Genomic DNA, 54,861 nt, shown 5'->3' with positions numbered 1-54,861 from the left:
TGCCCTTGACGTCGATCCAGGAGTCGGCCGAGTTCTGCCCGCTGATCCCGCGCCCGTCGAAGGTGTTGCCCCGGATGATCCCGGCGTACGTGCCCTCCTTGACGTCGATCGGCTCGGCGGCGATGTACGGGCCGATCCGGTTGTTCTCCACCAGCACCCGGTCGGAACGGTCCGCCCCGCCCGTGTTGCCGTGGCAGCCCCAGTTCGAGCCCGCCGAACCGAGGTAGACCCCTTCGCCGTACCCGGGCTGGACCAGCCCGGTGTACTCGATCACCGAGTTGCGGATCACCCCGTCGGCCGAGGACCGGCGGAAGTGCACCCCCTCGTCCTCGACGTGGTGGACATACAGCCCGTCCACCGTGACGTGGTGTGAACTGTCCAGCACCACACCCTTCTTGGAGTCCTTCACGGTGAATCCGGTCAGGTTCCAGTACGGCGCTCCGGCCAGCCAGAGACCGTAGCCCGGGTCCCAGCCGGCCGTCGGCTCCGGACAGGCGGGCGGGTCACCCGAAGGCCCGTCGTTGACCAGCACGGCCGTACGCGGCCCGGTCAGCGTGATCCGCTGCGCCGCCGTGCCGGGCCGGGTGGTGGCGAACGCACCGTGGTACTCGCCCGGCGCCAGCCGGATGGTCTGGCCCGGCGTGGCCGCCGCCAGCGCACCGCTCAGCTGGGCGGCGGTCGAGACGTCCACCACCGGACCGGGCGTCGTGGTGGACGTCGGGGTCGGGGTCGGGGTGGGCGTGGGCGATGCCGTGGCCGTCGGGCTCGGGCTGGGCGTCGGACTCGGGGTGGTCGAACCCCCGCCGCAGGGAGCCCCGTTGACGGTGCAGTTCAGCGGCAGCCCGAGCCCGCTCGCGTTGAACCCGAAGCTCTCGGTGGCTCCGACCGCGATGTTCCCGTTGTAGCTGACGTTGACGAACTTGTAGTGCTGACCGCTCTGCGTCCTGGTGGACGACCAACTGCTGGAGACCGAAGTCCCGGACGGCAGGTCGAACTCCACCGTCCAACTCGTCGAAGCGGCATCCCCGTTGTTGGCGATCACCACGTCGGCTCCGTAACCGCTGCTCCACACCGACCCCTGCACCACCTTGGCGGTCAGCTTCGGCGCCGCCGCGTGCGCGGGCAGCGCCAGCAGGCTCGCGGCGGCCAACGCGGCGGCGGTGAAGCCGCCCAGTACTGTTCTGCGCATCCGTACGGCTCCCATCAGCGGGCGGTGAGGTTGGACGGCAACCCGAGACCGGCGGCGTTGAAGCCGAAGCTCTCCTCCTGGCCGGGCGCGATGGCGCCGTTGTAGCTGACGTTGACGAACTTGTAGTGCTGACCGCTCTGCGTCCTGATGGACGACCAGCTGCTGGAGACCGAAGTCCCGGCCGGCAGGTCGAACTCCACCGTCCAACTGGTGCTCTTGACAGCACAGTTGTTCTTGACGAAGACGTCCATGCCGTACCCGCTGCTCCAGCTCGACCCCTTGACCGTCCGCGCGGTCAGGCAGCCGGCACCACTCGGCGACGGGCTCACGGTCGGGCTCGGGCTGGGACTCTGGCTCGGCGAGGGCGAGGGCGAGGGTGAGGGTGAAGGTGAAGGTGAAGGTGAAGGGCTGGTCCCGTTCACCGACTTGAGGAAGAGCGAGGCCCCGGCATCCGTCCGGGTCGCGTCCACCCCGTGCCCGCCGGTGAAGTCCAGCTGCTCCCGCCCCGCCCAGTCCGGGATCGGCGTCCCCGCGGTGTCCAGGTGCTGCCAGGCCGTACCGTTCCAGCCGAACTGGTAGATCCGCTGGTGGTCCGCGTAGTACGGGGTGTACGCCGCCCCGGCGGTGGCCTGCTTGGTCATGGTGTTGTTGAAGAAGACGTTGTGCGGCCCGCTGGAGCCGGACCACTTCACCGCTTTCTTTCCCGCGCCCCACCAGATCGGGAACCAGGTGGAAGCGTCCGGCCCTCCCCCGCCCTCCTCGCCGCAGTTGGAGCGGCAGTTGGCGGAGCGGTGCTCGTACGGCACGGTCACCGTGTTGAGCTCGATCAGGTTGTTCCGCTCCCAACCGCCGTGCAGGTTGATGTCGGAGTCGAAGTCGTTGCCGATCACCACGTTGCCGGAGGCGGACCACTGGAAGGTGAAGTGCCGCAGGTTGCGCGAGGTGTTGCCCGCGTACAGCGAGTCCCAGACCCGGGAGCCCCTGAAGTACCCGTTGCCGCCCTTGCCCTTGTTCCAGGAACCGTCCAGCTGGTTGTTCACGATCTGCAGGTGGTACGCCTCCTCGGTGACGATCGGGTGCGACCCGGTCATCTCGGTCCGGATGCCCCGGACCCAGGAGTTGGCGGCCCACTTGAAGACGATGCCGTGCATCTCGTCGGCGGGCGACATGTTCCCGTAGTTGTGCACCGCATCCGCAGCGTTCAGCCCCGGCATGTCCTGGGTGAGCGCGAAGTTCTCGAAGCCGACCCCGAGCACCGGGTCCACGATCGGTGCGGCCTTGGAGTCGTAGACCGCACCCTCGATCGCGGCCGAGCCGTCCGAGGTCGAGGTGACCGGGACGTCGTACTCCAGCGGCTTGTCCAGCGTGATGGTCCGGTTGGTGGTGTCGACGGCGGTGACGGTGAAGATCTGCTGCCGCATATGGATGTTCTGCAGCGTGCCGTCGGCCGGCTGGATGTCCTGCTGGGCGTAGAACTTCAGCGAGTTGGCGGCCCGGATGTTGACCAGTCCGCCGACCTGGAGGTTGGTCAGCACGCCGCTGGTCGCCAGCGGCACCACGGTGTCCCCGGTCCTGGCCGCGAACCCGGCGCCACCGGTCTTCTCCCGCAGCTTCAGGCCCGCCTTCCAGTGCACGTTGACCGTGCCCTCGAAGAGGTCCTTCCGGTTGGCCGGCGCCGCCGCGTACTCACTGGCGTAGGCGCTGTTCACGCCGCGCGACTGCACCCGGAACAGCCCGCGCCCCGGCCAGATCCAGCCGCCCTTGGCCGAGCCCGAGGTCATCCCGTCCTCGTCCCAGTCCGAACCGTCAGGCGTCAGCGCGTCGTACCGGGTGTCGGCGTCCGGCCGGAACACGATCCGGCTGCCGCCGACTCCGCTGCCCGCGCCACGGATCGTCAAGTAGTCGGCATCGACGCCGAGTTGCCGGGAGACCTGGAGTACACCGGCCGGCAGGGTGATCAGCGAGAGCTTGGTGTAGCTCGCGCTCGGCGAGCAGGCGGTCCGGATCTGGTCGATGGCGGACTGCAGACCCGCCGAGTCGTCCACCCCGTCATCGGGGCGCACCCCGAACTGGGCGGCAAGCTCGGCCGGGGTGATCTGACAGGCGGCATCCGGATTGGTGTCGGCTGCACCGGGCAGGTCCGCGCCGCCCCGGTAGCCAGCCTTGGACCAGTCGTACAGACCGGCCACGGGCGCTCGGCGGTTGGCCTTCGAGAGGTCCAGCGAGCTGCTGGGCTGTGCCTGAACTCCGTTGGGTGATATGCCATTTGCTTCGACGGCGAACCCGCCGGCAGCCAGCAGCACCGTCGCCGCGCAGGCGAGCGCGACGAGATTTCGTGGGGACAACGTACCTCCAGAGCAGTGGGGGAGAGGCAGCCGCCCATCATGGTGCTGACAGGGATCCAGCAGGTCAATAGTTATCCTAAATTACGTATCCCTTCCACATATGTGGACGCAATGATCTCACCGATCTGACACACCATCAGAGCGCCTTCCCAGCACTACGATCGGAGCATGTCGATTCTCGCTGACTCGCCACTGTCGCTCTGGTCCAAGGACTCCGTGCTGTCGATCGGCTCGGTGGGCTCGGTGCTCTCCGTCGGGTCGGTCGGCTCCGTGCTGTCCGTCGGCTCGGTCGGCAGCGTGCTCTCGCTGGGCTCGATCGGCTCCGCGCTCTCGCTGATCTCGACCGGGTCCTGGCTGAGCACCGGCTCACTGCTGTCCGCCCAGTCGCGCTGGTCGGTGCTCTCCTGGCGCTCCAACGGCGGCTTCCTCGCCGCCGGCGTGGTGGCGGCCGCCGGAGCCGTCCTGGTGGCGGGACACCGGCCGTCTACCACCCGCCGACCCTCCTGACCGCGGCGTCCGATTTCCGCCGGTCGACCGTCCGGCCACCGGGCAGACTGGGTCAGGTACGAACACCCCGATCCCTGGGAGAGACCGTGACCACCGTCTGGACCACCCTCGAGAGCCCGCTCGGCGACCTGCTGCTGGTCGGCGAGGAGTCCGCCACCGCCAAGGGCGGCACCGCGCTCGCCTCGGTGTCGATGATGACGGGGCAGCGGAACGCGGCTGTCGTTCAGCCCGACTGGGTCGAGAAGGCCGAGGCCTTCGCCGAGGTGGCCGAGCAGCTGCGGGCGTACTTCGCGGGCGAGTCGACCTCCTTCGACCTGGAGTTCACCGGGCACGGCACCGAGTTCCAGCGCCGGGTGTGGGCCGCCCTGGAGCAGGTCCCGCACGGTCACACCGTCACCTACGGCGAGCTGGCCGAGCGGGCGGGGCTCCCCCGCAAGTCGGCCCGCGCCGTCGGGACGGCCAACGGGTCGAATCCGCTGCTGGTGATCCGGCCCTGCCACCGGGTGATCGGGGCGGACGGTTCGCTCACCGGCTACGCGGGCGGACTGGAGCGCAAGCAGCAGTTGCTCGAGCTGGAGGGCCGCGCCTGACCCGCTCCCGTTCGGGCCAGCCCGGCGGGCGCGCGGCGGCGGTGCCTGCGATCTTCGGAGCAGGGACTGCTGACGAAGCCTCAGGGAGACACCATGTGGGACGCATCCGCCACGCTGCCGGCGCCCGGCCGTGAGTGGCTTCCGGCGCTGGACGTGCCGGAACCGAAGCAACAGAGCCGGCTCACCGTGTTCCTGCGGCTCCTGCTGCTGATCCCGCAGTTCATCGTGGTCTGGCTGCTCTCGATCGTGGCCTTCTTCGTCATGGTGATCGGCTGGTTCGGGGCATTGATCACCGCCCGCCTGCCGGAGTTCGCGGCCCGCTACCTGACCGGCTACGTCGCGTACACCACCCGGGTGGAGGCGTACGCGATGCTGCTGGTCGACGTGTACCCGCCGTTCCGGTTCGACGCCCCCGAGTACCCCGTCCGGATCGAGGTCCGCCCCGGTGAGCTGAACCGGCTCGCGGTCTTCTTCCGCATCATCCTGATGATCCCGGCGGCGATCATCCAGGGCGTACTGGGGCTCGGCTGGTGGGCGGTCTCGTTCATCAGCTGGCTGGTGGTGCTGATTCTGGGACGGATGCCGCGCCCGCTCTTCGAGGCGACCGCGGCCATCGTCCGCTACCGGTACCGCTACCAGGCGTACTACCTGATGCTCACCTCCGCCTACCCCAAGGGCCTGTTCGGCGAGACCGCCGTCGACGCCCCGGTCGGCGGGGGCCCGGCCTCGGCCACCCGTCCGCTGGTGCTCAGCAGCGCGGGGCGCGGCCTGCTGGTGGTGTTCATCGTGATCGGCGTCCTGTCGTACGCCGCCAGCTCGATCACCACCACCGTCACCTCGGACGACGACGACACCACCCGGTACTCCCGCCCGGTGACCTCGACCTACTGACCGGCCGTCAGGCCGCCAGCCAGGCCAGCGCGACGGTCACCAGCGCTGTGACGCCCGTACTCAGGGTCGGCTCGATCACCGGCGCGAAGTGCGGCGAGTGGTTGGACGGGATGTCCTGGGCCACCCGGCCGGCCGCCTCCGCGCGGGCGTACTCGGCCGGGTCGGTGCCACCGAACAGCCAGTAGCAGGTCGGCACCCCGGCAGCCGCGCCGAACGCGCCGACGTCCTCGCTGCCGGTCACCGGGCCCGGGTCCGCCACGCACCGCTCCCCCAGCTGTGCCACCAGCGCCGCCCTGGCCCGGTCCACCGCGGCCTGGTCGTTGACCAGCACCGGGAAGCTGTCCAGGGGCGTGAACTCGGGCTCCAGGGTCGCCCCGGAGGCGGCCGCCTCGGCCCTGACGATCCGTTCGACCCCGGCCAGCAGGGCTGTCCTGACCTCCGGCGTGTAGCTGCGGATGTTGACCCTCAGCTCGGCCTCGGCCGGGATGATGTTGTCCTTGGTCCCGGCGTGCAGCGAGCCGACCGTGACCACGGCGGTCTCGGTCGCCGCGATCTCCCGCGACACCAGGGTCTGCAGGCGCAGCACGGTCGCGGCGGCCATCACCACCGGGTCGATGGCCGCCTCCGGCCGCGAGCCGTGCGCGCCCTTGCCGAACATCCTGATCCGCAGCCCGTCGGTGGCCGCGAACGCCGGTCCCGCGTGCAGCCCGACCATCCCGGCCGGGTACGGGGCGACGTGCTGCCCGAGCACCACGTCCGGGCGACCGAACCGCTCGAACAGGCCGTCGTCCACCATCGCCCGCGCGCCCGTCCCGGTCTCCTCGGCCGGCTGGAACACCGCCAGCACCGTCCCCGACCAGGCGTCGAGCGATCGGGCCAGCAGCCCCAGCGCCCCGACCAGGCAGGTCACGTGCATGTCGTGGCCGCAGGCGTGCATCACCGGCACCTCCCGGCCGTCCGGGTCCACCCCGGTGGCGGTCGAGGCGTACGGCAGCCCGGTCTCCTCGCGGACCGGCAGCCCGTCGAAGTCGGCCCGCAGCAGCACGGTCGGCCCGGCGCCGTTCCGCAGCACCCCGACCACCCCGGTCCCGCCGACCCCGGCGGTGACCTCGTAGCCGAGCTTCTCCACCCGGCGGGCGATCTCGGCGGCGGTCCGGTGCTCGGCCGAGGAGAGCTCCGGGTTGGCGTGCAACTCGCGGTAGAGGGAGGCGAGTTCGGCCAGCTCGGCGCCGTCCGGTCCGTTCAGTACCGCTCGCTTCGTGCCCTCGCCCATGACCGTGTGCCCCTCAGCGCTCGTCGGATCCCCCGCTGCACTCCTTCCACTCCCCGCACCACCCGTAACCGGCCGAAGGCCCCGCACCCCTCGGTCGGGGGTCTCCGGGGTCAGAACGTCACGGACTCCCCGAGCGGGACCCGGGCGTACTCGGTGTCGCCCTTGAAGTCCATCCAGGCGTCGAAGTTCCCCCGGCCGAGGTCGCTGAGAAAGGCGTCGTGGATCGGGAACGCCCGGACCGGCTTCACCGCCCGGACGAAGTCCAGCGCCTCGCCCAGCTTGAGCCAGGGCGCTGCGGCAGGGACCAGCAGCGTGGTCACCGGCTGCTCCGGGACGAACAGCGAGTCGCCGGGGTGGTAGACATCGCCGTCCACCACGAACCCGACGTTCGCGCAGCCGGGCAGGCCGTCGTAGATCTCGGCATGGGCCCCGCCCACCACGTCGACGGTGAACCCGGCCGCGGTGAACCGCTGCCCCACCTCGACGACGACCGCCGAGTCACCCAGCTCCGGGAGCTGCTCGGCGGCCTGCCGCGGCAGGTGCACCCGGAGCGCCGGGTTCTGCTCCCGGGCCGCCACCAGCTTGGCGATGTCGATGTGGTCGGCGTGCTCGTGGGTCACCAGCACGTCCGAGACCGAGTCCAGGGCTTCGGCCTCGGAGAACGTACCCGGGTCGATCACCAGCACTCGGCCGTCGGTCTCCAGACGCACGCAGGCGTGGCCGTACTTGATCAGACGCATCCGGCCACTATGTCAGCGGACCACCCCGGCCCGCCGGGGGTTTTGGCGACCTCACAGCAGCCCCGTGAGGCGGCTCACAGGCTCACGCACGCCATATCCCCGCTGTGGCAGACTCGTCGGCATGAAGGGCAGTCAGGCAACCAGGACGGTGCGCGCGGCGGTGTTCGCCGCGCTCGTCGTGCCGCTTGCCGCCCTCGGCCAGGTCGTGCTGACCGGGCAGCCGCTGCCGGTCTCGGTGATGGCGCTCGCTGGCGTGGCCGCCTTCCTGGTGGCGTTCGCCGTCCTCCGCTCGGGGTGGGGCTTCGGCCGGATCCTCGCGGTCCTGCTCCCCACCCAGCTCGCCGTCGGCGTGCTGTTCGACCTCGGCCAGCTCACCTGCGCCGTGCCGGGCGGCACCCGGCCACTGGCCGGCTTCGAGCCGCTGGTCTGCTCCGGCGGTTCGATCGGCGAGTTCCTGCTCAGTCCGGGCAGCACGCCCGCGCCGCTGGCGGGGCTGCCGGTGCTGTTCGGCCACCTGCTGGTCGCCCTGCTCGCCGCCTTGGCCCTGCGCCACAGCGAGGCCGCGCTGACCGGGCAGGCCACCACCTCCCGGCTGCTCGGCGAACTGCTCGCCGGTGCCTGGCGGTTCCTCCGCCTGCCGGCCCCGCGCCCGGCCCGTCCGGTGCTGCGGCTGCCCATCCCCGAGTCGAGCCGGGCCCGGATCCCGGCCGACGACATCCTGCTCCGGCCCGCCCTGCGGCGTGGCCCGCCGGTGTTCGCACCGGCCTGCTGAAGTACACCTCGCGTAGGCCGTCCGACCGCCCTGGGCCCTTTGCCGCCCGGGCGTCCCGCCTCCACTCAGGTACCCGCGCGCCTTCGGCGTGCGCAGCGACAGGATTCGACACCGTCATGAGCAGCAACCAGCAGAAGAAGCAGTCCGCCACCTCCCGCCTCAAGGAGCAGCGCGCCCGCGAGGTGCAGGCCGAGAAGCGCCGTCGCCGGGTGGTGATCGGCGTCTCCTGCGTCGCCGTACTGGCCCTGGTCGGCGGCGTGGCCTTCGCCGTGAGCGGCAACAGCGGTGACGGCGCCGCCGACAGCGCGGCGAGCGGCCCGCTGGTCGTCCCGGCGAACGTCTCGGGCGCCGACGGCACCCTGGTCACCTACGGCAAGGCCGACGCCCCGCACACCCTCAAGGTCTACGAGGACTTCCGCTGCCCGGTCTGCGAGCAGCTGGAGAGCAGCGCGGGCAAGACCATGCAGCAGCTCGCGGACGACGGCACGTACAAGATCGAGTACCAGCTCGCCACCTTCCTGGACAAGAACCTCGGCGGCAAGGGCTCCAAGACCGCGCTCAACGCGGCGGGTGCGGCGCTCAACGAAGGCGTGGACAAGTTCAAGGCCTTCCACGACGTGCTCTACGCCAACCAGCCCGACGAGCGCAAGGACGGCTTCGGCGACGTCAACACCATCCTCGACCTCGCCGACCAGGTCCCCGGCCTGAAGACCGACGCCTTCGTCAAGGCGGTCAAGGAGGGCACCTACCTGCCCTGGGCCGCCAAGGTCTCCACCGCCTTCGACAACAGCGGTGTCAGCGGCACCCCGACCGTCCAGCTCGACGGCAAGCAGCTGAACGTCTTCCCCGGCAACCAGCCGATCACCGGCGACGCCTTCAAGGCCCTGGTCCAGCAGACCACGGGGGCGAAGTGACCACCCCCGTCGCGGCCGGCAGACGGCTCGGCTGGCTGTTCGTCGTCACGGGCCTGCTCGGGCTGTTCGCCTCGGCCGTGCTGACCCTGGACAAGATCAAGCTGCTGGAGGACCCGTCCTACGTCCCCAGCTGCAGCATCAACCCGATCATCAGCTGCGGCTCAGTGATGCTCAGCGACCAGGCCTCGGTCTTCGGCTTCCCCAACTCGCTGATCGGCCTGGCCGCCTTCGCCGTGGTGGTCGCCGTCGGCGCGGGCATCCTGGCCGGAGCGGCGTACGCGCGCTGGTTCTGGCTCGGGCTCCAGCTCGGCACCCTGTTCGGCATCGGCTTCGTCACCTGGCTGATGACGCAGACCCTCTACTCGATCGGTGCGCTCTGCCCGTACTGCATGGTGGTCTGGGCGGCGATGATCCCGCTGTTCTGGTACACCACGCTGCACAACCTGAAGTCCGGCGTGATCCGCACCCCGCGCGCGCTGCGCCCGGTGGTCCGGGAGGCGGCCCGCTACCACTGGGCGGTCCCCGTCCTCTGGTACGCGGTGATCGCGCTGCTGATCCTGCAGCGGTTCTGGTACTACTGGCGGACGCTGATCTGACCCCCGGTCAGGGGTCCCGGCCCGGGCCGGGACCCCTGCCGCCGTTGGGCTTGACCTGCCCCGACGCGCCGTGCGCCGCCGCCCCCGCGCTGGTCGGCGCTGTCTAGCATCGGCCCATGCTGCTGCGCGCCGTAACCGCTGCCACTCTGCTCCCGCTCGAGGCACCGTCGCGGTCGGCGGCAATCTGAGCATCGGGCCCGGCTACAACGTCGCCTTGCACACCTCCGGCAGCTTCACCGTCGCGGGGGACGCCCAGCCCACCGCGCTGCTGGTCGGCGGACGGGTGGACCTGGCGGGCAGCAGCCCGGCCGGTGTCCTCAAGGTGCTGCAGAACGGCTACCTCAAGGTCGGCGACCTGACCGGCAGTCATGCCCTCGACCGGGACGGCAACGGCGCCCTGGTCAACACCCAGCTCGTGCCGTCCAGCGCCGCCTACAACGCCGTCCCCCGGATCTAGCTGACCACGCGTCAACCGGTGGCCTCGGTCGGCCCGGCCCCGGGTCTGATGGACTTCACCGGCCTGTTCGCCGACTACCGGGCGCGGGCCGACAGCATGGGCCTCTGCCCGTCGACCGTCGAACTGACCGACGCGAACGGCACCACCGTCCTGGACCCGGCCAACCTGCCGCCCGGCAGCAATGCCTACCTCACCGTCACCGACGGCCGGACCAACGTCCTGCGGCTGACCGGCGCCAACCTCAACAACCTGGCCGCCCTGACCTTCCGCAACCAGCCGACCGCCACCGCCCCGCTGCTCATTGTGGTCGACACCACCGCCACCGGCGGTTCGCTGACCTGGCACCTGCCCAACATGGCCGGGATCTCCCCGGCCCAAGCCCCGTACATCATCTGGGACTTCCCCGACGCCACCGAGATCACCATGGCCGACGGCGACTCGCTCCGGGGCACCGTGTTCGCCCCTCGCGCGCACCTCCGCGACCTCGACCCGGCCAACATCGACGGCGACATCGCGGTCCGCTCCTTCGAGGCCGGGCCGCTCACCGCGACCGGCGCGGTGAACGCGGGCGAGATCCACAACTTCCCGTTCAACGCCGAGATCCAGTGCCCGACCGACAACGGCGAGTCCCCGTCCCCCTCCCCCTCTCCGTCCCCTTCGGTGCCGACCCCCTCGGTGCCGTCGGCCGGGACGCCGTCCGCTCCCGGCACCGCTCCCGGCACCGCTCCCGGTTCCGGCCCGGCCGTCCGAGCAGCGGCGGCGCTGGCCGCCGCCCTGCTACTGGCCGGCCTGGCCCTGCTGCGCCGCCGCCGTAGCTGACGTACGGTCACTCCGGCAGCCGCCCCCGGTACCGGGGTTGAGCCAGATCGGCCATCGGATCCCGGCGGCGCGTCAGCACCTGTTCGGGGCTGAACTCCAGCTCCTCGGGGCGGCGGCAGTCCCGAACGGCCGTCCAGCTCACCGGAGTCGAGACCAGCGGGCGGTCACCGGCCCGGATCGAGTACGGGGCGACGGTGGTCTTGGCGCTGGTGTTCTGCGACCAGTCGACGAAGACCTTGTTGCGGCGCAGCGACTTGTCCATCCGGTCGACCACCAGCGCCGGATCGGCCTTCCGCAACCGCATCGCCAGGTGCCTGGCGTAGCCGGTGGCGACCCGCTCCGGGGTGGGTTGCAGCGGTACCAGCAGGTGCAGGCCCTTCGAGCCCGAGGTCTTGGCCCAGGCCGTCAGCCCGTCCGCCGCCAGCGCCCGGCGGGCGGCCAGCGCGACGGTGCAGCACTCCACGATCGAGGCGCCCGGGCCCGGGTCCAGGTCGATGATCAGGCGGTCGTGCTCGGCGGGCTCCAACTGCCACTGCGGGACGTGCAGTTCGAGAGCGCCGAGGTTGGCCGCCCAGACCAGGGTCGGCAGGTCGGCCACCACGACATGCCGGAGCGTCTCCTCGCGGTGCTCGACGTCCAGCGTGGTCAGCCAGTCCGGCGCTCCGGCGGGCACCCGCTTGGCCCAGAACCGCTGGCCCTGGACGCCTTCGGGAAAGCGCAGGAAGGAGGCGGGCCGCCCGGCCAGGTGCGGCAGCAGCCGGGGCGCGATGCTCGCGTAGTAGTGCACGGCGGCGGCCTTGGTCCAGCCGGTCTCGGGGTAGAGCACCTTCTCCAGGTGGGTCAGCCGCAGCCGCCGCCCCTCCACTTCGGTGAGCGTCACCTCCGCCACTACCGCCGCCTCGGGACGCGGCGGGTGTCCGCCCAGGTGCGCAGCTGCTTCGCAGTCCAGGTGGTGACGATCCGTTCGGCGCCGATGCCCGCGGCCGCTGCCCGGGCGCAGCCGTACGGCTGCCAGGCGAGCTGCCCGGGGGCGTGCGCGTCGGTGTCGATCGAGAACAGGCAGCCCGCCTCGGCCGCGAGCGCGATCAGCCGCGACGGCGGGTCGCGGCGCTCGGGGCGGCAGTTGATCTCGACCGCGGCGCCCGCCTCGGCGCAGGCGGCGAAGACCCGCTCGGCGTCGAACCGGGACTCGGGGCGCGGCTTGTCGCCGATCAACCGCCCGGTGCAGTGGCCGAGGATGTCCAGCCGGGGGTTGCGCACCGCGTTCAGCAGCCGACGGGTCATCAGCAGCGGGTCCATCCGCAGCTTGGAGTGCACCGAGCCGACCACCACGTCCACCCGGTCCAGCAGTTCGTCCTCCTGGTCGAGCGAGCCGTCGTCGAGGATGTCGCACTCGATCCCGGTGAGCAGCTCGAACGGGGCCAGCCGGGTGTTCAGTTCGGCCACCACGTCGAGCTGCCTGCGCAGCCGTTCGGGGCTCAGTCCGTGCGCGACGGTGAGCCGGGGCGAGTGGTCGGTGAGCACCGCCCACTTGTGGCCGAGCTCGATTGCGGTCCTGGCCATGGTCTCGATCGGGACCTGGCCGTCGGACCAGTCGGAGTGCAGGTGGCAGTCACCACGCAGCGCGGCGAGCAGCTCCTCGCCGCCGGTGGCCAGCGGTTCGTCGGCCCGGGTCTCCAGCTCGGCCAGGTAGGCCGGGGTCCGGCCGGCCACCGCCTCGGCGATCACCTTGGCGGTGGTCGGGCCGATCCCGGGCAGCCGGCTCGCCCCGGCGGCCAGCGCGGCCGGATCTGGGTGCTCGGCCAGGTGCGCCCGGGCCGCGGCGGCGGCCTGCCGGAAGGCGCGCACCCGGTACTCGGTCGCGTGCTCGCGCTCCAGCAGGTAGGCGATCCGCTCCAGTGCACGGACGGGGTCCATACGGCTGCTGGTCCCCCGTCCGACCCGACCGGAAACCGGTTTGGCAGTTCCTGAACCGGTTTGCCCGGTTTCCGCCGCCCGCACGGGGGCACTCGGTAGAACGGGGGGACGACACCAAGGAGGAGGAAAGATGCTGCACTCCGACACCCGCACGGGAGGCATCCCGGCCACCGACCTGGAGACGGACGTCCTGCTCCACGAGCTGGAACAGCTGCACCGCACCCGGCACGAGACCTTCCTGTACGGCTCCGAGGAGGCCCTCTACCGGCACACCCTCCGCTCCGGGCAGCTCGAGGCGGAGTACCTGCGCCGCTTCCCCTACCGCCACGTCGCCCCGGGCCGCACCAGGACCGGTGCCCGGGCCAGGGAGGCCGCCACCCGGATCGCCGAGCATCCTGCGTAACCGCCCCCAGGAGGCACGCCATGCCGATCGCGACCGTCAACCCGGCCACCGGCGAGACCCTGGAGACCTTCGACCCGCTCGACCAGGACGCCGTCGAACTGGCCCTGGCCAAGGCGGCGAGCGCCTTCCGGACGTACCGCGCCACCAGCTTCGAGGAGCGCGCGGAGCTGCTCCGCCGGGCGGCCGGGCTGCTGGACGCCGAGCGCGAGCAGATCGCCCGGACGGTGACCACCGAGATGGGCAAGCCGCTGGCCCAGGCCAGGGCGGAGGCGGCCAAGTCCGCCAAGGCCCTGCGCTGGTACGCCGACCACGGCGCCGCGCTGATCGCCGACGAGTACCCGGGCGACCTGGACGTGGCCGACTCCGGGGCCGAGCTGGCGTACGTCAGGTACCGCCCGCTCGGGGCCGTGCTGGCGGTGATGCCGTGGAACTTCCCGCTCTGGCAGGTGGTCCGGTTCCTGGCACCCGCCCTGATGGCGGGCAACGTGGCACTGCTCAAGCACGCCTCCAACGTGCCCCGCACCGCCGTCGCGCTGGCCGACCTGTTCCGCCGGGCCGGGGCGGCCGAGGGGTGCTTCCAGTCGCTGCTGGTCGGCTCGGACGTCGTGCCACAGCTGATCGGCGACCCGCGGGTGGCCGCCGTGACGCTGACCGGCAGCGAGGGCGCGGGCCGGGCGGTCGGCGCGGCGGCCGGAGAGGCACTCAAGAAGAGCGTGCTGGAACTCGGCGGCAGCGACCCGTTCCTCGTTCTGCCGAGCGCCGACCTGACGGCCGCGGTGAGCACCGCCGTCCGGGCCAGGATCCAGAACAACGGCCAGTCCTGCATCGCAGCCAAGCGCTTCATCGTGCACGAGGAGGTCTACCCGCAGTTCGCGGCGGCCTTCGCGGAGGCGATGCGCGCGCTGCGGGTCGGCGACCCGATGGACCCGTCCACCGACCTGGGCCCACTGGCGACCCGGCAGGGCCGGGACGACCTGGCCGCACTGGTCGCCGACGCGCTGGCCCACGGCGCGATCGCCGAGACCGGTGGCACCAACGCGGCCCTGCCGTCCGCCGGCTGGTACTACCCGCCCACCGTGCTCACCGGCGTGACACCGGCGATGCGGGTGCACCGGGAGGAGACCTTCGGGCCGGTCGCGGTGCTGTACCGGGTGCAGAGCCTGGAGCAGGCCGTCGAACTGGCCAACGCGACACCGTACGGCCTGAGTTCGAACGTCTGGACCACCGACCCCGGCGAACGTGACTACTGCCTCCGCGAGTTGGAGGCGGGCGGGATCTTCTTCAACGGGATGACCGCCTCGCACCCGGCGCTGCCGTTCGGCGGCGTCAAGCACTCGGGCTACGGCCGTGAGCTGGCCGGCCACGGCATCCGGGAGTTCTGCAACGTCACCACGGTCTGGCTCGGCAACCCCTGAACCCGGCAGGACCTGATCAGGAGACCGCCTTCAACCTGCGCTTGCCGCTCGCAGGCGCGGTGGCCTTCTGTACGGCCTGCTGGAGTTCGTCCCGGGTCATCGTGGAGCGGTGCGGGATCTTCAACTCGCTGGCCTTCTCGTACAGTTGCGCCTTCGTGAGCCCGTCCAGGCCCTCCTTCTTCCCGCCTCCGCCACCCGCCGCCTCCATGCTCCGGTTCAGCGCGTCCATCAGGTCGACCACGTTGGTGGCCACCACCGGGCTCTCCGGCCGGACGATCTCCTTGCCCTCCACCTTGGCCTCGACCAGCTCGCGCACCCGGTCCTCGTACTCGTCCCGGTAGGCCTTCGGATCCCAGTCCATCGCCAGCATCTCGACCAGCTGCTCGGCTGCCTTCAACTCCCGCTCCTGGACCGTCGCGTCGGCCTCCGGAAGGTTGTCCACCTCCTGGTGCGGATCGCGGATCTCGTCCGCGAAGTGCATGGTGTGCAGGGTCAGCGTGTCGCCCTCGGCGTGCACGGCGGTCAGGTACTCCCGGCCGCGCATCGAGAACTTGGCGATGCCGGCCTTGCCGGTGCGGCCGAGCGCCTCCCGCAGCAGGGCGTAGACCTTGGTGTACTCCTTGCCCTTCGGACCCAGGTAGTAGGTCTTGTCGAACAGGATCGGCTCCACCTCGCCGAGCTCGACGAAGCCGATGATCTCGATCGTGCGGGACCGCCCGGGCGCCAGCTCGTCCAGCTCGTGCGGCTCGACCACCACGTACTCGCCCTCGGACAGCTCGTAGCCCTTGACCACGTCGGAGTACTCCACCTCCTCCCCGGTGCGCTCGTTCACCCGCTGGTTGCGCACCCGGTCCGAGGTGCCGCGCTGAAGCTGGCGGAACCGCACCGAGTGATCCTCGGTGGCCGAGTACAGCGCCACCGGCACCGTGACCAGCCCGAAACTCAACGTCCCCGACCACATCGCCCTGGCCATCCGGGCCTCCTCAGCGCGTACCGACCCCCGCGCCTCCAGCTTCGCCGTCCAGGCGGCGGATTCCCACTCGGGTGTGCCGATCGAGGACGGCGAGGAAGGCCGCAGTGAGCGGATCGGGCTCCGGTCGGCAGTACGCGGCCAGGGTACGGCGCACCGGGGGCTCGGGGCGCAGCACCCGCCCGTCGAAACCGGCCGGCAGCAGGTCGGCCGGGACCAGCGCGGGGCCGAGCCCGGCGGCGGCGAGCAATGGGGCGGCGGCGGTCTGCTCGGTCCTTACGGCCGCCCGGGGGCGGAAGCCGGCCGCCGCGCAGACCTGGTCGAGCAGCTCGGCCAGGCCGTTACCAGGGGCGTAGTGCACCCAGTCCCGGTCGGCGAAGTCGGCGAGCGCCGCCCGGTCCACGCCCGGGGCCACCGCCGGGTCGTTCCCGGCGAGCACCAGGACGAACTCCTCGGTGCCCAACTCCTGGACGGGACCGTCCCATTCACTCGGCACCGGCCCGATCGCGAGATCCGCCCGGCCCGCCGCCATGGCCGCCGTCAACGCCTCGGTGTGCGGGAACTCCAGCAGCCGGACCCGGACCTCGGGGTGCCGCTCGCGCCAGGCCCGCAGCACTGGCGGCAGCACACCGAGGGTGACCGAGTAGACCACTGCGAGCTGGAGCTCACCGCCGTCCAGTCCGGCGGCCCGGCGGGCGGCCGTCCGGGCCCGGTCGGCCTCGGCCAGCGCGGCCCTGGCGTGCGGCAGCATCGCCCGCCCCATCGGGGTGAGCCGGACGGCCCGCGGCAGCCGCTCCAGCAGCCGCCCGCCGGCGTCCCGCTCCAGTGCCTGGACCTGGTGCGAGAGCGCGGGCTGCGAGACGTGCAACAGCTCGGCGGCGCGGGTGAACGAGCCGGTGTCCACGACGGTGACCAGGTATTCGAGCTGACGGAGCGTTGCCATGCAGGCAGTTTATGGCTGACGAAGAAATCATGTCTTGGACATATGGCGAGCGGACGACCAGGCTCGGAGATCTCACCCGAACGGACAAGGAACACCACTCATGAGCAAGGACTCCCTCGACGGACGCCGCCTGGTCGTGGTCGGCGCGGGCTCGAACATCGGGCGCGCGATAGCCCGGACCGCCTCGGCCGCAGGTGCCGACCTGGTGCTGGCCGGACCGGACGCCGAGCGACTGCGGGCCACCGCCGCCGAGCTGGCCGGGCCCGCCCTGGTCCAGCCGGTCGACCTGGCCGACGAGGACTCGATCGCGGCACTGGCCGAGCGGGTCGGCCCGTTCGACCACCTGGTGTCCACCGCCGCGATGCCCGCCAACGGACCGGTCAGCACCCTCGAACTGGCCGCCGTGCAGCGGGCGTTCGCGGCCAAGGTGATCGGCCCGCTGCTGCTCGCCAAGCACCTGGCGGGACGGGTGAACGAGGGCGGCTCGTTCACCTTCTTCTCCGGCGTGGCCGCCTGGCGCCCCGCGCCGGAGCGCGTGGTGATGGCCACCACCAACGGCGCACTGGCCTTCCTGGTCGAGGCGCTGGCGGTCGAGCTGGCACCCGTCCGGGTCAACGCGGTCTCCCCCGGCATCGTCGACTCGGGCGCCTGGGACGGGCTGGCCGAGCGCAAGGATCCCTTCCTGCGCAGCGTCGCCGAGCGCAACCCCGCCCGCCGGGTGGGCAGCCCGGACGACCTGGTCCAGGCCGTGCTGTACGCGATCGGCAATCCGTTCGTGACCGGCACCGTGCTGCACGTCGACGGTGGTCACCGCCTGGTCTGACCTGCCGTCGGACGCGCTCCGGGGGCACTCTTGTGGGGTGACACTCCAACGGTTCAGCCCCATGTTGGCCACCCCGAGCGAACGCCGGACGTTCGGTCCCGGCTGGCTGCTGGAGCGCAAGCTCGACGGCATCCGGGCGATCGCCTACCGCGACGGCGACGACATCCGGCTGCTCTCCCGGAACGGGAAGTCGCTGGAGGCGGGCTACCCCGAGCTGGTCGAGGCGCTCGCCGCCCAGCCGGTCCGCCGGTTCGTGCTCGACGGCGAGATCGTTGCGCTGGACCACGGCCGAACCAGCTTCGAGCTGCTCCAGCGCCGGATGCAGCTGCACGACCCGATCCGGGCCAGGGCCAGCGGGGTGACCGTCACGTACTACCTGTTCGACCTGCTCCAGCTGGAGAACTACGACACCACCGGGCTGCCGCTGCGCGAGCGCAAGGAGGTGCTCCGCCGGGCGGTGCACTACGGCGGGCCGCTGCGGTACACCCTGCACCGGGAGGTCGAGGGCCCGGTGCCGCTCGCCGACGCCTGCGCCCGGGGCTGGGAGGGGCTGATCGCCAAGCGCGCGGAGGGGAAGTACCTGCAGCGCCGCTCCCCCGACTGGCTCAAGCTCAAGTGCTCGGCCGCCCAGGAGCTGGTGGTCGGCGGCTTCACCGACCCGGCGGGCACCCGGGCCGGCTTCGGCGCCCTGCTGCTCGGGCACTACGAGGGCCCGTTGCTGCGCTACGCGGGCAAGGTCGGCACCGGCTTCGACACCGCCACCCTGGTGCGCCTGCGGGCCCGGCTGGACGAGCTGGCCCGCCCGGCCTCCCCGTTCGCCGACCCGGTCCCCGAACGGCACCCGCACTGGGTCGCCCCCGAGCTGGTCGCCCAGCTCGCCTTCACCGGCTGGACCAGGGACGGGCGGCTGCGCCACCCGCGCTTCCTGGGCCTGCGCGAGGACAAGCCCGCCCGCGAGGTGATCCGCGAGCACAGCGCCGGCTGAACCACCGCCGAGACCCCGGGGGCCGACCGCGCGACACTTGAGGCATGAGCGACATCTTCCACCCGCCGGTCGTGGTCCGGGCCCCCGCCGGCGGCGCCCGGCCGTACCGCCGGGTGGAGATCTACGGCAATCCGGTCGGCAAGGCCACCAGCGAGCAGGACGTGGCCGAGTTCATCCGCCGCGCGGGCGTGGCCGACCCCGACCTGGACGACCCCGACCTGGTGGCCTGGGTCGGCGGCGACCGGACGGTGTGGACGGCCGAGTAGCAAGCGGGCCCGGTCGGTGTTCGAGTAGGAGACGGCCGTAGCGGGGCGGACCGCCGGCCGGCCGGTACGCGAGTACCTCAAAGAGGCCCTTCCCCATGTCCGAAGCAAGCGTCCGTCCTGGACGCTGTTCGTCCTACCACGTGCACATCGAGCAGGCCGCCTTCGAGCCGTCCAACCTGGTGCCCGGGATCGGCGTCTCGCCGGACAAGATGCTGCTCGGCCGGATCTTCTCCTATCCGGACACCCACCGGTACCGGATCGGTCCCAACTACGCGCAGCTGCCGCCCAACCGGCCGCACGTCCCGGTGCACTCGTACGCCAAGGACGGGCCGATGCGGTTCGACGCCGCCCGCAACGAGACGCCGTACGCGCCCAACTCGTACGGCGGCCCGGCCGCGCAGCCGGAGCTGTGGGGCTCGCCGCTCGGCTGGGACGTGGCGGGGCGGATGGTGCGCGAGGCGTACCCGCTGCACCGCGAGGATGACGACTGGGGACAGGCCGGGACGATGGTGCGTCAGGTGCTGGACGACTCGGCGCGCGAGCGGCTGGTCTCCAACATCAGCGGGCACCTGAAGAACGGCGTCTCGGCGCCGGTGCTGGCCCGGGCGCTGGAGTACTGGCGCAAGGTCGACAAGGGCCTCGGCGACCGGATCGCCACCAAGGTCAACGGGCAGTAGCAGCAGGGCGACGGCCGCTCCGGGAGTTCCGGGGGCGGCCGTCGCGCTGCGCGGGGAGCGTTGACACCGGCGGGGCGGCGGGCAATGCTAAGCAAGCGCTTAGTCAGCTGCCCGGCTCTCCCGTGAGGACCTCCCTTGAGCGATGACCACGCCGACCCGCCCGGCCTCGACCTCGACCGGCTGCGGGCCCACCTGGACGCCGCACTGCCCGGTCTGGTGCGCGGACCGCTGCGCGCCGAACTCTTCGAGGGCGGGCGGTCCAACCTGACCTACCAGGTGACCGACGGCACCGGCAGCTGGGTGCTCCGGCGGCCGCCGCTCGGGCACGTACTGGCCACCGCGCACGACATGGCCCGCGAGTACCGGGTGCTGGCCGCGCTCGGCCCGACCGCCGTGCCGGTGCCGGAGGTGCTGCTGCTGGTCGAGGACCCCGAGGTGCTCGGCGCGCCCTGGTACCTGATGGAGCACGTGGCGGGCACCCCGCACCGCGACCCGGCGGTGCTGGCCGCGCTCGGCGAGCACCGGGTGTACGGGCTCGGCCTGCGCCTGGTGGAGACCCTGGTGACGCTGCACGCGGTGGACCCGGCGGCCGTCGGACTGGCGGACTTCGGCCGCCCCGAAGGCTTCCTGGAGCGTCAGCTCCGGCGCTGGGAACGGCAGTTGGAGGCGTCCCGGAGCCGCGAGGTGCCCGGCATCGCCGAGCTGCGGCAGACGCTCACCGAGACTCTGCCGGTCTCCCCCGCCCCGGCCCTGGTGCACGGCGACTACCGCCTGGACAACGTGCTGATCGGCCCGGACGACGAGATCACCGCCGTGCTGGACTGGGAGATGTCCACCCTCGGCGACCCGCTCACCGACCTCGGCCTGCTGGTGATGTACACCGAACTGGCCCGCCAGTACGACGGGATACTGCCCGGCGCCGCCCTCGCCCCGGGCTTCCCCTGCACCGCCGAACTGGTCGGCCGGTACGCCGCGAGCTCGGGGCGGGACGTCTCGGCGCTCGGCTGGTACGTCGGCTTCGCCTCGTTCAAGCTCGCCGTGGTACTGGAGGGAATCCACTACCGGTACAGCCAGGGCCGAACGGTCGGCCAGGGTTTCGACCGGGTGGGTGAACTCGTGCCGCTATTCGTGCAGTTCGGCCTCACCTCGCTGAAGGAGCGCTGACCGTGGACTTCTCCTACGACGCCCGGACCGAGGAGCTGCGCGAGCAGCTGCTGGCCTTCCTGGACGAGGCCGTGTACCCCGCCGAGCCGGTGCTGGCGGCCCAACTCGCCGACCCCGCACGGCCCGAGTGGTCGATCCCCCCGGTGGTCCGCGAGCTCCAGGCGCAGGCGCGCTCGCGCGGGCTGTGGAATCTCTTCCTGCCCGGCGAGCTGGGTGCCGGCCTGACCAACCTGCAGTACGCACCGCTGGCCGAACTCACCGGCCGTTCCGTGCTGTTGGCCCCGGCCGCGCTGAACTGCGCTGCGCCGGACACCGGGAACATGGAGCTGCTGGCCCAGTTCGGAGACGAGGCCCAGCGCAAGCAGTGGCTGGAGCCGCTGCTGAACGCCGAGATCCGCTCCGCCTTCGCGATGACCGAGCCGGAGGTGGCCTCCTCGGACGCCACCAACATCACCACCCGGATCGAGCGGGACGGCGACGACTACCTGGTCACCGGCCGCAAGTGGTACATCACCGGGGCGATGAACCCCGACTGCAGGATCCTGATCGTGATGGGCAAGACCGACCCAACCGCCGAACCGCGCCACCAGCAGAGCATGATCCTGGTGCCGCGCGACACCCCCGGGGTGACCGTCCGGCGCGGGATGACCGTGTTCGGGTACGGCGATGCGGACCACGGCGGGCACGCCGAGATCCTGTTCGAGAACGTCCGGGTGCCGGCCGCCAACCTGATCGGCCCGGAGGGCGCCGGCTTCGCGATCGCCCAGGCCCGGCTGGGCCCGGGACGCATCCACCACTGCATGCGCGCGATCGGCATCGCCGAACGGGCACTTGAGCTGATGTGCCGTCGGGTCACCGAACGGGTCGCGTTCGGAAAGCCGTTGGCCGAGCAGGGGGTGGTCCAGGAGTGGATCGCCGAGTCCCGGGTACGGATCGAGCAGGCCAGGCTGCTGGTGCTGAAGACCGCCTGGCTGATGGACACCGTCGGCAACCGGGGCGCGCACACCGAGATCCAGGCCATCAAGATCGCGGTGCCCGCGATGACCGAGTGGGTACTCGACAAGGCCGTCCAGGCGCACGGCGCCGCCGGGGTCAGCCAGGACACCCCGCTGGCCCAACTCTGGGCGGGCAACCGGACCTTGCGGCTGGCGGACGGCCCGGACGAGGTACACCGGCGGTCGCTGGCCCGCCGCGAGCTCAAGCGCTACCGGGAGGCATGAGATGGACGTCCGGGAACTGACCCGCGAACTGCTCGCCGAGCACGACCCGGCCGGCACCGACCGGCTCGACTTCCTGCGGGCCCGGTTCGACGCCGGGCTGGCCTGGGTGCACTTCCCGCCCGGCCTCGGCGGGCTCGGCGCCCCGCGTTCCGAACAGGCCGTGGTGGACGCTGAGTTGGCAGCTGCCGGGGCACCCGACAACGATCCGCGCCGGATCGGCATCGGCCTCGGGATGGCCGCCCCGACCATCCTGCGGTACGGCACCGAGGAGCAGAAGCAACGCTTCCTCCGCCCGCTCTGGACCGGCGAGGAGGTCTGGTGCCAGCTGTTCAGCGAGCCCGGCGCGGGCTCCGACCTGGCCGCGCTCGGCACCCGGGCGGTCCGGGACGGCGACCACTGGGTGGTGGACGGCCAGAAGGTGTGGACCTCGATCGCGCACGCCGCCCGCTGGGCCATCCTGCTCGCCCGTACCGACCCGGACCTGCCCAAGCACCGGGGCATCAGCTACTTCGTCTGTGACATGACCGACCCCGGCGTGGAGGTCAGGCCACTGCGCCAACTCACCGGCGAGGCCGAGTTCAACGAGGTGTTCCTGACCGGCGTCCGGATCCCCGACGCGCACCGGATCGGCGCGGTCGGCGAGGGCTGGCAGGTCGCCCAGACCACCCTGAACAACGAGCGGGTGGCGATCGGCGGCCAGGCGATCCCGCGCGAGGGCGGCCTGATCGGCGTGGTCGCCGACACCTGGCGGGCCCGGCCCGAACTTCGAAGCCACGAGCTGCACCAACGCCTGCTCAAGGGCTGGCTGGACGCCGAGGTGATCCGGCTGACCGGCGAGCGGCTTCGGCAACAGCTGACCTCCGGTCAGCCGGGGCCCGAGGGTGCGGCGATGAAGCTCGCCTTCGCCCGGCTGGCCCAGGAACTCAGCGGCCTGGAAGTCGAGTTGCTCGGCGAACAGGGTCTCGGCTACGACGACTGGACGATGACCCGCCCCGAGGTGGTCGACTTCACCGGCCGAGAGGCCGGGTACCGCTACCTGCGCGCCAAGGGCAACTCGATCGAGGGCGGCAGCTCGGAGATCCTCCGCAACGTGATCGCCGAACGGGTGCTCGGCCTGCCCGCCGAACCCCGCACCGACAAGGACCTGCCGTGGAAGGATCTGCCCCGATGAGTGATCTGCTCTACTCGGAGATCGAGGAGGAACTCCGCTCCAGCGTCCGGGCCCTGCTCACCGACCACTGCCCGCCCTCGGCGATCCTGGCCCGCTGCGAGGGCCCCGAGCCGTACGACCTGCCGCTCTGGCGCAGCCTGGCCACCGGGCTCGGCGTGGCCGGGCTCCAGGTGCCGGAGTCGCTGGGCGGCGCCGGTGCCTCGCTGCGCGAAGTCGCAGTGGTACTGGAGGAGTTGGGGCGCTCGGTGGCACCGGTGCCGTACTTCGGCAGCTCGGTGCTCGGCCTCACCGCACTGCTCGCCTGCGAGGACCGCGAGCTGCTGCCCGGCGTCGCCTCCGGCGCTCTGACCGCCACGCTGGCGGTGCCGTTCTCCACCGCCCCGGACGCGGCACTCCCCAGCGTCTCGGTCGGCCCCAGCGGCACCCTCACCGGCCGGATCACCTCGGTGGCGGACGCCCTTCCGGCCGACGTCCTACTGGTCCCCGCCGACGGCGGCCTGTACGCGGTCGAGACCGCCACGGTCACCCGGCGCACCTCGCTCGACCTCACCCGGCAGCTCGCCGACGTGACCCTCGACGGCACCCCCGCCCGGCAGTTGGCCTCCCACGACGGACCGGTCCGGCAGGCGCTGCTGACCGGAGCCGGGTTGCTCGCCTCCGAACAGCTCGGCCTCGCCGAGTGGTGCCTGAGCACCACCGTCGGCTATCTGAAGGAGCGTCGGCAGTTCGGCCGCCAGGTCGGCTCCTTCCAGGCTCTCAAGCACCGCCTGGCCGACCTCTGGTTGGAGACCGTCGGCGGACGGGCGGTGGCCCGCTACGCCGCCGACGCACTCGCCACCGACAGCCCCGACACCGCCATCGCGGTGGCCGTCGCCCAGGCCCACTGCGGCGCACTCGCCGTCCGGGCCGCCGAGGAGTGCATCCAACTGCACGGCGGCATCGGCATGACCTGGGAACACCCGGCCCACCTCTACCTCAAGCGCGCCAAGGCCGACCAACTCGCCCTCGGCACCCCGGGCCACCACCGCAACACGCTGGCCGACCTGGCGGACCTGCCGGTCCCGTCGCCCTGACCGGAGCGCTGCGCCGGGTCCGTGGCGGCTCACCGTGAACCCGGTGCGCCGCCACGGACCCGGGGGTCACGGCAAGACCACCACTCGCCCCGTGGTGGTGCCGTCCGCCACCCGCTGGACACCGTCCGCCGCGCCCTCGAGCGGTAGCCGCTCGCTCACCAGCGGCCGGACCACGCCCTTCCCGGCCAGCGCGGTCAGCTCCGCGTGGGCGGCCAGGACGGCCGCCGGCTCGCGTACTCCGTAGAGCCCCCAGTGCAGGCCGAGCACCGAGTAGTTCTTCACCAGGGCGTGGTTCAACCCGGGCGTCGGGATGGTGCCGCTGGCGAAGCCGACCACCACGATCCGGCCCTCGAAGGCGACGCAGCGCGCCGATCCGGTGTACGCGTCGCCGCCGACCGGGTCGAAGACCACGTCGGCACCGCGCCCGCCGGTGACCTCCTTGACCACCGTCACGAAATCCTCGGAGCGCCGGTCGATCACCACATCGGCGCCCAACTCCCTTGCCGCCACCGCCTTCTCCGGCCCGCCCACGACACCGATCACCGTCGCCCCGGCCGCCTTGCCGAGCTGGACCGCCGCGCTGCCGACCCCGCCGGCCGCCGCGTGCACCAGCAGGGTCTCCCCGGCCCGCAGGGCGGCCCGGCGGTGCAGGGCGAACCAGGCGGTCTGGTAGGCGATGTGCATCGCCGCCGCCTCCGCGTCGTCCAGCGCCGCCGGGGCCGCGAACGCCGTCCGCGCGTCCATCAGCGCGTACTCGGCGAACGCCCCGGCCGGCAGCAGCGGAGTCCCGATCACCCGCTCCCCGGACCGCTCGCCGCCGACCACCTCGCCGCACAGCTCCACGCCGGGCGTGAACGGCAGCGGCGGCCGCACCTGGTAGTGCCCACGGCACATCAGCGCGTCCGGGAAGTTCACTGCGGCGGCCCGTACCCGGACCAGCAACTGCCCTGCCCCGGGCGATGGTTGCTCCACCTCCGCCAACCGCATCACTGCACCGGGCTCGCCCAGTTCACCGACCTGCCATGCCCGCATCATGGGGAATCACTCCTTCTCAAGGGCCTGCTGGAGCCGGTTCATGCCGTCCAGCCAGCGGTCGGGATCGGTCGCCCGGGTCGCGTAGTAGTCGGCCACCTCGGGGTGCGGCAGGATCAGGAAGCGCTCCTCGGCGATTCCCCGCAGCACCGCGTCCGCCACCGCCGACGGCTCCAACGCACCCTCGGCCAGTAGCAGTTGACCGGCCGGGCCGGAATCCTCGAGCATCCGGGTCCGGACGCCCTGCGGGCAGACCGCGTGCACCCGGACACCCCGATGCCGGTAGCTGGCGGCCAGCCACTCGGCGAAGGCCAGCGCACCGTGCTTGCTGACCGCGTACGGCGCGGAGCCGAGCATGGTGAGCAGCCCGGCCGCCGAGACGGTCGCCACGAACCGGCCCTCGCCGCGCTCCAGCCAGTCAGGGAGCAGCAGTTCGGCCGCCCGGACGTGGGCCATCACGTTGACGTCCCAGGCCGTGGCCCAGGCCGCCGGGCCCGCGTCCGCGCCGCCCGCCGTGCCGACGCCCACGTTGGCGCAGTAGACGTCGATCGCGCCGAGCTCCGCCCGGGCCGCGGCGATCAGCTCCGTCGGGTCGGCGGCGTCACCCGGCAGGGCGTACGCCCCGATCGAGTCGGCGACGGCCTGGGCGGCCCCGGCGTCCAGGTCGTTGACCACCACCCTGGCCCCGGCGGAGGCGAAGGCGGTGGCCAGCGCGGCGCCGATGCCGTGCCCGGCGCCGGTCACCAGCACGCCACGCCCGGCCAGGCTCGCGACGGCGGGGCTCACAGCCCGCCGGCCAGCGAGACGCCGCCGTCCAGCGTCAGGGTCTGGCCGGTGATCCAGCCCGCCTCCTCGGAGAGCAGGAAGGCGACCGCTCCGGCGATGTCCTGCGGCACGCCGAGCCGCCCGAGCGGGTAGCCGGCCGCGACCCGCTCCTCCCGGCCGTCGTACAGGGCCTCGGCGAACTTGGTCTTGACGATGGCGGGCGCGACCGCGTTGACCCGGATGCCGGGGGCGAGTTCGAACGCGAGCTGGGTCGTCAGGTGAATCAGCGCGGCCTTGGAGACGGCGTACATGCCGAGCCCCGGCGCGGCCCGCAGGCCCGCCAGCGAGGCGACGTTGACCACCGCGCCGCCGTTCTCGCGCATCCACCCGTCGTACGCGAGCTTCGTCCAGGCCATCGGGGCCAGCAGGTTGACCCCGAGGATCTTGGCGGCCTGGTCGGGGCTGACGTCCAGGATCTGGCCGTACACCGGGTTGATGCCGGTGTTGTTGACCAGGTGGTCAAGCCGACCGAAGGTCTCCAGCGTCCGGGCCACCGTCTCGGCCTGGTGCTCTGGGTCGTCGGCCCGGCCCGCCACGGCGATCGCGTGGTCGGGGCCGCCGAGTTCGCGGACCGCGTCGGCCAGCGGCTCGGCGTTGCGCGCGGTGACGCAGACCTTGGCGCCCCGCTCCACCAGCTCCCGGGCGATTTCGAGGCCGATGCCCCGGCTGGCTCCGGTGACCACGGCCACCCGGCCCTTCAACGACGGTGCCATCACGAGTCCCTCTCGACGGAGTACCCAGCAGTCCGGGGCGTTCCCAGGAGTCCGGGCTGACTAAGCGCTTGCTTAGCATCCAAGCGGCCGCGCACACTGTCAACCACTTGCCGTCGACCGCCCACCGGGACCTACGGCACCGTCTGGGAGGATGGCCCGCATGACCGACCGAACATCCGCCGACCTCTGGCCCGCAGGCGGCATGGGCGAGCGCACCGAGGCCGCCCGGCGGCTGTTGCTCGCGGCGGTCGAGTCCTTCGCCCGGCGCGGCTACCACGCGACCACCACCCGGGACATCGCGACCGCGGCCGGGATGAGCCCGGCCGCGCTCTACATCCACTACTCCTCGAAGTCGGCGCTGCTCTCGGAGATCAGCCGCACCGGCCACCAGGCCACCCTGGACCTGGTCGAACGGGCGGCCGCCGCCGACCTGCCACCGGTGGAGCAGATGCGCCGACTGGTCGAGGAGTTCACCTGCTGGCACGCCCGGGGCCACACGGTCGGACGGATCGTGAACCACGAGCTGCACGCCCTGCCGGAGGACGACTTCGCGGTGGTCGCCGAGCTGCGGCGGCGGATCGAGGAGACCGTCCGCCGGATCATCGAGGCCGGGGTGGCGACCGGCGCGTTCGAGGTCCAGGACGTCCGGACCGCCGCCCGCGCGGTCACCTCGCTCGGCATCGACGTCTCGCGCTGGTACACCGAGCGCAGCAGCGAGACGCCCGAGGAGCTCGGCCGGCGCTACGGCGTCCTGGTGCTGCGGATGCTGGGGGCGGCCGGCTGACCCCGGAAGGGCTTCCACCCTCCATCTCCTTAGGTTAGGCTCACCTTACCTACCGAGGAGGACGGATGTCCGACAGCCCTGCCCTGCCCAGCCCGGCCGGACCAGTGCCCACCCCCGCCGAACGGGCCCGCACCCTGCTGGAGTTCGGCTCCTCGGTGATCCTCGACGTACCGGGGATCGACCTGGCCAACCGGCCCGGCATCCCGCCGCTGGTGCGCTGCGCCGTCCTCCCCGACGGAGCCCTGGCCGTGCTCGCCGAGCACGACTCCCCGCTCTGCCGGATCGCCTCGGTCTCCCGCCAGGAGGAGGTGGCCGGCCTGCTGGAGGCGGTGGACGTCGCCCCGGTCGCGATGCCGCACCGGATCCGGGGCCGGGCCACCGTGCACGGCCGCCTCACCGCGCTGCGGCCGGCCGCACCGGAGGTGCTGGACGGACTCTTCCCGTACCGCCCCGCCGGGCAGTACGCACTGCTCCGCTTCGACCCGGACCACCTCTCGGTCGAGGACCTCTGGGGCGCCGACTGCTGCGTCGACCTCACCGGCTTCGGCCGCGCCGCGACCGACCCGCTGGCCGCCGAGGAGGCGACCGTCCTCCAGCACCTTGCCTCGGCGCACGCCGACCAGCTCGCGCTGCTCGGCGCCCAGGCTCTTGACCACCCGTCAGGTCTGCGGTCCTGGCCGGACCCGGGCCGGTACGAGGTCAGGCCGGTGTCACTCGACCGGTTCGGACTGCGCGTCAGGCTGCTGGCCGAGGACCGGGTGTTGGACGCCCGCTTCGAGTTCCACCGCCCGGTCACCGGCCCGGAGGAGCTGGCCGAGGCGATGCACCGGTTGTTCTCCCAGGTCCGCACCCACTGACTCGGACCGGGACTCAGACCGGGGTGATCACCGAGAACAGCCCGCCCTCGGCGTCCCGCAGCCGGGCCACCCTGCCGTACGGCGTGTCGACGGCGGGGCCCTCTGCCGAGCCGCCGAGCTCCACCGCCCGACGGACGGCCAGGTCGGTGTCGGTCACCGAGAAGAAGACCTCCCAGTGCGCCCCGATGTCCTCGGCCCGGCGCAGGGCGGCCACGCTGCGGTGCTCCGCCCGCAGCACCACCCGCTCGTTCTCGTACCGCACCTCGAACCGGTCCGGATCGCGCTCGTCCCAGCGGAACACCTCGCCGTAGAACAGCGCTGCCTCGAACGGGTCACCGGTGCGCAGCTCGATCCAGACCGGCGCTCCCGGCGAGCGGACCCAGGTGTTGCAGCCGAGGTCGCCCTCCCAGACGCCGAAGGCCGCGCCGGTCAGGTCCGAGGCCAACGCCATCCGCCCCGCGTCGAAGGTCAGCGGGCCGATCGCCACCGTGCCGCCGCGCTCCCTGATCCGGGCCGCGGTGTCGTCCGCGCTCTCGCTACCGAAGTAGGTGGTCCAGGCGACCGGCGGCTGCCACTCCCCCTCGGTGGCCCCGATCCCCGCCACCTCCACCCCGTCCAGCACCGCCCGGACGTACGGCCCGAACCCGTGCTGGCCGGCCTGGAACGACCACCCCAGCAACGGCCCGTAGAACGCCTGGGCCACCGTCAGGTCACGGGCCATCAGACTGACCCAGCACGGTGCGGCCGGCACACATCGGACGGTCACGGTCTGCTCGCTCATCGGAGCCCTTCCTTCCGGTCGTGGCGTCTCTCAGCCTAGGACGACCTGCCGTGACAGGGGTGGTTCGGCTCGCGGCGGGCAGATCTCCGGGGTGTGATGGGGCCGACGAGAGGAGCCGCGATGAAGACCGGGTACGTCGTCGTGGGAGCGAGCCTGGCGGGGGCGAAGGCCGTCGAGACACTGCGGGCGGAGGGTTTCGAGGGGTCGATCACGCTGATCGGGGCGGAGACCGAGCGACCGTACGAGCGGCCGCCGCTCTCCAAGGGCTATCTGATGGGGAAGACCGCGCGGGAGAAGATCTACGTCCATCCGGCCGAGTGGTACGCCGAGCATCGCGTGGACCTGGTGCTCGGCGCCGTCGCCACCGCGATCGACCCGGCCGGACACACCGTCAGCCTGGCGGACGGCAGCCGGCTCGGGTACGCCAAACTGCTGCTCACCACCGGCTCCTCGCCGCGCCGCCTGACCGTGCCCGGCGCGGACGGCGAGCAGGTGCTGTACCTGCGGACCGTCCAGGACAGCGAACGGATCAAGGCGGCGATCCGCCCCGGCGCCCGGATCGTGGTGATCGGCGCGGGCTGGATCGGCCTGGAGACGGCGGCCGCCGCCCGCGAGGCGGGGGCGGAGGTGACCGTGCTGGAGGCGGCCGAGCTGCCGCTGCTGCGGGTGCTGGGCCGGGAGGCGGCGCAGGTGTTCGCCGAGCTGCACCGGGCACACGGCGTCGAGCTGCGGTTCGGCGTGCAGGTCACCGAACTGACCGGGGACGGCGTCCGGCTGGCCGACGGCGAGCTGGTGCCGGCCGACGCGGTGGTGGTCGGCATCGGCATCACCCCGAACACCGAGCTGGCCGAGGCGGCCGGGCTGACCGTCGACAACGGCATCCGCACCGACCAGTACCTGGCCACCTCGGCGCCGGACATCTACGCGGCGGGGGACGTGGCCAACGCCCTGCACCCGCTGTACGGCCGCCCGATCCGGGTCGAGCACTGGGCCAACGCCCTGCACCAGCCGAGGACCGCCGCCCGGTCGATGCTCGGCCAGGAGGCGGTGCACGACCGGGTGCCGTACTTCTTCACGGACCAGTACGAGCTCGGCATGGAGTACACCGGCTACGTGCAGCCGGACGGCTTCGACCGGGTGGTCTTCCGGGGCGACCGGGCGGGCCGCGAGTTCATCGCGTTCTGGCTGGACGGCGGGCGGGTGCTGGCCGGGATGAACGTCAACGTCTGGGACGTGACCGACCCGATCCGCGAGCTGGTCCGCTCCGGGCGTCAGGTGGACCCGGACGCGCTGGCCGACCCGGCCGTACCGCTGGACCGGGTCGGCCTCGGCTGACCGGGTGGTCCGTCAGCTGATCGCGTAGTCGGTGGGCCGGGAGCCCTCGCGCAGTTCGTCGTGGGCCTTGGTGAGCAGCAGCATCGCCAGCTCGTTCAGCGCGCGGGCTCCCGCCACCTCCTCGCCGACCCGCAGCTGCGGGCGGTCGTCGTGGTGCCGGGTGCTGAAGCCGTGCGCCCTGAGTTCGGTGCCGTCGGCCAGTCGGACCAGCGCGGCCGCCTTGGTCCGGTCGCCCTCCTCCGCGAACTCCAGCTCGACGTGCCAGCCGACGAGTGTCCGGGTCATCGTCACCACCGCCTCCGGGAGATCCTGCGAGATCCTGTCCCTCCAGCCTGCGCCCGGCGGCGGGGTGTAAGCCAGCGTCAGTGCGGCCGGGGTTCGCACTCCTCCCGGCCGGTCTCCCGGTGCACCACCTTCACCGGGCGGTCGGAGCCGCCGGGAACGACCTGCTGAGGACGTCCGCAGCGGGGGCAGATGAGCGGGATCTTGGGCATGGCGTCCTCCTTCCTCTCAGTGTGCTCCGGACCACTCCCACCCGGTATTGAACGCGTTCAGAGATGCCGTAGAGTCTGCGACGGAAGAGCTTTGAACGCGTTCAACAGAGGGGGCGGCCGCCGTGACCGCGCTGGTCAACCTGATCGTGATGCTCGGCATGCTGGCCGTGGTGCCCCTCGGACTCGGACTACTCGGTGGCCCCGGCAGCGCCGCGCTGGCCCGGCTCTGGCCGCTGGCCGCACTGCCGGGAGCGGTGGCGCTCTGGCTGCCACGCGGGGCCACCGCCACCGCACTGGCCTCGGTCTACGCGGCCGCCACCGTCGCGCTGGCCGCACTCGCGCCGGTCCGGCTGGCCCGGTCCCGCTCGCTCGCCCCCGCCGAGCTCGCGGCCCTCACCGCGCTGCTCGCGCCCTCGGTGGCCGGGCTCGCCCTGGTCGCCGAACGCTCGGGCACCCGGCTGTTCGGCTTCGACCTCGACATCCTGGCGCTCACCGTCCCGCACTTCCACTTCGCCGGCTTCACCGCCGCCCTGGTCGCCGGACTGGTCTGCCGCACCGTCCGGAGCCGGCCAGGACTGGCCCGGGCCGCGGCGCTCAGCGTCCCGGTCGGCACCCTGCTGGTGCTGGCCGGGTACTTCGTCGACGACTGGGCCGAACTGGCCGGAGCCGTCGTCCTGACCGCGGGGATGTGGCTGGTCGGGTTGCTCAGCTGGCAGGATCTCAGCCGCCGAGCAGCCGACCGGCTGACCGGACGGCTGCTGCGCTGCTCGGCCGCCGTCCTGGTGGTCACCATGCTGCTCGCCCTCTGGTGGGCGCTGGGCGAGGCCACCGGCCTGGCCCACCCCACCCTCACCTGGATGGCCGCCACCCACGGCCTCGGCAACGCGCTCGGCTTCGCCCTCTGCGCGCTGCTCGCCTGGCGTCGGCTCAAGGAACTGCCCCGATGACCACTGCCGCCGCCACCGCCGTACCCACGACTGGAGCCGACCCCATGAGCACCTTCAACTACCCCGAGGTCGGCGCCACCCGCGAACCCGACCGGCTGCCCGAGGGCTACCACTACCTCCGCCACCACGTGCTGATCGGCCACGGCCGCGAGGCGCTGGAGGCCGCGGGCGCGATGGTGACCGGCTGGCGGATGCACCGGGGTACCGGGGCCACCGTCGAGGCCGACGCCGAGACCGCCGCGCCGGGCGTCCGGCTGGTGGTCGGCCTCGGCCTCGGGCGGCTCCGGTTCCAGGCACCCGCCGAGGTGGTCTGGACTGTGGCGGAGCCGGACCGGATCGGCTTCGCCTACGGCACCCTGGCGGCCCACCCGGAGCGCGGCGAGGAGTCGTTCATCGTGACGATGGGCGCCGACAAGGCGGTCTGGTTCACCGTCACCGCGTTCAGCCGCCCCGCCTGCTGGTACACCCGTCTGGCCGGTCCGATCGTGCCATTGCTGCAGCGGCTGTACGCCCGGCAGCTCGGCCTGGTGCTGCGCCGGGCGGTCACCCTGCCGGGCTGACCTGCCGTCGGCCTCAGCCGAGCAACTCCCGCGCGCGGGCGGCATACCGGGCCGAGAAGTACGGGTTGCGCCGCAGCGCAGTACGGAGCAGCTCGGCGGCACCGGGCAGACCGAGCGCGTGCTCGATCACACCACTGCGGTACGCGCCCAGCGCTCCGGCGCCGCCCGCCTCGGCGGCGAACCTGGCGTGCGGCAGCGCCTCCTGGTCCCGCCCGGCCTGGTGCAGGGCCCAGGCCAGCTCCTCGGCCACCAGCGGGCTGTGCCGCCGCTGCCACTCCTCGGTCAGCAGCCGGACGGCCTCCGCCGGGTCGCCGTGGTCGGCCAGGTAGCGGGCCAGTTGCAGGTCGAGCGGGCCGGTGGCCAGCCGGACTTCGGCGGCCAGGGCAGTCAACTGGGCGGCAGCCTCGGCCTGCTGTCCGCTGTTCAGCTGCAACTCGGCGTACTCCAGCAGGAACTGCGGCTGCGGCACCCGGGCCACCAGCTCCCCGTACCGGCCCAGTGCCTCCTCGGTGCGGCCGAGCGCGGCGGCGCTGCGGGCCAGCCCGAAGGCGGCGAAGTGGTCGTCCGGCTGCACGGCCAGCGCGTGCCGGTAGTGCTGCTCGGCCTGCTCGGGGTGGCCCTGATCCCACGCCAGATCGCCCAACCGGTGTGCGCTGAACGCCTGTTCGCCCGGCGTGACCGCCAGCTCCAGGGCCCGTTCCAGCGCGAGCACCGCCTCCGCCGTCCGCCCGTGCGTCTCCAGGTCGTACGAGGCGCGGGTGTACGCCGCCGTGGTGGGAGCCAGGTCCAGCAGACGCTGGGTGGCGGCGGTGGCGGCGGAGAGGTGGCCGAGCTGGAGCTCGGCGTCCGCCAGCACCGCGTACCCGGCGGCCCGGTCGGGGGCCATGGTGGTCGCCCGCAGGCCGAACTCCCTTGCGGTGGCGAACTCGTGGCGGGCGTTGGCGAGCTGGCCTGAGCCGACCTGGGCCTCGTAGTTGCGCTCCGGACGCAGGCCGAGCGAGCGGGCCAGCGCCCGGTCGGCCTCCGCCAGCTGACCGCCGTCCAGGGTGGTCCTGGCCCGGTCCACCGCCGCGAGGGCCAACTCGGCCCAGGCGGTGGCGTCCCCCGGCCGCCGCCCGGCGGCCTGCCGGGCCGCCGCCAGCCGGTCGGCCGGTGGCGGCGCCGAGACCGCGCCCGGCTGCGTGGCCGGACCGGCGGGCCCGAGCGCCAGCAGTCCGGCCGCGCAGGCCAGCACCAGCACTCCGCCGCCGACCGCGCCCGCGACGGCGCGCCGACGGGTCACGGGCCCGCGTGCGGCAGGTTGACGTACGGGAAGACGTTCGAGGCGGGCTTGGGCTGCCAGTTGAAGGAGGACGGCGGCAGCAGGTGCGCGGCCGAGCGGTCGGAGGGTTCGCCCTCCAGCATCCGCAGCAGCGGCACGTCGATCTCGTCGTTCAGGCGGCGGCCGTTGGGGTAGCCCTGGAGGTCGCCGTCGAGCACACCGTACGGGTGCGGGTCGGCGCTGACCGGGGTGGTCAGGTTGAGCCGCAGCTGGTCGGCCCAGCGCAGAGCCGCCGGGTCGGCGTCGGCGTTCATGCTCTGGGTGTTCAGGTCGAGGCCGAAGCGGGATCCGTTGTCCTTGCCGATGCCGCCGAGGAACAGCGCCCGGATGTCGGTGCGCGGCCCGGCCGGTGCGGCGAATCCCTGAGCCGCCTCGATCCGGCGGGGCGGGGCCGGGTCGAGCGCGGCGGCCAGGAACTCCTGGTCCTGCGCGTCGAGTTCGGCCGCCCTGGTGTTGAACCGGTCCTCCGGGCCGCCCGGCTGGGAGAGCCCGGCGAAGGTGCCCCAGAGTGCGAACATGATGTGCGGGTTGCCCAGCCGGCCGATCTGCCGGTACGTCGCGGCCTGGGTCCGCAGGTCACGGGCGAGGTCGGCGCCCTCGCGGGAGACGGTGGCCCAGATGCCCACCACCGGATTGCGCTCCGGGTCACCGTTCAGAGCGAGTTCGCGCTTGGGGAGCTGGAGCACCAGCGCACCGACGTTCAGTGCGGAGAGCGGCCCGGCGGCGGGGAGTGCGCCGGGCACCGGACCGATGGTGCCGATCGTGAAGAGGCCGAACACCCGGGTGTCGGCGACGAACGGCTCGGCGATCTGGCCCGCCAGCGTCCGGCCGCCGCCGGGCAGGCTGCGGGTGGCCTCGCTGCGCAGCGCGCCGTAGTCGGGCATCAGGGCCAGGCCGGTGTGGGTGGGCGCGGCGGTGCCGTCCGAGATCAGCGTCTCGACCCGGCCGCCCCTGATCCGCTCCAGGGTGTAACGCTGCTTGAACAGCAGTGAGTTGTCCCTGAGCGAGCGCACCGGGCCGACCGCGATCGGCCCGGCGCCGAACAGTCGCCGGTCCTCGTTCCGGAAGGTCCACCGGTAGGTGGTGTCCGGCTGCCCGGTGCCCCGGCCGTCGAGGTGCAGCTCGTACCGGGCCCGGGTGGCGAAGGGATAGTTCAGCGGTCCGGAGCCCGGGAGTTGGCCGGGCTGGACATCGACCACGATGGTCACCTGGTCGTGGTCGTCCGGGCTGGTGAAGGCGTACACGTCGGTGATGTTCGCCTGCCCGTCGGCCAGCACGGCGGGCGAGTCGAAGTGCCCGCCCGCCTCGCCGCGGCCGAGCAGCGGGCCGCCCAGTGAGGCGGCGGCCAGAGTCGCGACGGCGCCGCCGAGGAACAGTCGACGACTCGGGCGGCGGGTACCAGCGGATTCGGACATGGCGGCTCCAGGGATCGCGGTGGGCATGCCGAAGTGCCGTTCAACGAACGGACTTTGGGCAGCATGAGGCAGCCCGGTGCCCGGACGGCCAGGGCAAACCTAGGGCCGAGTGGATCTTCACGCACTCCACACCCGCCGACTCCCACGGACGTGTCGCGCATTTCCCCCGAGTGGCCCAACTTCGGCCGCAGGCCGTACCTCTCAAGCGTCATGCGTACACAGATCGCCCCCGATCACCGCTAGCCTTCGAGCGCATCCTCCGACCGGGGCCGATCGGCCCCTGGTTCGGCGCGCCCGCATGCCCATCCACCTGCTGCGGTCGGCGAGTTGCTCTCCAGCCAAGGAGTCATATGAAACTACGTCAGCTCTTCTCGCTGCTCTTCGCGGCCCTGCTGATGACCGTGGTCACCCCCGGTTCCGCCCAGGCCGCAGGTATCCCGCCCGGCCCGTACGTCTCCCCGTGGGGCACCGCTCAGGTCGAGTGGGCCCCGAGCTTCCGGGCCCAGCTGGTCGAGCACGCGGTGGCCGTCACGCCGATCGCTCCCGTCACCGCGCTGCCGGACGACCGGGGCATCATCAGCGACATCGGCTCGACCTCCGGCGACTACATCGACCTGGAGAACTTCGGCCGGGTCTACTACCCGGGCGGGGTGACCCTCACCAACCCGCAGACCAGCGGCAGTTGGACCATGGACGAGTTCTGGCTGCGGTTCTGGCCGGACCGCGGCCTCTCCTCGTACCTGGCGGTGAACGGCGTCAAGTCGCCGACCGAGCAGCTGTTCTGCTCGTACACGCTGGGCGACGCGTTCGGCTCCGGCTGGGGCCTCACCTTCGGCGGCGTCCGGACCGCGAAGGTCCCGCTGACGCTGACCGAGGTCGGCGCCGCCACGCTCAACGAGGCCCTCGGCACCGCGTTCCGGGCCGGGGAGCCGTTCGGCGTCCTCTCCGGCACCTTCCGCTACCTCCCCTGACCACTCACCTTTCAGGAGCACGTACGTGCGCATTCTCCGCAAGCTCGCCATCGCCGTCACCGCCCTCGCCCTGGCCACACCGGTCGCCCTGGCCCCGACCGCGCAGGCCGCCGCTCCGGTGGCTCAGGACGCCGAGCAGCGCGCCTCCCGGATCTACATCTCCCCCTGGGGCAGCGCCAAGGTCCGGGTCAGCGACAGCACCAAGGCGTGGCTGATCGCCAACGACGTCAAGCTCGGCGCGATCCCGCCGTTCACGCTGGACCCGGACGGCTACGGCTTCGACATGCCGATCGGCTCCACCGCAGGTGACCACCTGGACGAGCAGGGCCGGATCTTCTACCCCGGCGGGATCACCCTGAACCAGGAGAGCAGCCAGACCTTCATGGAGCTGGTGCCGACCTGGATCCGGATCATGCCCCAGCCCGGCTACTCGGCCGGCATCAAGGTGAACGGGCAGCCGCTCAGCGAGGAGACGCTGATCGCCTACACCACCCCGGCCGAGGTGATCGCCAACGGCCGGCCCACCCTGACCGGCTTCACCCTGGACCGGGTGCCGTTCCACGTCACCTCGGACTCCGCTGCACTGACCAAGGCGTACTTCGGCGACGGCCTCAAGGCGGACTCGATGTTCGGCACCCTCACCCCCCGCTTCGACTACGTACCCACCAACTAGGCAGCTGGAATAGCTCGGCGGACCGGTTGGTTGACGCCGACGCAGATCGCAGCCGGACGAGAAGGGCAGGCAAGCCGATATGAGCACCGTCGAACTGACCGCCGAGAACTTCGACGAGGTGATCGGAGGCGCGGACGACCAGAACTTCGTCTTCATCGACTTCTGGGCCGGCTGGTGCGGGCCCTGCGTGCGCTTCGCGCCGGTCTACGAGAAGGCCGCCGAGCGCCACTCCGACATCGTCTTCGCCAAGGTCGACACCGAGGCGCAGCGGGAGCTGGCGGCGGCCTTCGACATCCAGTCGATCCCGACCCTGGCGATCATCCGGGACGGCACGCTGGTCTTCTCCCAGGCCGGTGCGCTGCCCGCGCCGGTGCTGGAGGACCTGATCGGCAAGGCCCGTGAGCTGGACATGGACGAGGTCAGGGCCAAGGTGGCGGCGGAGAAGGCCGAGCAGCAGTAGGCGGCGGCAAGGGACGTGGGCGGGCCCGGGGACGAGACCGGGCCCGCCCTCCGCATGCCTACACCCTGCTCAGACCCGGGCGGCAAGCCCGTCCAGCAGCAGCCCGAGGGCCAGTTCGAAACCGCGCTCGTCCAGCCCGCCGCCCCGCGCGGCCGACTGCGTCAGCGCCTCGGCCAGTGACGGGTAGTCAGGCCGGTACTCCTCGGCGGGACGGGCGAACCCGGCGACGAAGGTCTCCAGCGCGGAGCCGAGCACCAGGTAGTCCAGCGCGGCCGCCGCCTCCGCCGCGTCGGCCGGTCCCAGACCGGCCCGCCCGAGTGCGGCCAACAGCGCCTCGTACCCGAGCAGTTGGCGGTCTGCCTCGACCCGACGGCGGGCCAGCAGGGCGATCGTGTTCGGGTGCCGACGGAAGACCGCGCGGTAGCCCCGGGCGTACCCGGCGATGCCCGCCCGCCACTGCGGGTCCGCCAGCGGGGTCAGGTCGATCTCGGCGTTGACCAGTTCGGCGAGCGAGTCGAGCAGCTCGTCCTTCCCGGCCACGTGGTTGTAGAGCGAGGCGGCCTTGACCCCGAGCCGGTCGGCCAGCGCCCGCATGGTGAGGCCGTCCGGGCCGCTCTCGTCCACCACGGCGAGCGCCGCCCTGGCGATGATCTCCCTGCTCAGCAGTGCCCTGCTGGGTCGCCCCACCGTCCCCGCCCTCCGCCTGCCCCGCTACCACTCCGGCGGCTGTCCGCCGACCCGGTCACGTTACAGCCTGATGTCCTGCGGCTCCCAGCGGCAGCCGTCACCTGCGCGGCAGTGCCGTTCCGGGCGGTGGCAGGGCCTCCCGGTCGGCTGGCCGGGTCCGGGCCCGGCCATGAGACTGGCCGCACGGGCGCGATGCACCGGCCCGATCCTTCGTGAACGTAAGGAGCTCCGCATGAGCACGCTCGACCACACGATCCTCGACCTCGACTTCCCGGCCGGCGCGAAGGCCAAGACCGCCACGCTCGTGACGGGAGAGACCGACGCACTGCTGGTGGACGCCGCCTTCACCCGCGCCGACGGACACCGGATCGCCGCCGCGGTGCTGGACTCCGGCAAGACGCTGAAGCAGGTGTTCGTCAGCCACGGCGACCCGGACTTCTACTTCGGTGCCGAGGTCATCGCCGACGCCTTCCCCGACGCCGTCTTCACCGCCACCCCCACCGTGCTCGACCACATCAGGCACAGCTACGAGGGGAAGCTCAAGGCCTGGGCCGACACCGGCGTCAACCTGCCCACCCGTTTGGTCGACCTCCAGCCGCAGACCCAGGACATCTCACTGGAGGGTCACGTCTTCCAGCTCAAGGGACAGCCCGCCGAACTCCCGATGCACGGCTACCTGTTCCAGCCCGAGACCCGGTGGCTGCTGGGCGGCGTCCTGGTCTTCTCCGGCCAGCACGTGTGGGTGGCCGACACCGCCACCGATGCCCAACAGGCCGCCTGGATCAGCCTGTTGGACGAGATGGAGGCCCATGCTCCCCGTCTCGTCGTACCCGGCCACCGTGCCCCGGGCGCACCCGCCGACATCTCGGCGATCCGGCACACTCGCGACTACCTGAAGACCTTCGCCGACATCGTCGCCGCCACACCCGACGGTGACACGGCTACGGCTGAACTGTTCAAGCACTACCCGGAGTTGAGCTTCGGTATCGCCGCACAGCTCAGCCCCAAGGTGGTCAAGGGCGAGATGCCCTGGGGCTGACGACGACGGGTCCGGGGTCGCGGATGCCTCACCGCCCGCGCAGCGCGGGGATGCGGTCCGTACGCGCTGCGCCGACCACGGTGCTCGGCGGAGGCGGTCGGCAGCAGGAGCGGTCGGGATGGTCTGTCTGGGACTCGTCGTCGTCCTGGGCGCCGGTGAGGGCCCTGTCACTACCCCCGTCCGTCACCCCCTGGCACGGCTCGACCTGCCACGGGAGGCGAGAGCGAGCGAAGGTGGACTGTCACGAGCTTCGCACTCTCTCCGACCGAAGGAAGTCCCATGCAGAACGTCACGCTGAACAACGGCGTCGAGATGCCGGTCCTCGGCTTCGGCGTCTACCAGATCCCGCCGGAGCAGACCGAGAAGGCCGTCACCGACGCCCTCGCGGTCGGCTACCGCCTACTCGACACGGCCGCCGCCTACCAGAACGAGGAGGCCGTCGGCCGCGCCATCAAGAGCAGTGGCATCCCGCGCGAGGAGCTGTTCGTCACCACCAAGCTGTGGATCCAGGACGCACCCGCGCAGCAGAACACCCGGCGTGCCTTCGAGACCTCGCTGGCCAAGCTCGGCCTGGACCACCTCGACCTGTACCTGATGCACCAGCCCTTCGGCGACGTGTACGGCCAGTGGCGCGGCTTGGAGGAGCTCAACCGCGAGGGCCTGGCCAGGGCGATCGGCGTCGCCAACTTCTACCCCGACCGGCTCGTCGACCTGGTCGTCAACAACGAGATCACACCGGCGGTCAACCAGATCGAGACCCACCCGTTCTTCCAGCGCACCGCCGACCAGGAGCTGATGCGTGAGCACGGGGTCCAGATCCAGTCCTGGGGCGGGTTCGCCGAGGGCAGGAACGACCTGTTCACGCACCCGCTGCTGAGCGGGATCGGCGCGAAGCACGGCAAGTCCGTGGCGCAGGTCGTGCTCCGCTGGCTGACCCAGCGCGGCGTCGTGGCGATCCCCAAGTCAATCCGCGCCGAGCGGATGGCGGAGAACTTCGACATCTTCGACTTCCACCTCACCGACGACCAGATGGCGGCCATCGCCACCCTCGACACCGGCGCCTCGCTCTTCTTCGACCACCGGGACCCCCAGATCGCCGCCCGGATGGGCAACCTGCGCCTGGACAGCTGACCCGGCAGACATCCACCCCGCCCCTCGTTCCAGGAGGACCCCAGCCATGTGCGAGACGACCGACTTCCAGACCTCCACCGCACCCGCCGACGTCGTACGCCGCCAGTACCTCGCCTCCGCCGGCGGTGACCTGGAGGCCCTGCGGGCCACCCTCGCCGACGACGTGGAGTGGACCGAGATGGCGGGCTTCCCACTGGCCGGCACCTACCGCACCCCGACCGGGGTCACCTCCGCCGTCATGGAGCAGCTGGGCAAGGAGTGGGACGGCTGGGCCGCCCACGACGACACCTACGTCGTGGACGGCGAGAACGTCGTCGTACTGGCCCGCTACACCGCCACCAACAAGGCCACCGGCAAGGACATCGACGTACGCGTCGCGCACCACTTCGTCGTACGCGGCGGCCGGATCGTCCGCTTCGAGCAGTTCGTCGACACCGCCAAGGTCCGGGAGGCGATGCCCGCCCGCTGATCCGCCCTGGTACCGGTCGGCCGGCCCGGACGCTGTTCAGGTGTCGTCGGCCTGCTCCCCCGGCTGGGGTGACGTCTCGTCGGCGTGGGTACGAGCGTTTGCCCGGGTGGTGAAGCGGGTGCGCAGCTGGGTGGTGAGTGCGCCGGCGGCGGTGGTGAGGAAGACCAGGTTGAAGGCGATCTGGAGCATGACCACCAGGCGGGCGGACTGGCCGGATGGGGTGATGTCGCCGTAGCCGATGGTCGACGTCGTGATCACGGTGAAGTAGAGGGCGTCGAGCCGGGTGCTCAGGTTGGTGAACTCGCCGTCCTGGCGGGAGAGCGCCAGGTAGGCGGCGGCGAAGATGACCAGCGACAGGCAGATCAGCAGTGCGATGCCGACGGCGGGCCGCCCCCGCCCGGAGGGCACCAGGACGTAGCGGACCTGACGCAGCAGCAGAAGCGCCAGTACGCCCAGCGCCACGGTGAAGCTGATCCAGCTGAGCAGCGGGTGGTCGGGGCCGAAGCGGCCCAGCGGGACGGTGAAGTAACCCGTCATCAGGACCACGGCGCTCAGTGGCGCCAGCAGCCACGCCAAGAGCACACCGTGGCGGGGGCCGCGCTGCTTCGGGTCCATGGGGCTCCTGCTTCTGCCGGGCTTCTGCCAGGGGCGGATCAGACTCCCAGCCTCCCGTCAGGACGGAGCGCTGTCCTGACGGGCTGTCGGCTGCTGGGCCGATCGGGTGGCCGGGGTGTTCCTCGGAAGCGGACCGGCGGCGCCTTGCATGCGGTGAAGGTGGTGCCGCCAGGCCCCGGCGCCAGGTGGAGTGTTTGCGCTGCGAGAACGGGGTCAGCCCCGGGGATCGTCCTCGCCGTCCCCGGTAGATATCAATCGCATGTCGGCCCCTTCCCTACTCTCCGGTCAGCGACTACCGTCTCCGACTAACAAAGTTAGTTTTATGACGGCAAGGTGGCACCGGATGACCGAGAGAACCGTCCCCTCCTCCGACGCCGAGGCGCTGGCCGCCCTCGGCTACCGCCAGGAGCTGCGCCGCAGCCTCGGCGTGCTCGGCAACATCTCGATGGGCTTCGCCGTGGTCTCCCCCGTGGTCGGCCTCTACGCGGTGGCCCAGGTCGGCATGAGCATCCAGGGCGGTGCCTGGATCTGGGCGCTGCCGGTCTGCCTGCTCGGCCAGCTGCTGGTGGTCGCGGTCTACTCCGAGCTGGCCTCGCAGTGGCCGCTGGCCGGCGGCGCGTACCAGTGGGCGCGGCGGCTGGTCGGGCCCGGCTTCGCCTGGATGAGCGGCTGGCTCTGGCAGTTCGCGGTGATGTTCGCCAACACCACGGTCGCCTACCTGGCCGCGCCCTGGCTCTTCGCGCTGGTCGGGGCCACCCCGACACCGGTCGGTCTGGTCCTGGTGGCCGCCGCCTTCATGCTCTGCTGCACGCTGGTCAACGCGTACGGCATCAACCTGCTGCGCTGGTTCGTCTCGGCCGGGATCGCCGCCGAACTGATCGCCTCGGTACTGGTCGGCCTGGCCCTGCTGCTCTTCTTCCGGCAGCACGGCTTCGCGTTGCTCACCGACAGCCTGGACGCCTCCGCCGTCACCGGCACCGGCGGGCTCGGCTCGCTGCTCGCCGTGATCGCGGTCGGCGGCTGGGCCTTCATCGGCTTCGACGCCTGCGTCTCCACCGCCGAGGAGACCAAGGACGCCGCCCGCCAGGTGCCGCGCGCGATGCGCTGGGCGCTGCTCAGCGTCGGCGTGGTGGTGATCCTGAACGCCGTCTCGGTGGTGCTCGCCCACCCCGACCCGGCCGCCGTGATCGCCGGTACGGACCTCGACCCGGTGACCACCGCCGTGGTGACCGGCTTCGGCGACTGGTCGGCCAAGCCCTTCGTGCTGGTGGTCGTGGTCAGCTTCACCGCCTGCCTGATGGCCTCCCAGGGCGGCGCCGCCCGGGGTCTGTACTCGCTCGCCCGGGACGGCGTCTTCCCGTTCTCCCGCCAGGTCCGCAAGGTGAACCGCCGTCAGGCGCCGATCGGCGGACTGGTCGCCGCCACCCTGGTCAGTGCCGCCGCGCTGCCGCTCGGCCTGGAGTCCACCGCGATCGGCAGCCTGATCACCTTCGGCAGCGCGGCCACCTTCCTGCCGTTCTTCCTGCTCAGCGTGGCCGCGCTGACCGCCAGGCTGCGCGGCACCTGGCGCCCGGCCGGTGCGGTCTCGCTCGGCCGCTGGGGCACCCCGGTCAACCTGCTCGCCGTGCTGTGGACCGGCTTCGAGGTGGTCAACATCTGCTGGCCACGCGCCGTCCTGGTGCCGCCGGGCGCCCCCTGGTACCAGGTCTGGGCCGCCCTGCTCGGCGTCGGACTGGTCACCCTGACCGGCTTCGGCTACCTGCTGCTGCGCCGCCCGCAGCGTCTGATGACCGCTCAGCCCGAGCCCGCCATGGCGTAACCGCTCACTGCTGCCAGGACCGCCAGAGCGCCGCGTACGGACCGTCGGCGGCGACCAGTTCGTGGTGGCTGCCGACCTCGCTGAGCCGGCCGTCCTCCATCACCGCCACCCGGTCGGCGTCGTGCGCGGTGTGCAGCCGGTGGGCCACCGCGATCACCGTCCGGCCCTCCAGTACGGCGGCCAGCGCGCGTTCGGTGGCCCGGGCGGCGGTCGGGTCGAGCAGCGCGGTGGCCTCGTCCAGGATCAGCGTGTGCGGGTCGGCCAACGCCACTCGGGCCAACGCGAGTTGCTGGGCCTGGGCGCCGCCGAGCCGGTGACCGGCCGGGCCCAGCTCGGTGTCCAGGCCGTCCGGCAGCGGGTGTGCCCAGCCCACCGCGTCCAGCGCGGCCAGCAGCTCGCCGTCCCCGGCCTCGGGGGCGGCGATCTGCAGGTTGTCCCGCAGGGTGCCGAGGAAGACGTGGTGCTCCTGGGTGACCAGGACGACCTGGCGGCGCAGCGCCTCCGGGTCGAGGTCCGCGATCGGCACCCCGCCGACCGTCACGCTGCCGGTGCGCGGCCGGTCCATGCCGGCCAGCAGCCGGCTCAGGGTGGTCTTGCCCGAGCCGGACGGGCCGACCACGGCGATCCGCTCCCCCGGACGGACCGTCAGTTCCACCCCGTGCAGCACGTCCGGGCCGCCGTCGTAGGCGTACCGGACGCCGGTGACCTCGATCCGGTCGTCGACCGGCGTGCCCGCGGCGGCGCTCGGGCTCCTGGGCGCCCCGGCGATCCCCTCCACCCGGGCGAACGAGGCGCCGCTGCTCTGGAGTTGCTCGATCTGCATCAGCACGACGTCCACCGGGTCGGCCAGCCGGCGCAGGTACATCGCGGTGGCCACCACGCTGCCCAGGCTGAGCACGCCGTGCGCGTGCAGCGGTCCGCCGACCAGCAGGACGATCGCCACCGGGACCAGATAGGAGGCGTCGATCACCGGGAAGTACACGCTGCGCAGGAACAGCGTCCGGAACCGGGCCCGGCGGGCGGTGCCGATCGCCAGTTCGGCGGCGGCGATCCGGCGCTGCTGGAGACCGAGCGCGTCCACCGTCCGGGCGCCGGCCGCGGTGGCGGCCAGCACCTCGGCGACGACCGAGTTGGCCGATCCCTCCGCCAGGTAGGCGGCCCGGGCGCGGCGCAGGTACCAACGGGTACCGAACCAGATGCCCGACAGGCCGAGCAGGCCGCAGGCACCGAGCAGCGGGTTGATCACGAAGACCGCACCGAAGATGAACACGACCTCGAGACCGGCGATGAAGATCTTCGGTACGGAGTCCCGCAGGGTGGTGCCGACGGCCGCCACATCGGTGGTGCCACGGGCCGTCAGATCGCCGGTGCCCGCCTGTTCGACCACGGTCGGCGGCAGGTCCAGGGCCCGGTCGACGAACTGTTCCCGGACCCGGGCGGAGGTCCGCTCGCCGATCCGGTGCCCGAGGTAGCGGGCCTGACGGGTGAACAGCAGTTGCAGCAGCGCGCAGAGCACCACGGCCGCCGCGAGCCGGTCCACCGCGGCCACGCCGCCGCCGTTGCCGACCTGGTCGACGATCCGGCCGAGCAGTGCGGGCCCGGCCAGCCCGGTGGCGGCGGCCAGCACGTTGAGCGTCAGCACCCCGCCCAGCGACCGGCGGTCCTGCCGGAGCAGGCCACGGGCGGCCCGGCGCACCTCGCGCACGCCGGCGACCGGGAGTTGGTGGTCGGTGGCGGTGCTCATCGGACGGACTCCTCGGCAGAACGCGGCGCGGGCAGGTCGGCGGTGGACGGCTCGGCGGGCGCTTCGGTGGGTGCTTCCTCCCGGGTGACCAGCGCCCGGTAGCCGGGGTGGTCGCGGAGCAGTTCGCGGTGCGGGCCGGTGGCCGCCACTCGGCCGTCGACCAGGTGCACGACGGTGTCGGCCCGGTCCAGCAGCAGCGGCGAGGTGCTGGTGACCAGGGTGGTACGGCCCGCCCGGAAGGTCCGGAGCCCGGCGGCCATCACCGCCTCGGTGTGCGAGTCGACGGCCGAGGTCGGCTCGACGGCCAGCAGGACCTCCGGGTCGGCCAGCAGCGCCCGGGCCAGCCGGAGCCGTTGCCGCTGCCCGCCGGACAGGTTGCGGCCCTCGGCCTCGACCGGCGACTCGAGCCCGGCGGGCAGCCCGCGCAGCACGTCCAGGGCGGCGGCCGCTTCGAGTGCCTCCAGCAGCGCCTTGTCCTCCCGGTCCTGTCGGCCGCCGAGCAGCTCCCGGAGCGGGCCGGCGAACAGCGCCGCCTCGTTGTCGGCGATCAGGATCCGCTCGCGCACCGTCGGCAGCTCGACCTGGTCCAGCCGGACGGTTCCCCAACTGGGGCTGTCCGCCGATGAGTCGGTGTCGGCGAACCGGGTCAGCCGGTCCACCACCGCGACGGCGTCGGCGGGACGGGCGCAAGCCAGCACGGTGAGCCGGCCAGGCAGCACCTCGACCCCGGACTGCGGGTCGAGGAGCGGCGCGGGGCCGTCCGGGGCGTCCGCTCCGGCGCTGCTCCGACGGGGCGTCAGGGTGAGGAACCGCACCGTACGGCGGGCCGCGACCAGCCCCCGGCTGACGTCCTGGCCGCCCTCCATCAGGAACCAGACCGGGATGTTCAGCGCCGCCGTGTACCCGAACACCGCGACCAACTCGCCGATGGTGATGGTGCCCTGGGCCGCCAGCCGGGCGGCGGCCCAGGTGACCACGGCCACGAACAGGATCGGCAGCCCGGCCCCGATCGACTGGATCCAGCTGGTCACCGCGCCGACCCGGTAGCCGTCCGCCAGCAGCAGCTGCGAGTCCTGCCGGTACCTGGCGGCGTACATCTCCTTGCCGCCGAGCCCGTGCAGCACCCGAAGGCCGCCGACCAGGTCCTCGAACCGGCCGGCCAGCCTGCCCTGCCGCTCGCGGTAGCGGGCCTCGGTCTCCTGGAGCCGGCCGAGCAGCGGCCCGATCAGCAGCGCGAGCGCCGGGACACCGAGCAGCACCAGCGCCGCCAGCAGCGGGGAGATCTCCAGCAGCAGGTACGCGACCGTCAGGTACGCGATCACCGCACCGACCCCCGGGCCGGTGAAGGTCAGGGCCGCGCTCATCCGCTGTACGTCGGAGACGCCGATGGTCACCAGCTCACCGGCGGCCGCCTGCCGGGACAGCGCCGAGCCGAGCCGGACGGCCTGCCGGACCACCACCCGGACGGTGCGGAAGGTGGCGTCCATCCGGACCTTGGTCATGGTGCGGTGCCGGGCGACACCCACCAGCGCGTTCAGTCCTCCGGCCACCACCAGGGCCAGCGACCAGCCGACCAGCGCGCCGGGGTGGTCGGCCTTCAGTCCGTCGTCGACTGCCCGGGACAGCAGGTAGGAGGGGAGGATCAGCCCCAGCATCCAGAGTGTGCCGAACACCGCCCCGGCCACCGACCGGCCGGGCTGACTGGCCACGAGCCACCAGAGGTACCACCCGGCGCTGCGCACGTCCGGCTCGCCCGGATCCTGATTTGGTTCGGTCACGGCCGTACCTTAGCCGCGCAGCCCGCCGCCGGGCCTCCGATTTTTCCGCCGCAGCAGGTCAGCCCACCAGCAGCTCTCCGGCCACCCGTCCCTGGGCGGGGGCCAGCTCGGCCTCCACCGCAGCCTGCTCGGCCGGGCCGAAGAACACCGGGTGCGAGTCGACCGGGCGACGGCCGATCAGCTTGATCCGCAGGTGGGTCGGCGGGTGCGTGGAGTCCACCGCACCTGCCTCCCGGACGGACAGCCGCAGTCGGCGCTCCCGCTCGAGCGGGGTCAGGCTGCCGGGCAGTGCGCCGAGTTGGGCCCACAGGTCCGCCTCGGGGCGACCGGCGTTCGGGCCGCTCCGCTGTCTCGGCAGGCTGCGGTAGCGGACCAGCACCGTCTCGGCGCTCGGGCTGAGCAGCAGCGTCTCGAGCATCTGCCGGGCCGTCTCGGTCGAGGTCACCCGGGCCGACAGCTCATCAGCCCGGTACTCGGCGGCCTGGCCGGACCGCACCGTGAGCCGGTTCATCAGTTCCAGCAGCCGACCCGTCAACCACTTCGGCACCGCCAGCAGCAGTTGGGCGAGGAACTGGGTCGGATTGATGATCAGGTGCCACTCCAACAATGCGGACACCGCCGAGCGCAGCCAGACGCCGCGCCGGTGGTCGCCGTTCACGTCATGCCCGAACTCGTGCCCGAGCAACGCGACCTGCTGCGGCGGGGTGAGCGTGCTCCAGAGCGGCAATCCGATCGACAGCACGCTTCGGCGGCGCAGCCCAGCCCTGGTGAACCAGGCGTTGAACTCCGCATCGGCCCGGATGTGGTCGACCGGCCGGGCGCCCACCTCCGTCGCCACCCGGTCCGCCAGCGCGTACAGCGCGGGCGCCTCGGCCCGGGTCAGGAAGGTCTCGTCCGGACGGATCCGGCCGAGCCGGGGCCGCAGCAGGAAGCAAAGCCCCAGGCAGCAGACCCCGACCACCCGCAGCGGCGAGGTCCCGAACAGCAACAGCGCCGTCGTACCGCCCCACACAGCAAACGTGACCAGGTGCACCAGCCCGGCCAGGGCCGACGCAAGGAGCCAACCCCGGTCGGCGGCGGCACCGTCACCGCTGAGCAGGGCGTCGAACAGTCCCTCCACCCTGGCCTGGGTCCTGCGCTTCCCGGCCTCCGTCCGGCGCTTCTCGCGCTCGGCCCGGCGGCGCTTCTTCGGATCCGACTCCCGGGCGGGTTCGGCCGGCTGGAGGTTCCATTCGCAGACCGGACACCAGACCGGGAACCGCTCGTCGGCTTCCAGTACGGCGGCGCAGTCCGGGCAGGCACTCGGGCTCGCGTGGTGGCGCGCACCGGGCGCGTCGACAGGGGTGGGCATGGGCCGGAATCATGCCAGACCGCGAGCGGGTGCCTCCGGGAGGGTGTGCGCCGTCGGCGACACGCCGGGTCCGGCACTGGCGGGCCCTGCCGCGCCGGGCCCAGGATGGGCCCGGTATCGGCCGATCGAGCGAGAGCGTGAAAGCGATGAGCCCCAAGCCCGAGCAGTACGACGTGGTGGTCCTCGGCGGCGGTCCGACCGGCGAGAACCTTGCCGACCGGGCCAAGGCCGCCGGGCTGAGCACCGTTCTGGTGGAGAGTCAGCTGATCGGCGGCGAGTGCTCGTACTGGGCCTGCATGCCGAGCAAGGCGCTGCTCCGCCCCTGGCTGGCGCTGGCGCACGCTCGGGCGCTGCCGGGCACCCGGGAGGCCGTCACCGGGAAGTTGGACGCCGCCGCCGTGCTGGCCCGCCGGGACGAGTTCACCTGGCACTGGCACGACGACAGCCAGGTCGAGTGGCTCAGCTCCACCGGCATCGACCTGGTCCGCGGCCACGGTCGGCTGACCGGCGAGCGGTCCGTCCTGGTGGACGGCGAACGGCTGCTGACGGCCCGTCACGCGGTGGCGGTCTGCACCGGCACCCGGGCCGCGCTGCCCAACGTGCCGGGACTGACCGAGGCCCGGCCGTGGACCAGTCGGGACGCCACCAGCGCCGCCAAGGTGCCCGGACGGCTGGCGGTGGTCGGCGGGGGCGTGGTCGCGGTCGAAATGGCCACCGCCTGGCAGGGGTTGGGCTCGCAGGTCACCCTGCTGGTACGGGGCGGCGGGCTGCTGGACCGGATGGAGCCGTTCGCCGGTGAGCTGGTCGCGGCGGGGCTGACCGAGGCCGGGGTGGACGTCCGGCTCAACACCTCGGTGACCGAACTGGCCCGGCACGGCGGCGAGGTGACGCTCACCCTCGGGGACGGCAGTACGGTGGTCGCCGACGAGGTGCTGTACGCGACCGGTCGGGTGCCGCGTACCGACGACATCGGTCTCGAGTCCGTCGGTCTCGAACCCGGGTCCTGGCTGGACGTCGACGCGTCCTGCCTGGTGCGGGCCGTCGAGGGCGACTGGCTGTACGCCGCCGGGGACGTCAACCACCGTGCGCTGCTGACTCATCAAGGCAAGTATCAGGCCCGGATCGCCGGTGCCGCGATCGGCGCCCGGGCGGCCGGCTCGGCCGTCGACACCTCGCGCTGGGGCCCGCACGCCGCCTCCGCCGACACCGCCGGAGCACCCCAGGTGGTCTTCACCGAACCGGAGGCGGCGGCCGTCGGCCTGAGTCTCGCCGAGGCCGAACGGGCCGGGCTGCGGGTCCGCGCCGTCGACCAGGAGATCGGCAACGTGGCGGGCGCCTCCCTGTACGGCGACAACTACCGGGGGACGGCCCGCCTGGTGGTCGACCTGGACCGGGACGTGATCGTCGGCGCGACCTTCGTCGGCCCCGCCGTCGCCGAACTGCTGCACTCCGCCACCGTCGCCGTGGTCGGCGAGGTCCCGGTCGCCCGGCTGTGGCACGCCGTTCCCGCTTATCCGACCATCAGCGAGGTCTGGCTCCGGCTACTGGAGAGCCTGCGGGGCTGACCCTTCGCTCGATGGCGGGAAAAGGTGCGCATACCCAGGACCACCTGATGGTTCGTGTGCTACTTCATAGAACTGTCAGAGCTCGACGTCGAGTTGACATTCCTGGAGGAGCACACGATGCACCAGCCGGACGATGCCACTTCCCGCCGTTCCTTCCTGAGCCTGGCCGGGGCCGCCGCCACCTCGGCCACCCTGCTGCAGGTGATGACCGGAGCCGCCCCGGCCACCGCCGCACCCGCCACCGACGGGCTGGCCAAACCGGCCCCGAGGGTCGGCAACGGCCGGACGGTGGCGATCCTCGGGGCCGGCCCCGCCGGTCTTGCGGCTTGGCTCAAGTTCACCGAGGCCGGCTACCGGGTGACCGTGCTGGAGGCGCAGGGCCGGGTCGGCGGCCGCACCCTCACCGCCCGCCCCGGCGACCAGGTCAGCGAGGTCTGGGCGGACGGCTCGGTCCGCACCCAGACCTGCCGGTTCGACCAGGACCTCTACCTCAACCTCGGTGCAGGCCGCATTCCGTACGTCCACCAGCGGATGATCGACTTCTGTCGCAGGCTCAAGGTCCCGCTCGAGCCGTACATCCACACCACCACGGCCAACCTCTTCCAGACCGACCAGGCCTGGCGAGGCGCGCCCAGGCCCAACCGCCGGATCGCCAACGACACCCGGGGCTACCTCGCGCAGTTGCTGGCCCAGGCCATCCCGAAGGCCACCCCCGGCATCGACGCGCTGACCCCGGCCCAGCGCGAGCAACTCACCAGCCTGCTGGTCGAGTTCGGCGCGCTCACGGGGAAGGACCACGAGTACCTCGGCTCCACCCGGTCCGGCCTCGCGAAGAACCCGACCGTGATGCAGATGGAGGAGCCGGTCGACCCGCTGCTCCTCGGCGACCTGCTGGCCAGCGGGTTCTGGCAGCAGAGCTTCTACCAGGACGCCGAACTGCACTGGCACACCACGTCGTTCCAGCCGGTCGGCGGTATGGACAGCACCTGGCGCCACGCGGCCGCCGCCCTGCCCGCCGGCACGGTCAGGTACAACGCTCCGGTCCACGGCATCCAGTTGGACGGCACCGGCGTGCAGGTCGGCTGGACGGAGGACGGTGCCGACCGGGTCGACCGGTTCGACTACTGCCTGAGCAACATCCCGATCCCGGTGCTGCGCAAGCAGGTCGCCCTGCACGGCTTCACCGACGACTTCCGCTCGGCCGTCCAGGACACACCGTTCGCCGCCGCCTGCAAGGTCGGCTGGCAGGCCAACCGGCGCTTCTGGGAGTCCGAGCGGTACCAGATCTTCGGTGGCATCAGCTGGATCGACCACGAGATCACCCAGATCTGGTACCCCTCCAACGACTACTTCTCCCCCACCGACAAGGGCACCCTGACCGGCGCCTACAACTCGTACGTGAAGGCCGAGACGCTGGGTGACCGCTCGCACGAGGAGCGGCTCGGCGTCGCCCGCAAGGGCGGCACCAAGCTGCACGACGAGCTGGCGAGCAACGCGATCGTGCCCGACGCGCTCGGTATGTCGGTCGCCTGGCACAAAGTGCCCTACCAGCTCGGTGCCTGGGCCGACTGGATCCCGGAGCGGCCGGAGCACAAGAAGCTCTACTCGACGCTGATCTACCCCCAGGGCCAGGACAACTTCTTCGTGATCGGCGACCAGGTCTCCGCCCTCCCCGGCTGGCAGGAGGGCGCCCTGATGTCCGCCGAGTGGGCCTACGAGTGGATCGTCAACGGCAAGCGCGCCGTCCGGGCCCCGGTCCAGCAGGTCCCGAACTCCCGGGCGCTGACCACCGGAGAGCGCTGACCCTCCCGCAGAGCGGCTCCGCCGTCCGTACCGACCCGGTCCCGGACGGCGGAAGCGTGACGGCCGTTAATCCACTTGCCGGTCCCTGCGGTGCTGATGAAGAGTGAACCCATCAGCACCGGACAACGCAGAGAGGAACGCACCATGACCAGCACGCAGTCGTATCAGCGCTCCTCCAGTAGTGGACTCCCTGCGGCGTAGCGCCCGGCCGAACGGCCGAGCCGCCCAGGGGAGTTACCCCCAGGGCGGCTCTTTTTCTGTACGCCGCCCCATGCAGGGAGAGTTGGCCGAGTGGTAAGGCAGCGGCTTGCTAAGCCGTAGTCGGGTGCGAGCCCGCGCGCGTTCGATCCGCGCACTCTCCGCGTTTCCCACCAAGGGCGAGCTGGGCACTGGTTGAGCCCAAGGGCCTGTAAAGCCCCCGCTTCGGCTGTGGCGGTTCGAATCCGCCCTCGCCCACCATCGGCAAGGTCCCACTGACGTCTCGACTCCACCGGCAGGCTATCGTGCCTCGATCACACGTTCGATGGAGGGAACGACATGGGCGAGCTGCGCGGCGGCCTCCGGGTGCACTTCGCGCTGGCGGCGGTGCTCGGCGGTGCGGCCCTGCTCTGCATGGCCTCGACCTGGCTGCCCAGCGGGTACACCGCACCGAAGTGGCTGATCAGCGTCCTGTTCGTGATGGTGTTCCCGGTCTTCATCACCGCGTTGATCCGGGTCGTCACCAGCCGAGGCGCTGCCCGGCGGAGGGGCCGAGTCGGGGCCGGTGAACTCGGCAGGTGCATCCTGCTGTTGCCGCCCGCCGTGAGACTCGCCTACGCGCTCGCCCTCGGGGCTGCCGTGCTGGGCTTTGCCACCGCTTCCGGAACGGCCCGGGACGTGCAGGCAGACGCAACGGGCTATCACTACACGTACTGGGACAAGTCCGCCCAGCCGCAACAGAGCAGGACGGTCGAACTCACCGAGCCCGAGTACGACGCGGCACTGAGGAGCCAGTTCCGTGTCTTCAGTGCCGCGCCGGCCCTGTTCTTCACACTCAGCAGCTTCCTCGTCCTCGTCTCGGCCTCGGCGGGGGCCGCCAAGCGCAGGGCGGCCCAGCCGCCGGAGGTCGGACCGGCGGCCGGATAGCGCCCGTCAGGCGAGGTCGACGGCCGCGTTCATCTCCCAGAGCAGCACCTCGGCGCCCTCCGGCCCCGCCGTGATCCGCTGGCCTTCGGCCGCGCCGATCCGCGCGGCGTCGCCCTCGTGGAACAACCCGCTTCCCTCCAGGGCTAGTTCGCCGCGGGCCACGTACAGGTGGGCGAACGGGGCGGTGACGGTGTCGAGCGTCTCGGACGGGCGGAGCCGGGCCACGTGCAGGGCGGCGTGCTGCTGCCGGATGCCGATCGCGCGCTGGTTGGCGTGCTTGGCCATGCCGGACGCGAGCGTGGTCCAACCCCCTTGGCCGAGCTGGTCGTTGATGTCGAGCTGCTCGTATCCGGGGGCGATGCCGGCCGCGTCGGGGATCACCCACATCTGGATCAGGCGGACCGGGTCGCGGTGCTCGGGTTCGCCGGTGAGCGTCCAGGAGTCGTTCTTCTCGCTGTGCAGGATGCCCGCGCCGGCGCTCATCCGCTGGGCCAGGCCGGGGTAGATGACGCCGTTGTTGCCCTCGGAGTCCTGGTGGACCAGGCCGCCGTCGAGAACCCAGGTGATGATCTCCATGTCCCGGTGTGGGTGCGTGTCGAAACCGGTGCCGGGCGCGATCACGTCGTCGTTGGAGACCAGCAGCAGGCCGAAGTGGGTGTTGCCCGGGTCCCAGTGCCGGGAGAAGGAGAAGGAGTGGTGCGACTCCAGCCACCCCGCCCTGGTGTGGAACCGCTCGCCCGCTCGGCGGATGTCGATCGTGGTGGCCATCGGTGCAACCCTTCCCTCGGTCTTGTTGAATCCTAAACCACCATGGATGCCGTCCGCATTCCCGCCCGCGCCCGGCGTGCTGCCGTGCACTGCCGGGCCGCCCGGAGCAGACTGACGGACGGATCCTGCCCGACACTCACAGGTGGTGCGCCATGACCGAGACGCTGTTGGCCGTCGGCACGCAGAAGGGCCTGTTCCTGGGCCGCAGCCCGGACCGTACGACCTGGGAGTTCACCGGACCGCACTTCGCCATGAACGCGATCTACTCGGTCGCCGTCGACCGGCGCGGCGAGCGCCCCCGCATCCTGGTCGGCGCCGACAGCAGCCACTGGGGCCCGTCCGTCTGGTGGTCCGACGACCTCGGCGCCTCCTGGCAGGAGCCGAGCAGCCCGGCGGTCCGCTTCCCCGAGCACACCGACACCTCGCTGGAGCGGGTCTGGCAGCTCCAGCCGGCCGGCCCCGAGGCGCCCGGCGTGGTGTACGCGGGCACCCAACCCGCCGCTCTGTTCCGCTCCACCGACGGCGGCGAGAGCTTCGCCCTGGACGAGGCGCTCTGGTCGCACCCGCAACGGGCCGAGTGGGCAGCCGGCTTCGGCGGCCAGGGCCTGCACAGCATCGTGGCCGACCCGCGTGACCCGGCCGTGGTCACCGTCGCGGTCTCCACCGGCGGCGTCTACCGCACCGAGGACGGCGGCAAGAACTGGCGTCCGGCCAACACCGGCATCCGGGTCTCCTTCCTGCCGGACGAGTACCCGGAGTTCGGCCAGTGCGTGCACAAGATCGCCGCCGACCCGGCCGACCCCGACCGGCTCTACCTGCAGAACCACGGTGGCGTCTACCGCACCGACGACGGCGGCGAGCGCTGGACCGACATCGGCGCCGACCTCCCCGCCACCTTCGGCTTCGGCCTGGCCACCCACCCCCGGCAGTCCGGGACGGCGTACCTGTTCCCGCTCGACGCGGACTACGCCCGGCTCCCGGTCGACCGCCGCTGCCGGATCTTCCGCACCACCGACGCCGGTGCCAGCTGGCAGCCGCTGAGCACCGGACTGCCGACCGAGGACCACTACGGCGTGGTGCTCCGCGACGCCCTCTGCACCGACGACGGCGAACCGGCCGGGGTCTACTTCGGCAACCGCAACGGCGAGGTGTACGGCTCCGCCGACGCGGGCGACAGCTGGCGCCTGATCAGCTCCCACCTGCCGGACGTGCTCTGCGTCCGCGCCGTCACACTGCCCTGAACCCTCGTCAGTCCTGGGCCCGGACGGCCAGCCCGATGTAGGTGCAGAACAGGACGAAGCCGCCGGACCAGCTGAGCACGGTGGCCCACCAGATCCGGCCGGGTCGCCAGGTAGATCGCGGTGCAGATCAGCGCGTGCACGGTGCGCGACCGGACGCCAGGCGATGTCGTGCAGTCGCCCGGGTCCAGCGAGAGCGGCACCAGGAAGATCAGCACCGGGATCAGGGCCAACCCCATCACCCCCAGCAGGAGCCCGCCTCCGCCCCGAGCCGCCCCGGGCGGCATCGACGCGTCCTGGACCGTGCCGGCCACCACCAGGGCCACCCCGACCAACGGGAGCAGCAGCCAGATCGCCACCTGACGCGAGATCACCCACCAGGCCGTGCCGTATTCGTCCGGCTGCCGCCAACACCGTCGCGCCACCGCAAGCCGTCGACGC

Annotated in this window: 54 protein-coding genes, 2 tRNA genes and 2 pseudogenes (1 of these 58 running past the window's edge); 36 read left to right on the top strand and 22 right to left on the bottom strand. The window is 72.2% G+C overall.

The genetic code is table 11. The annotated features are described in order from the left end of the window. Positions 1-1,189, bottom strand: partial view of a cellulose binding domain-containing protein gene (locus ASC99_RS06400; RefSeq protein ID WP_057229186.1) — the 5' portion only. The gene continues 275 nt to the left of window position 1, outside the view; only the first 1,189 of its 1,464 coding nucleotides appear in the window; it begins with the start codon at positions 1,187-1,189; its stop codon lies beyond the left edge, outside the window. 14 nt (positions 1,190-1,203) lie between these two features. Then, the gene (locus ASC99_RS06395; protein WP_200948281.1) at positions 1,204-3,534 is read right to left on the bottom strand and encodes a cellulose binding domain-containing protein; all 2,331 of its coding nucleotides are present in this window, start codon (positions 3,532-3,534) and stop codon (positions 1,204-1,206) included. Positions 3,535-3,702: 168 nt separating this feature from the next. Here ASC99_RS06395 and ASC99_RS06390 point away from each other — a divergent pair, with 168 nt between their 5' ends. The 3 genes from ASC99_RS06390 (at position 3,703) to ASC99_RS06380 (ending at position 5,522) form a co-directional block, all read left to right on the top strand. Next, the gene (locus ASC99_RS06390) at positions 3,703-4,041 is read left to right on the top strand and encodes a hypothetical protein (RefSeq protein ID WP_057229184.1); all 339 of its coding nucleotides are present in this window, start codon (positions 3,703-3,705) and stop codon (positions 4,039-4,041) included. Between the two features lie 86 nt (positions 4,042-4,127). After that, positions 4,128-4,631, top strand: coding sequence for a methylated-DNA--[protein]-cysteine S-methyltransferase (locus tag ASC99_RS06385; protein ID WP_057229182.1), 504 nt, complete (start codon positions 4,128-4,130; stop codon positions 4,629-4,631). A 93-nt stretch (positions 4,632-4,724) separates the two neighbouring features. Next, positions 4,725-5,522: a DUF4389 domain-containing protein gene (locus ASC99_RS06380; RefSeq protein WP_057229180.1), complete on the top strand. Its 798-nt coding sequence runs from the start codon at positions 4,725-4,727 to the stop codon at positions 5,520-5,522. 7 nt (positions 5,523-5,529) lie between these two features. On the opposite strand, the gene ASC99_RS06375 is transcribed toward ASC99_RS06380, so the two are convergent. Both ASC99_RS06375 and ASC99_RS06370 read right to left on the bottom strand, forming a co-directional pair. After that, on the bottom strand, positions 5,530-6,795 hold the full coding sequence (locus tag ASC99_RS06375; RefSeq protein ID WP_057229177.1) for an amidohydrolase: 1,266 nt from the start codon (positions 6,793-6,795) through the stop codon (positions 5,530-5,532). 110 nt (positions 6,796-6,905) lie between these two features. After that, positions 6,906-7,535 (bottom strand): MBL fold metallo-hydrolase, encoded by a 630-nt coding sequence (locus ASC99_RS06370; protein ID WP_057229175.1) that lies wholly within the window; start codon positions 7,533-7,535, stop codon positions 6,906-6,908. Between the two features lie 121 nt (positions 7,536-7,656). Between ASC99_RS06370 and ASC99_RS06365 the strand changes: the two genes are divergently transcribed. The 4 genes and pseudogenes from ASC99_RS06365 (at position 7,657) to ASC99_RS06345 (ending at position 11,093) form a co-directional block, all read left to right on the top strand. Further along, positions 7,657-8,307, top strand: coding sequence for a hypothetical protein (locus tag ASC99_RS06365; protein WP_157531395.1), 651 nt, complete (start codon positions 7,657-7,659; stop codon positions 8,305-8,307). 116 nt (positions 8,308-8,423) lie between these two features. Further along, the gene (locus tag ASC99_RS06360) at positions 8,424-9,221 is read left to right on the top strand and encodes a thioredoxin domain-containing protein (RefSeq protein WP_063856993.1); all 798 of its coding nucleotides are present in this window, start codon (positions 8,424-8,426) and stop codon (positions 9,219-9,221) included. Beyond that, positions 9,218-9,817: a vitamin K epoxide reductase family protein gene (locus ASC99_RS06355; RefSeq protein WP_057229172.1), complete on the top strand. Its 600-nt coding sequence runs from the start codon at positions 9,218-9,220 to the stop codon at positions 9,815-9,817. Before ASC99_RS06360 ends, ASC99_RS06355 begins: the two co-directional genes overlap by 4 nt. 70 nt (positions 9,818-9,887) lie before the next feature. Continuing rightward, positions 9,888-11,093: pseudogene (locus ASC99_RS06345) on the top strand (collagen-binding domain-containing protein). 7 nt (positions 11,094-11,100) lie between these two features. Here ASC99_RS06345 and ligD (ASC99_RS06340) read toward each other — a convergent pair. Together ligD (ASC99_RS06340) and ASC99_RS06335 are read right to left on the bottom strand one after the other, a co-directional pair. After that, on the bottom strand, positions 11,101-11,973 hold the full coding sequence (gene ligD / locus ASC99_RS06340; RefSeq protein ID WP_057229264.1) for a non-homologous end-joining DNA ligase: 873 nt from the start codon (positions 11,971-11,973) through the stop codon (positions 11,101-11,103). An 8-nt stretch (positions 11,974-11,981) separates the two neighbouring features. After that, complete coding sequence (locus tag ASC99_RS06335; RefSeq protein ID WP_057229166.1) at positions 11,982-13,010, bottom strand: PHP domain-containing protein; 1,029 nt, start codon at positions 13,008-13,010, stop codon at positions 11,982-11,984. A gap of 130 nt (positions 13,011-13,140) precedes the next feature. Between ASC99_RS06335 and ASC99_RS06330 the strand changes: the two genes are divergently transcribed. Continuing rightward, positions 13,141-13,413 (top strand): DUF6158 family protein, encoded by a 273-nt coding sequence (locus ASC99_RS06330; protein ID WP_057229164.1) that lies wholly within the window; start codon positions 13,141-13,143, stop codon positions 13,411-13,413. A 20-nt stretch (positions 13,414-13,433) separates the two neighbouring features. Further along, complete coding sequence (locus ASC99_RS06325) at positions 13,434-14,828, top strand: NADP-dependent succinic semialdehyde dehydrogenase (protein ID WP_057229162.1); 1,395 nt, start codon at positions 13,434-13,436, stop codon at positions 14,826-14,828. Positions 14,829-14,844: 16 nt separating this feature from the next. Here the strand turns inward: ASC99_RS06325 and ASC99_RS06320 are convergent, their stop codons facing one another. Then, positions 14,845-15,801, bottom strand: coding sequence for a Ku protein (locus tag ASC99_RS06320; RefSeq protein WP_057229160.1), 957 nt, complete (start codon positions 15,799-15,801; stop codon positions 14,845-14,847). Positions 15,802-15,811: 10 nt separating this feature from the next. Beyond that, positions 15,812-16,741 carry a LysR family transcriptional regulator gene (locus ASC99_RS06315; RefSeq protein WP_057229157.1) on the bottom strand — a complete coding sequence of 310 codons (930 nt, stop codon included), beginning with the start codon at positions 16,739-16,741 and terminating at the stop codon, positions 15,812-15,814. 100 nt (positions 16,742-16,841) lie between these two features. Between ASC99_RS06315 and ASC99_RS06310 the strand changes: the two genes are divergently transcribed. The 8 genes and pseudogenes from ASC99_RS06310 (at position 16,842) to ASC99_RS06275 (ending at position 24,120) form a co-directional block, all read left to right on the top strand. After that, on the top strand, positions 16,842-17,564 hold the full coding sequence (locus ASC99_RS06310; RefSeq protein ID WP_057229155.1) for an SDR family oxidoreductase: 723 nt from the start codon (positions 16,842-16,844) through the stop codon (positions 17,562-17,564). Positions 17,565-17,625: 61 nt separating this feature from the next. Further along, entirely contained in the window at positions 17,626-18,549 is a 924-nt protein-coding gene (gene ligD, locus ASC99_RS06305) for a non-homologous end-joining DNA ligase (RefSeq protein WP_063856991.1), read from the top strand. Between the two features lie 44 nt (positions 18,550-18,593). Further along, positions 18,594-18,815, top strand: a complete 222-nt coding sequence (locus ASC99_RS06300; RefSeq protein WP_057229150.1) for a hypothetical protein — start codon at positions 18,594-18,596, stop codon at positions 18,813-18,815. A gap of 134 nt (positions 18,816-18,949) precedes the next feature. Further along, positions 18,950-19,492, top strand: a pseudogene (locus ASC99_RS06295) (catalase); the annotation flags it as partial. A 135-nt stretch (positions 19,493-19,627) separates the two neighbouring features. Then, entirely contained in the window at positions 19,628-20,656 is a 1,029-nt protein-coding gene (locus ASC99_RS06290) for a phosphotransferase family protein (protein ID WP_057229148.1), read from the top strand. A gap of 2 nt (positions 20,657-20,658) precedes the next feature. Next, the gene (locus ASC99_RS06285; protein WP_057229146.1) at positions 20,659-21,876 is read left to right on the top strand and encodes an acyl-CoA dehydrogenase family protein; all 1,218 of its coding nucleotides are present in this window, start codon (positions 20,659-20,661) and stop codon (positions 21,874-21,876) included. A 1-nt stretch (position 21,877) separates the two neighbouring features. Further along, positions 21,878-23,047, top strand: a complete 1,170-nt coding sequence (locus tag ASC99_RS06280; RefSeq protein WP_057229144.1) for an acyl-CoA dehydrogenase family protein — start codon at positions 21,878-21,880, stop codon at positions 23,045-23,047. Next, complete coding sequence (locus tag ASC99_RS06275; RefSeq protein ID WP_057229142.1) at positions 23,044-24,120, top strand: acyl-CoA dehydrogenase family protein; 1,077 nt, start codon at positions 23,044-23,046, stop codon at positions 24,118-24,120. Before ASC99_RS06280 ends, ASC99_RS06275 begins: the two co-directional genes overlap by 4 nt. Positions 24,121-24,186: 66 nt before the next feature. On the opposite strand, the gene ASC99_RS06270 is transcribed toward ASC99_RS06275, so the two are convergent. Genes ASC99_RS06270 through ASC99_RS06260 form a run of 3 tightly spaced genes read right to left on the bottom strand, consistent with a single transcriptional unit; the run spans position 24,187 to position 26,690 of the window. Then, positions 24,187-25,152 carry an NADPH:quinone oxidoreductase family protein gene (locus tag ASC99_RS06270; protein ID WP_057229261.1) on the bottom strand — a complete coding sequence of 322 codons (966 nt, stop codon included), beginning with the start codon at positions 25,150-25,152 and terminating at the stop codon, positions 24,187-24,189. Between the two features lie 9 nt (positions 25,153-25,161). After that, complete coding sequence (locus tag ASC99_RS06265) at positions 25,162-25,938, bottom strand: SDR family oxidoreductase (protein ID WP_057229140.1); 777 nt, start codon at positions 25,936-25,938, stop codon at positions 25,162-25,164. Continuing rightward, positions 25,935-26,690 (bottom strand): SDR family oxidoreductase, encoded by a 756-nt coding sequence (locus ASC99_RS06260; RefSeq protein ID WP_057229138.1) that lies wholly within the window; start codon positions 26,688-26,690, stop codon positions 25,935-25,937. Before ASC99_RS06260 ends, ASC99_RS06265 begins: the two co-directional genes overlap by 4 nt. Before the next feature lie 160 nt (positions 26,691-26,850). On the opposite strand from ASC99_RS06260, the gene ASC99_RS06255 reads away from it, so the two are divergent. Both ASC99_RS06255 and ASC99_RS06250 read left to right on the top strand, forming a co-directional pair. Beyond that, the gene (locus tag ASC99_RS06255) at positions 26,851-27,474 is read left to right on the top strand and encodes a TetR/AcrR family transcriptional regulator (RefSeq protein WP_057229136.1); all 624 of its coding nucleotides are present in this window, start codon (positions 26,851-26,853) and stop codon (positions 27,472-27,474) included. Positions 27,475-27,539: 65 nt separating this feature from the next. Beyond that, positions 27,540-28,331, top strand: a complete 792-nt coding sequence (locus ASC99_RS06250; RefSeq protein WP_057229134.1) for a DUF2470 domain-containing protein — start codon at positions 27,540-27,542, stop codon at positions 28,329-28,331. 13 nt (positions 28,332-28,344) lie between these two features. Here ASC99_RS06250 and ASC99_RS06245 read toward each other — a convergent pair whose 3' ends face one another. Next, complete coding sequence (locus ASC99_RS06245) at positions 28,345-29,112, bottom strand: VOC family protein (RefSeq protein ID WP_057229132.1); 768 nt, start codon at positions 29,110-29,112, stop codon at positions 28,345-28,347. A gap of 120 nt (positions 29,113-29,232) precedes the next feature. Between ASC99_RS06245 and ASC99_RS06240 the strand changes: the two genes are divergently transcribed. Continuing rightward, positions 29,233-30,447, top strand: a complete 1,215-nt coding sequence (locus ASC99_RS06240) for an NAD(P)/FAD-dependent oxidoreductase (RefSeq protein ID WP_057229130.1) — start codon at positions 29,233-29,235, stop codon at positions 30,445-30,447. A 12-nt stretch (positions 30,448-30,459) separates the two neighbouring features. Here ASC99_RS06240 and ASC99_RS06235 read toward each other — a convergent pair whose 3' ends face one another. Both ASC99_RS06235 and ASC99_RS41655 read right to left on the bottom strand, forming a co-directional pair. Next, complete coding sequence (locus tag ASC99_RS06235; protein WP_057229259.1) at positions 30,460-30,732, bottom strand: DUF1876 domain-containing protein; 273 nt, start codon at positions 30,730-30,732, stop codon at positions 30,460-30,462. Positions 30,733-30,809: 77 nt separating this feature from the next. Then, the gene (locus tag ASC99_RS41655; RefSeq protein ID WP_255359221.1) at positions 30,810-30,941 is read right to left on the bottom strand and encodes a hypothetical protein; all 132 of its coding nucleotides are present in this window, start codon (positions 30,939-30,941) and stop codon (positions 30,810-30,812) included. 122 nt (positions 30,942-31,063) lie between these two features. Here ASC99_RS41655 and ASC99_RS06230 point away from each other — a divergent pair, with 122 nt between their 5' ends. Next, entirely contained in the window at positions 31,064-31,888 is an 825-nt protein-coding gene (locus tag ASC99_RS06230; RefSeq protein ID WP_057229128.1) for a YndJ family protein, read from the top strand. A 44-nt stretch (positions 31,889-31,932) separates the two neighbouring features. After that, positions 31,933-32,448, top strand: coding sequence for a DUF1990 family protein (locus tag ASC99_RS06225; RefSeq protein WP_057229257.1), 516 nt, complete (start codon positions 31,933-31,935; stop codon positions 32,446-32,448). Positions 32,449-32,461: 13 nt separating this feature from the next. On the opposite strand, the gene ASC99_RS06220 is transcribed toward ASC99_RS06225, so the two are convergent. Both ASC99_RS06220 and ASC99_RS06215 read right to left on the bottom strand, forming a co-directional pair. Further along, positions 32,462-33,730: a lipopolysaccharide assembly protein LapB gene (locus ASC99_RS06220; RefSeq protein WP_057229126.1), complete on the bottom strand. Its 1,269-nt coding sequence runs from the start codon at positions 33,728-33,730 to the stop codon at positions 32,462-32,464. Continuing rightward, positions 33,727-35,184, bottom strand: a complete 1,458-nt coding sequence (locus tag ASC99_RS06215) for a DUF4331 domain-containing protein (RefSeq protein WP_057229124.1) — start codon at positions 35,182-35,184, stop codon at positions 33,727-33,729. Before ASC99_RS06215 ends, ASC99_RS06220 begins: the two co-directional genes overlap by 4 nt. A gap of 350 nt (positions 35,185-35,534) precedes the next feature. Here ASC99_RS06215 and ASC99_RS06210 point away from each other — a divergent pair, with 350 nt between their 5' ends. The 3 genes from ASC99_RS06210 to ASC99_RS06200 all read left to right on the top strand — a co-directional run bounded on the left by ASC99_RS06210 (position 35,535) and on the right by ASC99_RS06200 (position 37,288). After that, entirely contained in the window at positions 35,535-36,155 is a 621-nt protein-coding gene (locus ASC99_RS06210; RefSeq protein ID WP_057229122.1) for a hypothetical protein, read from the top strand. A gap of 25 nt (positions 36,156-36,180) precedes the next feature. After that, complete coding sequence (locus tag ASC99_RS06205) at positions 36,181-36,828, top strand: hypothetical protein (protein WP_057229120.1); 648 nt, start codon at positions 36,181-36,183, stop codon at positions 36,826-36,828. Between the two features lie 79 nt (positions 36,829-36,907). Next, a complete protein-coding gene (locus ASC99_RS06200; protein ID WP_057229118.1) occupies positions 36,908-37,288 on the top strand; it encodes a co-chaperone YbbN in 381 nt (126 codons plus the stop codon). Positions 37,289-37,357: 69 nt separating this feature from the next. Here ASC99_RS06200 and ASC99_RS06195 read toward each other — a convergent pair whose 3' ends face one another. Beyond that, positions 37,358-37,975: a TetR/AcrR family transcriptional regulator C-terminal domain-containing protein gene (locus ASC99_RS06195; protein ID WP_057229116.1), complete on the bottom strand. Its 618-nt coding sequence runs from the start codon at positions 37,973-37,975 to the stop codon at positions 37,358-37,360. A gap of 232 nt (positions 37,976-38,207) precedes the next feature. On the opposite strand from ASC99_RS06195, the gene ASC99_RS06190 reads away from it, so the two are divergent. The 3 genes from ASC99_RS06190 (at position 38,208) to ASC99_RS06180 (ending at position 40,614) form a co-directional block, all read left to right on the top strand. Then, positions 38,208-39,014: an MBL fold metallo-hydrolase gene (locus ASC99_RS06190; RefSeq protein WP_057229114.1), complete on the top strand. Its 807-nt coding sequence runs from the start codon at positions 38,208-38,210 to the stop codon at positions 39,012-39,014. Between the two features lie 279 nt (positions 39,015-39,293). Next, positions 39,294-40,145 (top strand): aldo/keto reductase, encoded by an 852-nt coding sequence (locus ASC99_RS06185; RefSeq protein WP_057229111.1) that lies wholly within the window; start codon positions 39,294-39,296, stop codon positions 40,143-40,145. A 46-nt stretch (positions 40,146-40,191) separates the two neighbouring features. Then, positions 40,192-40,614 (top strand): nuclear transport factor 2 family protein, encoded by a 423-nt coding sequence (locus tag ASC99_RS06180; RefSeq protein ID WP_057229110.1) that lies wholly within the window; start codon positions 40,192-40,194, stop codon positions 40,612-40,614. Between the two features lie 36 nt (positions 40,615-40,650). On the opposite strand, the gene ASC99_RS06175 is transcribed toward ASC99_RS06180, so the two are convergent. After that, positions 40,651-41,229 (bottom strand): potassium channel family protein, encoded by a 579-nt coding sequence (locus tag ASC99_RS06175; protein ID WP_063856990.1) that lies wholly within the window; start codon positions 41,227-41,229, stop codon positions 40,651-40,653. 343 nt (positions 41,230-41,572) lie between these two features. Between ASC99_RS06175 and ASC99_RS06170 the strand changes: the two genes are divergently transcribed. After that, complete coding sequence (locus ASC99_RS06170; protein WP_063856989.1) at positions 41,573-43,048, top strand: APC family permease; 1,476 nt, start codon at positions 41,573-41,575, stop codon at positions 43,046-43,048. A gap of 4 nt (positions 43,049-43,052) precedes the next feature. Here ASC99_RS06170 and ASC99_RS06165 read toward each other — a convergent pair whose 3' ends face one another. The 3 genes from ASC99_RS06165 to ASC99_RS06155 are packed head-to-tail and all read right to left on the bottom strand — an operon-like array spanning position 43,053 to position 47,921. After that, positions 43,053-44,792: an ABC transporter ATP-binding protein gene (locus tag ASC99_RS06165; protein WP_057229106.1), complete on the bottom strand. Its 1,740-nt coding sequence runs from the start codon at positions 44,790-44,792 to the stop codon at positions 43,053-43,055. Then, positions 44,789-46,570, bottom strand: coding sequence for an ABC transporter ATP-binding protein (locus tag ASC99_RS06160; protein ID WP_057229104.1), 1,782 nt, complete (start codon positions 46,568-46,570; stop codon positions 44,789-44,791). Before ASC99_RS06160 ends, ASC99_RS06165 begins: the two co-directional genes overlap by 4 nt. Positions 46,571-46,628: 58 nt before the next feature. Beyond that, complete coding sequence (locus ASC99_RS06155) at positions 46,629-47,921, bottom strand: M48 family metallopeptidase (RefSeq protein ID WP_057229102.1); 1,293 nt, start codon at positions 47,919-47,921, stop codon at positions 46,629-46,631. 146 nt (positions 47,922-48,067) lie between these two features. Here ASC99_RS06155 and ASC99_RS06150 point away from each other — a divergent pair, with 146 nt between their 5' ends. From ASC99_RS06150 to ASC99_RS06130, 5 genes are all read left to right on the top strand, one after another. Next, complete coding sequence (locus tag ASC99_RS06150; RefSeq protein ID WP_057229100.1) at positions 48,068-49,486, top strand: NAD(P)/FAD-dependent oxidoreductase; 1,419 nt, start codon at positions 48,068-48,070, stop codon at positions 49,484-49,486. Between the two features lie 117 nt (positions 49,487-49,603). Further along, positions 49,604-51,289: an FAD-dependent oxidoreductase gene (locus ASC99_RS06145; RefSeq protein WP_057229098.1), complete on the top strand. Its 1,686-nt coding sequence runs from the start codon at positions 49,604-49,606 to the stop codon at positions 51,287-51,289. A gap of 277 nt (positions 51,290-51,566) precedes the next feature. Beyond that, positions 51,567-51,651: transfer RNA gene (locus tag ASC99_RS06140), tRNA-Ser, on the top strand. Positions 51,652-51,664: 13 nt separating this feature from the next. Continuing rightward, a tRNA-Tyr gene (locus tag ASC99_RS06135) sits at positions 51,665-51,748 on the top strand. A 78-nt stretch (positions 51,749-51,826) separates the two neighbouring features. Then, on the top strand, positions 51,827-52,414 hold the full coding sequence (locus ASC99_RS06130; protein WP_057229096.1) for a hypothetical protein: 588 nt from the start codon (positions 51,827-51,829) through the stop codon (positions 52,412-52,414). Between the two features lie 6 nt (positions 52,415-52,420). Here ASC99_RS06130 and ASC99_RS06125 read toward each other — a convergent pair whose 3' ends face one another. Further along, positions 52,421-53,182 (bottom strand): pirin-like bicupin family protein, encoded by a 762-nt coding sequence (locus ASC99_RS06125; RefSeq protein ID WP_057229094.1) that lies wholly within the window; start codon positions 53,180-53,182, stop codon positions 52,421-52,423. Positions 53,183-53,334: 152 nt separating this feature from the next. Here ASC99_RS06125 and ASC99_RS06120 point away from each other — a divergent pair, with 152 nt between their 5' ends. Continuing rightward, positions 53,335-54,423: a sialidase family protein gene (locus ASC99_RS06120; RefSeq protein ID WP_057229092.1), complete on the top strand. Its 1,089-nt coding sequence runs from the start codon at positions 53,335-53,337 to the stop codon at positions 54,421-54,423. 120 nt (positions 54,424-54,543) lie between these two features. Then, the gene (locus tag ASC99_RS06115) at positions 54,544-54,783 is read left to right on the top strand and encodes a hypothetical protein (RefSeq protein ID WP_057229090.1); all 240 of its coding nucleotides are present in this window, start codon (positions 54,544-54,546) and stop codon (positions 54,781-54,783) included. The last annotated feature ends 78 nt before the right edge of the window (positions 54,784-54,861 follow it).

The organism is Kitasatospora sp. Root107, assembly GCF_001424875.1.
Lineage (GTDB): Bacteria > Actinomycetota > Actinomycetes > Streptomycetales > Streptomycetaceae > Kitasatospora.
Note: the sequence above shows the minus strand (reverse complement) of the source record. Positions and strands in the feature narration are given on the sequence as shown.

Excerpts from the sequence above, each read along its gene's own strand:
- ASC99_RS06150 (WP_057229100.1), top strand. The coding sequence starts at position 48,068 with ATGAGCCCCAAGCCCGAGCAGTACGACGTGGTGGTCCTCGGCGGCGGT.
- ASC99_RS06215 (WP_057229124.1), bottom strand. The coding sequence starts at position 35,184 with ATGTCCGAATCCGCTGGTACCCGCCGCCCGAGTCGTCGACTGTTCCTC.
- ASC99_RS06200 (WP_057229118.1), top strand. The coding sequence starts at position 36,908 with ATGAGCACCGTCGAACTGACCGCCGAGAACTTCGACGAGGTGATCGGA.
- ASC99_RS06235 (WP_057229259.1), bottom strand. The coding sequence starts at position 30,732 with ATGACCCGGACACTCGTCGGCTGGCACGTCGAGCTGGAGTTCGCGGAG.
- ASC99_RS41655 (WP_255359221.1), bottom strand. The coding sequence starts at position 30,941 with ATGCCCAAGATCCCGCTCATCTGCCCCCGCTGCGGACGTCCTCAGCAG.
- ASC99_RS06225 (WP_057229257.1), top strand. The coding sequence starts at position 31,933 with ATGAGCACCTTCAACTACCCCGAGGTCGGCGCCACCCGCGAACCCGAC.
- ASC99_RS06320 (WP_057229160.1), bottom strand. The coding sequence starts at position 15,801 with ATGGCCAGGGCGATGTGGTCGGGGACGTTGAGTTTCGGGCTGGTCACG.
- ASC99_RS06375 (WP_057229177.1), bottom strand. The coding sequence starts at position 6,795 with ATGGGCGAGGGCACGAAGCGAGCGGTACTGAACGGACCGGACGGCGCC.
- ASC99_RS06175 (WP_063856990.1), bottom strand. The coding sequence starts at position 41,229 with ATGGACCCGAAGCAGCGCGGCCCCCGCCACGGTGTGCTCTTGGCGTGG.
- ASC99_RS06325 (WP_057229162.1), top strand. The coding sequence starts at position 13,434 with ATGCCGATCGCGACCGTCAACCCGGCCACCGGCGAGACCCTGGAGACC.
- ASC99_RS06180 (WP_057229110.1), top strand. The coding sequence starts at position 40,192 with ATGTGCGAGACGACCGACTTCCAGACCTCCACCGCACCCGCCGACGTC.
- ASC99_RS06155 (WP_057229102.1), bottom strand. The coding sequence starts at position 47,921 with ATGCCCACCCCTGTCGACGCGCCCGGTGCGCGCCACCACGCGAGCCCG.
- ASC99_RS06370 (WP_057229175.1), bottom strand. The coding sequence starts at position 7,535 with ATGCGTCTGATCAAGTACGGCCACGCCTGCGTGCGTCTGGAGACCGAC.
- ASC99_RS06165 (WP_057229106.1), bottom strand. The coding sequence starts at position 44,792 with ATGAGCACCGCCACCGACCACCAACTCCCGGTCGCCGGCGTGCGCGAG.
- ASC99_RS06255 (WP_057229136.1), top strand. The coding sequence starts at position 26,851 with ATGACCGACCGAACATCCGCCGACCTCTGGCCCGCAGGCGGCATGGGC.
- ASC99_RS06330 (WP_057229164.1), top strand. The coding sequence starts at position 13,141 with ATGCTGCACTCCGACACCCGCACGGGAGGCATCCCGGCCACCGACCTG.
- ASC99_RS06335 (WP_057229166.1), bottom strand. The coding sequence starts at position 13,010 with ATGGACCCCGTCCGTGCACTGGAGCGGATCGCCTACCTGCTGGAGCGC.
- ASC99_RS06260 (WP_057229138.1), bottom strand. The coding sequence starts at position 26,690 with ATGGCACCGTCGTTGAAGGGCCGGGTGGCCGTGGTCACCGGAGCCAGC.
- ASC99_RS06130 (WP_057229096.1), top strand. The coding sequence starts at position 51,827 with ATGGGCGAGCTGCGCGGCGGCCTCCGGGTGCACTTCGCGCTGGCGGCG.
- ASC99_RS06280 (WP_057229144.1), top strand. The coding sequence starts at position 21,878 with ATGGACGTCCGGGAACTGACCCGCGAACTGCTCGCCGAGCACGACCCG.
- ASC99_RS06365 (WP_157531395.1), top strand. The coding sequence starts at position 7,657 with ATGAAGGGCAGTCAGGCAACCAGGACGGTGCGCGCGGCGGTGTTCGCC.
- ASC99_RS06125 (WP_057229094.1), bottom strand. The coding sequence starts at position 53,182 with ATGGCCACCACGATCGACATCCGCCGAGCGGGCGAGCGGTTCCACACC.
- ASC99_RS06275 (WP_057229142.1), top strand. The coding sequence starts at position 23,044 with ATGAGTGATCTGCTCTACTCGGAGATCGAGGAGGAACTCCGCTCCAGC.
- ASC99_RS06210 (WP_057229122.1), top strand. The coding sequence starts at position 35,535 with ATGAAACTACGTCAGCTCTTCTCGCTGCTCTTCGCGGCCCTGCTGATG.
- ASC99_RS06170 (WP_063856989.1), top strand. The coding sequence starts at position 41,573 with ATGACCGAGAGAACCGTCCCCTCCTCCGACGCCGAGGCGCTGGCCGCC.
- ASC99_RS06315 (WP_057229157.1), bottom strand. The coding sequence starts at position 16,741 with ATGGCAACGCTCCGTCAGCTCGAATACCTGGTCACCGTCGTGGACACC.
- ligD (WP_063856991.1), top strand. The coding sequence starts at position 17,626 with ATGTTGGCCACCCCGAGCGAACGCCGGACGTTCGGTCCCGGCTGGCTG.
- ASC99_RS06185 (WP_057229111.1), top strand. The coding sequence starts at position 39,294 with ATGCAGAACGTCACGCTGAACAACGGCGTCGAGATGCCGGTCCTCGGC.
- ASC99_RS06300 (WP_057229150.1), top strand. The coding sequence starts at position 18,594 with ATGAGCGACATCTTCCACCCGCCGGTCGTGGTCCGGGCCCCCGCCGGC.
- ASC99_RS06120 (WP_057229092.1), top strand. The coding sequence starts at position 53,335 with ATGACCGAGACGCTGTTGGCCGTCGGCACGCAGAAGGGCCTGTTCCTG.
- ASC99_RS06310 (WP_057229155.1), top strand. The coding sequence starts at position 16,842 with ATGAGCAAGGACTCCCTCGACGGACGCCGCCTGGTCGTGGTCGGCGCG.
- ASC99_RS06245 (WP_057229132.1), bottom strand. The coding sequence starts at position 29,112 with ATGAGCGAGCAGACCGTGACCGTCCGATGTGTGCCGGCCGCACCGTGC.
- ASC99_RS06240 (WP_057229130.1), top strand. The coding sequence starts at position 29,233 with ATGAAGACCGGGTACGTCGTCGTGGGAGCGAGCCTGGCGGGGGCGAAG.
- ASC99_RS06390 (WP_057229184.1), top strand. The coding sequence starts at position 3,703 with ATGTCGATTCTCGCTGACTCGCCACTGTCGCTCTGGTCCAAGGACTCC.
- ASC99_RS06190 (WP_057229114.1), top strand. The coding sequence starts at position 38,208 with ATGAGCACGCTCGACCACACGATCCTCGACCTCGACTTCCCGGCCGGC.
- ASC99_RS06145 (WP_057229098.1), top strand. The coding sequence starts at position 49,604 with ATGCACCAGCCGGACGATGCCACTTCCCGCCGTTCCTTCCTGAGCCTG.
- ASC99_RS06250 (WP_057229134.1), top strand. The coding sequence starts at position 27,540 with ATGTCCGACAGCCCTGCCCTGCCCAGCCCGGCCGGACCAGTGCCCACC.
- ASC99_RS06380 (WP_057229180.1), top strand. The coding sequence starts at position 4,725 with ATGTGGGACGCATCCGCCACGCTGCCGGCGCCCGGCCGTGAGTGGCTT.
- ASC99_RS06360 (WP_063856993.1), top strand. The coding sequence starts at position 8,424 with ATGAGCAGCAACCAGCAGAAGAAGCAGTCCGCCACCTCCCGCCTCAAG.
- ASC99_RS06270 (WP_057229261.1), bottom strand. The coding sequence starts at position 25,152 with ATGCGGGCATGGCAGGTCGGTGAACTGGGCGAGCCCGGTGCAGTGATG.